We start from the raw sequence: 56,498 nt of genomic DNA, 5'->3' as shown, positions 1-56,498 counted from the left end.
CGGACGCCTCGGCATCGTGTGGAACGCCATGGACACGGAGGTCGACTGGGTCCGCGAGCTCGACGCCCTCCTGCACCCCGGGGCGCGCTCCGCGAACCGCGCCCCCGAGCCCGGCCCGTTCCCCGGCTTCGGCCCGGTCGAGCACGCGTCCTTCCCGCACGTCCAGCGCCTGTCCCCGGAGGACGCGGTGGAGTTCGCCGGGTCCATCAGCGTGATCAGCACGCTGCCGGAGGACGCGCGCGCCCGCCTCCTCGACGACATCCGGACGCTGCTGGCGGGACACCCGGACACGTCGGGGCGCGACGTGCTCGAGCTCCCGTGGCGCGCCGACGCGTACCGGTCCCAGCTCGGCGGCTGAGCCAGCCGGAACCGCCGCCGGGCGCGCTAGCATGGGGGCACAGGCGCCGATCCGGCCATCACCGGGGAGCCTTCGGAAGAGAGCCCCGCGGGCACGTCGGCGGGGAAGGTAGAACCGAACGGGTCGGGTCCGTCATCGCCTCTGGAGAGCGGTCGCGCCATGCGCGGCAAGCGGGGTGGTACCGCGCTCGGGATCCGCACACGGCATCCGGGCGTCCTCGCGGAGATCCCCATCGCCGCAGGAGATGCCATGACCTACCCCCGTCCCGTCCCCGACGACCCGACCGCGCCCGACCAGGTGGCCGCCAGTCCGCGCTTCCCCGACGTCGAGAAGGGGATCCTCGCGTTCTGGAAGCGCGACGACACCTTCCGCGCCTCCGTCGAGCGGCGCGAGGGATGCGACGAGTGGGTCTTCTACGACGGTCCGCCCTTCGCCAACGGCCTCCCGCACTACGGGCACCTCCTCACCGGCTACGCGAAGGACGCCTTCCCGCGCTTCCAGACCATGCGCGGCAAGCAGGTCCACCGCCGCTTCGGCTGGGACACGCACGGCCTCCCCGCGGAGCTCGAGGCGATGCGCCAGCTCGGCATCACCGAGAAGAGCGAGATCGAGCAGATGGGCGTCGAGGAGTTCAACGCCGTCGCCCGCCGCTCGGTGCTCGAGTACACGGGCGAGTGGGAGGAGTACGTCACCCGCTCCGCGCGCTGGGTCGACTTCGAGGACGACTACAAGACGCTCGACGTCGACTTCATGGAGTCGGTCATCTGGGCCTTCAAGCAGCTGCACGACAAGGGCCTCGCCTACGAGGGCTTCCGCGTGCTGCCGTACTGCTGGCACGACCAGACCCCGCTGAGCAACCACGAGCTGCGGATGGACGACGACGTCTACCGCATGCGCCAGGACCAGTCCGTCACCGTCACGTTCCCGCTCGTCGGCGCCAAGGCGGAGTCGCTCGGCCTCACCGCCGTGCGCGCGCTCGCCTGGACGACCACGCCCTGGACGCTGCCCACCAACATGGCGCTCGCGGTCGGGCCGGACATCGTCTACGCCGTCGTCCCCGCGGGACCCGCCGGGACGCCGGACGCGGAGGCGCCCGACTCCCTGCCCCGGGAGTCCTCCGTGCAGCTCGCGGCGGAGGTGCTCGGATCCGAGTACCTCATCGCCCAGGACCTGGTGGGGAACTACGCCAAGGACCTCGGCTACGCATCCGCCGACGAGGCCCGCGCCGCCGTCTCCCGCACCGTGCTCGGCCGCCAGCTCGAGGGCGTCGCCTACGACCGCCTCTGGGACTTCTACGCCGACACGGAGCGCTTCGGCACGGAGAACGCCTGGCAGGTGCTCGTCGCCGACTACGTCACGACCACCGACGGCACCGGCATCGTCCACCAGGCCCCGGCCTACGGCGAGGAGGACCAGCAGGTCTGCGCCGCGGCCGGCATCCCCGTGATCCTGTCGCTCGACGAGGGCGGCCGCTTCGTCGACACCGTGCCCGAGGTCGCCGGCGAGCTGTGGTCGGATGCGGGCAAGACGCTCACGCGCATGCTCAAGGCGCAGGGCCGCCTCATCCGCCAGGCCAGCTACGAGCACTCCTACCCGCACTGCTGGCGCTGCAAGAACCCGCTCATCTACAAGGCGGTCTCCAGCTGGTTCGTGCGCGTCACCGACTTCCGCGACGACATGGTGCGCCTCAACCAGGACATCACGTGGACGCCCGAGAACGTCAAGGACGGCCAGTTCGGCAAGTGGATCGGCAACGCGCGCGACTGGTCGATCAGCCGCAACCGGTTCTGGGGAAGCCCCATCCCGGTGTGGAAGAGCGACGACCCCGCGTACCCGCGCGTCGACGTGTACGGCAGCCTCGACGAGCTCGAGGCCGACTTCGGCGTGCGCCCGACCGACCTGCACCGCCCGTTCATCGACGAGCTCACCCGCCCGAACCCCGACGACCCGACGGGGAGGAGCACCATGCGCCGCATCGAGGACGTGCTCGACGTCTGGTTCGACTCCGGGTCCATGCCCTTCGCGCAGGTGCACTACCCGTTCGAGAACCGCGAGTGGTTCGACGAGCACAGCCCCGCGGACTTCATCGTCGAGTACATCGGCCAGACCCGCGGGTGGTTCTACACGCTGCACGCGCTGTCGACCGCGCTGTTCGAGCGGCCGGCGTTCTCCAGCGTCGTCAGCCACGGCATCGTCCTCGGCAACGACGGGCAGAAGATGTCGAAGTCGCTCCGCAACTACCCGGACGTCAACGAGGTGTTCGACCGCGACGGATCCGACGCCATGCGCTGGTTCCTCCTCGCGAGCCCCGTGCTCCGCGGCGGCAACCTCGTGGTCACCGAGGAGGGCATCCGCGAGGGCGTCCGCCAGGTGCTGCTCCCGCTCTGGAGCACGTGGTACTTCTTCTCGCTCTACGCGAACTCCGCGCAGCCCGGCGGCTACGAGGCGACGCGCGACACGACGAGCGACGACGTCCTTGACCGCTACATCCTCGCCCGCACGCGCCGCCTCGTCACCGAGGTCACCGAGCACATGACCGCGCTCGACTCGACCCTCGCCGCCGCGTCCCTCCGCGACTTCGCCGACGTGCTCACCAACTGGTACGTGCGCCGCAGCCGCGACCGGTTCTGGGCGGGCGTCGGGGGCGGCGACACGCGCGCCTTCGACACGCTCTACACGGTCCTCGAGACCGTGACGCGCGTGGCGGCGCCGCTCCTGCCGCTCGTCTCCGAGCGCATCTGGAAGGACCTCACGGGCGGGCGCAGCGTGCACCTCGAGGACTGGCCGGAGCCGGACGACCTGCCCGCGGACGACCGCCTCGTGGAGGTGATGGACCGGGTGCGCCAGGTCGCGTCGACCGCGCTGTCGCTCCGCAAGCAGTCGGGCCTCCGCGTCCGGCAGCCGCTCGCGCGCCTCACGGTCGTGAGCGACGACGCGGACGGGCTCGCCCGCTTCGAGGACATCCTCCGCGACGAGCTCAACGTCAAGGCCGTCGCCGTCGAGGAGCTGACCCCTACGAGCGCGGCCGACGCCGGCATCACGCGCCGCCTCACCGTGAACGCGCGCGTCGCGGGGCCCCGCCTCGGCAAGGGCGTGCAGCAGGTGATCCAGGCGGCCCGCTCCGGCGACTGGACCGAGGCGGACGGCGAGGTCGTCGCGGGCGGCGTGCCGCTCGTCGCCGGCGAGTACGAGCTCGTGCTGGAGGTGGCCGGAGACCGCGCCGACCAGGCGCTCGCGCTCCTGCCGGGCGGCGGCTTCCTGCTGCTCGACACCGCGCTCACCCCCGAGCTCGAGGCCGAGGGTCTCGCGCGCGACGTGGTGCGGAACGTGCAGGACGCGCGGAAGGGCGCGGGGCTCGACGTGAGCGACCGCATCGCCCTCGTGATCCGGCTCGATGCGGCGGGCGCCGAGGCCGCCGAGCGGTTCCGCGACCTCATCGCGCGTGAGACCCTGGCGGTGGCGCTGCGGATCGACGCGGACGCCGAGGCGACGGCGTCCGGCATCGTCGTCGGCGGCGGATCGCCCCTGGACATCGAGGTGGAGCGAGCATGAGCGACCAGCGGGGCGGGACGCCCTTCGACGACGACGCGGACGACGTCCGCCGCGACGACGACTTCGAGCCCGAGACGGACGAGGGCGTCGACGCGGCCGCGCGCGCCCTCGACCCCGACGTCGACGGCCTGAGCGACGACCAGCTCTTCGCCGACGACGCGGCCGAGCTCCGCCGCGAGGCCGAGCGCTCGATCGTCGCCGGCCGCGAGGTCGACGACGAGAACTACTTCGAGCGCGAGGGGGAGCAGGTCTACCAGGCGCTCCTCGCCCGCGTCGGCGAACAGGCGCCGCAGCCGCGCCTCACCGCCACCCGCCGCGTCGTCGAGCTGCTCGGCGACGTGCACCGCGCCTACAAGATCGTCCACGTCACGGGCACCAACGGGAAGACGTCCACGAGCCGGATGGCCGAGAGCATCCTGCGCGCCGCCGGCCTCCGCACGGGGCTGTTCACGAGCCCGCACCTGGTGCGGGTCAACGAGCGCATCGTGATCGACGGCGAGCCGATCACCGACGAGGCCCTCAGCCGCAACTGGGCCGACGTCGAGCCGTTCATCGACCTCGTCGACCGGGAGCTCGTGGCCGCGGGGGAGCAGCCCGTCACGTTCTTCGAGGCGCTCACCGTGCTCGCGTTCGCGTCCTTCGCGGACGCCCCCGTGGACGTCGCCGTGGTCGAGGTCGGCATGGGCGGCGAATGGGACTCCACCAACGTCGCCGACGGCGAGGTCGCGGTCTTCACGCCCGTGTCGCTCGACCACACGCAGCGTCTGGGATCCACCGTCGCGGAGATCGCGCGCACCAAGTCCGGCATCGTGAAGCCGGCGTCGGACGTCGTCTCGAGCGCCCAGGCGCCCGAGGTGGTCGCCGAGCTCACGCGCGCGGCCGAGCTCACCGAGTCCACCTGGTCCATGGAGGGGGAGCGGTTCCGCCTCCTCGACACGACGCTCGCGGTCGGCGGCCAGGTCATCAGCGTGCAGGGGCTCGCGGGCACCTACCGGGACGTCTTCCTGCCGCTCTTCGGCGCGCACCAGGCGCAGAACGCCGCGGTCGCGATCGCCGCGGTCGAGTCGTTCCTGGGCGGCGGCGACCACGCCATCCACGAGGACGTGCTCGCCGAGGGCCTCGCCACCGTGACGAGCCCGGGCCGCCTGCAGGTCGTCGGCACCGAGCCGACCGTGCTCGTCGACGCCGCGCACAACCCGGCGGGCGCCGCGTCGCTCGCGGCCGCGCTGCCCGTCTACTTCACGTTCGATCGCGTGACCGCGGTGATCGGCGTGCTCGCCGACAAGGACGCGGAGGGCATCGTGCGGGAGCTCGCGCCCGTCGTGGACCACTTCATCGTCACGCGCTCCGCGTCCGAGCGGTCGGTGGATCCCGACGAGCTCGCCCGGATCGTGGTGGGCGTCGTCGGCCGCGACCGCGTCACGGTCGAGCCCGACCTCCGGACCGCCCTCGACGACGCGCGCGACTCCGCGGGCGAGACCGAGAAGGGCGCGGCGCTCGTCACCGGCTCCATCCTCCTCGTGGGCGAGGCCATCGAGCACGCGCGCGACGAGGGCTGGAAGATCGCGTGAGCACCGACGGCCGCCCGGCCCGCACCCGGCGACCCCGCCCGCCCCGGACGACGGTCGAGATCCTCGGGTCCATCGTCATGGGCTTCCAGGTCATCGTCGTGTTCCTGGCGAGCCTCGTGGCCTTCGGGCTCGAGGCTCTTCCCGCGCTGCCCGCGCTCGGCGGCGGCGCGCTGCTCGTCCTCGCGATGCTCGCGGTGGTCGGCTCGCTCCGCACGCCGCTCGGCGTGCGGGCCGGCTGGGTGGTGCAGATCCTCGTCGTCCTCACCGGCTTCGTGCTGCCCGCCATGTTCGCGGTCGGCGGGTTCTTCCTGCTCCTGTGGGTCTACGCGATGGTGCAGGGCGCCCGCATCGACCGCGAGAAGGCCGCCGCCCGCGGCGCGTGGGAGCAGGCCATGCTCGACGAGCAGCGGGCCGCGCGATCCGCCGACGTACCGGATGCCGACGACCGCCCCACCGACCACCGACCCACCACCGAGCCGCCGGCTCCCACCCCGTAGGAGGAACCCATGACCGCTCCCGACCAGGAGACCCTCGTCCTCGTCAAGCCCGACGGCGTCGCCCGCGGCCTCACCGGCGAGATCCTCCGCCGCATCGAGGCCAAGGGCTACCGGATCGTCGACCTGCGCATGGTGCGGGCCGACCGCGCGCTGCTCGAGCAGCACTACGAGGAGCACCAGGGCAAGCCGTTCTACGAGCCGCTCGTCGCGTTCATGGAGTCGGGCCCGGTCGTCGCCGTGCGCGTCGCCGGGAACCGCGTCATCGAGGGCTTCCGGTCGCTCGCCGGCACGACCGACCCGACGGGCGCCGCGCCCGGCACGATCCGCGGCGACCTCGGCCGCGACTGGGGCCTCGCCGTCGCGCAGAACCTCGTGCACGGCAGCGACGCGCCCGAGTCGGCCGAGCGCGAGCTCGCCCTCTGGTTCTAGCTCCCGACACGACGAGAGGGGCCGACGGGCGATCCGGTCGGCCCCTCTCGTCGTCCCGGCGCCTCAGCCGAGGAGCGTGGGGATCAGCGCGGGGAACGTCGCGATGATCGCGACGACGATGATCGCGTAGTTGAGCACGACGATCGCCCACGTGTACGGCGCCACCGCGTCGGCGGCTCGGCGGATCCCCGCGGGCAGCGGCAGCAGCCCGGCGCGGGCGGTGGCCGACAGCGTGCCCCACCACAGCGGGATCATGGCGCTCCACACCAGCAGGCAGTAGGGGCAGAGCGCGCCGATGACGAAGACGCTCTGCGTGAAGAGCCAGGTGACGAACACCCAGCCCGCGAACGTGCCCATCGCGAACAGGGTCCAGAACCACCTCGCGAACCGCGCACCCGCCAGCAGGGCCATGCCGATCACCACGGGCACGACGAACGCGGCCACGCCGATGAGCGGGTTCGGGAAGCCGAACAGCGACCCCTGCGGCGACTGGATGACCGTGGCGCAGGAGATGAACGGGTTGACGTCGCAGGACAGCGACGCGCCCGGGTTCTCCAACAGGTGGAGGCGGTCGAGCACGAGGACGAACGCCCCGATCCACCCGACGACTCCCGTCACGACCAGCAGGAGGGCCAGGGAGCGGGTGTGCACGGGGGCCCGGGTCGCGGTCATGCGGTGATCATGGCAGACCGGCGGGCCCCGACCCTGACGGCCGGGTGGACGTCGGCGTGCGATACTGGCAGGCAGGTCGTCCCGCCGCGCGGGTCGACCGCCATGAAGAGTCTTTCCCGGGGCAGACCCGGGCCGCCAGGCACGTCCGGCGGCGGATAGCCAGTTCCGTACCAGTGCGCACGACCGAAGCCTCGGGCCGGTCGTCGCAGACCAAGGATCGACGGAGAACCGCGAACGCGGGGATCCACTCGGAGAGCTACCGGGGTACGGCGCGGCCGTACCGCCCGGCTGAGGAGTGCACCAGAGATGGTGGAGAGAGACGAGAACACCGGCAGGAGGCGCCCGCGCCTCTTCGAGCGGCTCACGGGCCGCCGTGCCGAGCCGACCGCGACCGAGGGGACCGACGGCGCGTCCGTCCTCCCCGGTGCCGCGACCCCCGAGGCGAGCGGTGCGTCCGCCGCCTCCGAAGCGAAGGGCCGAACCCTGAACGAGAACGAGACCACCCCGTCCACGCCCGACGAGACGGAGGCGCCGGTCGTCCGACGCTCCCGCCGCGCGAGCGCCACCGCCTCCGCACCCGCGGGCGCCCCGACGGACGACGCCAGCGTCGACGCGTCCGCCGCCGTCGCCGCGCCGTCCGAGGGGTCCGCCCCGGATGCGGCCGAGGGGCAGCCGCCCGTGCGGGCGAGCCGCGCGCGTGCCCCGCGTCGTGCCGTTGCATCCGCGTCCGCCTCGGCTCCCGCGGCAGGCGCCTCGGACGCTCCGGCGGTCGACTGGCCGATCGCGGCGCCGAGCGCCGCGCCGGTCGCCGACGCGACCCCCGCCGAGGCGCCCTCCGTCGCCGAGGACGCCGCAGCCGCTGCGGCCCCCGCGCCGCAGGAGCCGGAGGCGCCCGCCCGCGCGCTCCCGTCCCTCTCCGTCTTCTTCCAGGCGCCGGACATCGCGCCGCTGCCGCCCCGCCGCGAGCGGGACGACCGCCGCGACGACCGCCGCGACGACCAGGACGACGACCTCGAGCGCGACGAGCGCCCGTCGCGCTCCTCCCGCCGCGGCGGTCGCGCCCAGGACCGCGGCACGGGCCGCGACCCGCGCGACCGCGACCGCGACCGCGACGACGACCGCGACGAGGACGACGACGCCCCGTCGGTCCGCCGTCGCGCGCGCCGCCGCTCCGGCGAGGAGGGCCGCGACGGCGACGACGCGCCCGGCACCGTCGTCAAGGTCCGCACGCCCCGCGAGCCCGAGCTCATCACCGAGCCGCAGCGGATCAAGGGGTCCACGCGCCTCGAGGCCAAGAAGCAGCGCCGCCGCGACGGCCGCGATGCCGGCCGCCGCCGTCCCGTCCTCACGGAGTCGGAGTACCTGGCCCGCCGCGAGTCCGTCGACCGCAGCATGATCGTGCGCTCCCGCGACGGCAAGATCCAGATCGGCGTGCTCGAGGACCACGTCCTCGTGGAGCACTACGTGGCCCGCGCCGACGAGGCGTCCCTCATCGGCAACGTCTACCTCGGCCGCGTCCAGAACGTGCTGCCGAGCATGGAGGCCGCGTTCATCGACATCGGCCGAGGCCGCAACGCCGTCCTCTACTCCGGCGAGGTCGACTGGGAGGCGGCCAACGCCGACAAGGGCGGCGGCAACCACGCCCGCCGCATCGAGGTCGCGCTGAAGCCCGGCGACCGCGTGCTCGTCCAGGTCACGAAGGACCCGGTCGGCCACAAGGGCGCCCGCCTCACGAGCCAGGTCAGCCTGCCCGGCCGCTACCTCGTCTACGTGCCCAACGGGTCGATGAACGGCATCAGCCGCAAGCTCCCCGACACCGAGCGCGCGCGCCTCAAGAAGACCCTCAAGGAGGTGCTGCCCGAGAACGTGGGCGTCATCGTCCGCACGGCCGCCGAGGGCGCGACGGAGGAGCAGCTCAAGCTCGACGTCGAGCGCCTCACGTCGCAGTGGTCCGAGATCAGCCGTCAGGTCGAGAAGGCGCAGGCGCCCGCGCTCCTGCACTCCGAGCCCGACCTGCTGCTCAAGATCATCCGCGACGTCTTCAACGAGGACTTCCGCGAGCTCGTGATCGACGGCGGCGACGCCCAGGAGATCATCGAGGGCTACCTCCGCGGCGTGGCGCCCGACCTCATCGACCGGGTGCAGGCCTACTCGGGCGAGAAGGACTCGTTCGACCACTACCGCGTCAGCGAGCAGATCGAGAAGGCGCTCGACCGCAAGGTCTGGCTGCCGTCGGGCGGATCGCTCGTCATCGACCGCACCGAGGCCATGACCGTGGTCGACGTGAACACGGGCAAGTTCGTCGGATCCGGCGGCAACCTCGAAGAGACCGTCACCAAGAACAACCTCGAGGCCGCGGAGGAGATCGTCCGCCAGCTGCGCCTGCGCGACATCGGCGGCATCATCGTCGTCGACTTCATCGACATGGTCCTCGAGACGAACCGCGACCTCGTGCTGCGGCGCCTGGTGGAGTGCCTCAGCCGCGACCGCACCAAGCACCAGGTCGCCGAGGTCACGTCGCTCGGACTCGTGCAGATGACCCGCAAGAAGCTCGGCCTCGGCCTCCTGGAGTCGTTCTCCGAGAACTGCGAGACGTGCGCCGGGCGGGGCATCATCATCCACCACGACCCGCTCATGGCGCACACGCAGACGCCGCAGGAGCCCGTGCAGGGCCAGGGACGCCGACGCGGCGGCAAGGGCCAGCAGGAGCACGGGAACGGCGGAGGCAACGGCGGCGGCGGTCGCGGCAACGGCGGCGGGCAGCCGCAGCAGCAGCCGCGGACGCCCGCGGCCAGCACCCACAGCATCACCGACGACGCGCGGAACGCCCTCGCCAAGATCGCGACGAGCACCATCCAGACGGTGAACGACGCCATCGACCGGGTCGAGGACGTCGTGCGCACCCCGGACGAGACCGCGGAGCCCGCGGCACGCGTCGAGGCCGCGCCCGCCGAGGAGCAGCCCCGCGGTGACCGCCCGCGTCGGAGTCGCGGCGGACGGGGACGCGCGTCGTCTGCGACCGCCGAGGCACCCGAGGGCTCGACGGCGTTGGCACCCGCCGCCGACGCGCCGTCGGCTCCCGTGGAGGACCCGACGCCCGCCGACGCGGCCGTGGAGGAGCCCGCCCTGTCGACCCTGGAGCCGCGCGAGGCGATCCGCCTCGAGCCCGTCCAGATCCTCGACATCCCGGTGGCGAGCGCGCGCACGGCACCCCGCCGCGTCAGCTCGGCGGACGCGGAGCAGCTCCTCGGCTCCGTGCTCGACGCGCTGCCGCAGCCCAAGGAGCCGGGGCAGGGCCGCTCGCGCAGCCGTCGCGTGTCCACCGCGACGCTGACGACGCCGGCGCCCGACGCCGACGGCAGCTAGGCCACTCGGCCGTCCGCGCGACGGCCGCAGAGGAGGGCCCGGAGCACGTGCTCCGGGCCCTCCGTCGTCCGCGCGCCGGGGCATCGTCCGCGGCCCCGGGGTGTCGTCCGCGCGAGGGGCATCGTCCGCGCGTCGGGACCTCAGCCCCGGGGAGCGCGCCGCTCGCGCTGGGTGACCCGCAGCCCGCTCGCCTGCAGGCGGCGGACGAGATCCCGGTTCGACACGGGCACGGCGCCGAGCGCGACGAGCTCGTCGTACCGCGCGGCGGGCACGTCGTAGTGGTCGCGGTCGAAGCCCCGCTCGGGGATCCCCGCGGCCCGCGCGAACGCGTGCAGCTCCTCGAGGGACGCGTCGCTCACGAGGTGCGCCCAGAGCGTCCCGTGCGCGGGCCACGCGGGTCGGTCGAGGAGCACGCTCATCCGTCGATCCTAGGCACGCGACGCGACGGACGACGAGGGTGCGGGGCCGGCGGGACGCGCGACGCGCCCGGCGGGGATGCCCGGGGGAGCGCCCGCCCTCGCGTATGATCGACGAGGACGCTGGGGGTCCGGAGTTTGACCCCTGTCCGGCGTTCCGGTAACGTGAGTCGCTGGCATGCGCTGATCCTCGAAGGTCGCGCGCGTGCCGCAGACTTCCTCCAATGATTCGGGCCACGAGGCGTCATGTCCTCAGTGAGTCAAGCCCGCGAGAGAAAACAGGTACGGAAAAGTGGTTTACGCAGTTGTGCGCGCCGGCGGTCGGCAGGAGAAGGTCGAGGTCGGGACCATCGTCACGATGGACCGGGTCAAGAACCAGCAGAGCGGCAAGGTCGTGCTCCCCGCGGTCCTGCTCGTCGACGGCGACACCATCACCACGGACGCCGCGAAGCTCGCCGACGTCACCGTCAGCGCCGAGATCCTGAACGACCTCCGCGGTCCCAAGATCGTCATCCAGAAGTTCAAGAACAAGACCGGGTACAAGAAGCGCCAGGGGCACCGCCAGGACCTCACGCGCGTCCAGGTCACCGAGATCAACTAGCACCGAGACCGCAGGGAGATACAGATGGCACACAAGAAGGGCGCGAGCTCTACCCGCAACGGCCGTGACTCGAACGCCCAGCGCCTCGGCGTGAAGCGCTTCGGCGGCCAGGTCGTCGGCGCCGGCGAGATCATCGTCCGCCAGCGCGGCACGCACTTCCACCCCGGCGTCAACGTCGGCCGTGGCGGCGACGACACGCTGTTCGCCCTCTCCGCCGGTTCGGTGGAGTTCGGCGTCAAGGGCGGCCGCAAGGTCGTCAACATCGTCGTCCCGGCCTAGCGCAGGCCGACAGCACGGACCCTGCAGCGGCACTGCCGCGCAGCACCTCAAGGGCGGGCCTCCTCGGCCCGCCCTTGCGTGCGTTCCGCAGGGACACCTCTAGAAGAAACGAGCGACAGCCATGGCGACATTCGTCGACACCGTGACCCTCCACCTGCGGGCGGGAAACGGCGGCAACGGCTGCGTCTCGGTGCGCCGCGAGAAGTTCAAGCCCCTCGCGGGCCCCGACGGCGGCAACGGCGGCAACGGCGGGGACATCGTCCTCGTCGCCGACCCGCAGGTCACCACCCTCCTCGCCTACCACCGCGGGCCGCACCGGTCCTCGCGCAACGGCGGCCCCGGCATGGGCGACCACCGCCATGGCACGCTCGGCGAGATGCTCGAGCTCCCCGTCCCGGTCGGCACCGTCGTCAAGGACACCGACGGCGAGGTCCTCGTCGACATGGCTGTGCCCGGCATGCGCTTCGTCGCGGCCGAGGCCGGCCAGGGCGGGCTCGGCAACGCGTCGCTCGCCACCACCAAGCGCAAGGCCCCCGGCTTCGCGCTCCTCGGCACGCGCGGCCAGGAGGGCGACGTCGTCCTCGAGCTCAAGGTCGTCGCCGACGTCGCGCTCGTCGGCTACCCGTCCGCGGGCAAGTCGAGCCTCGTCGCGTCCATCTCGGCGGCGAAGCCGAAGATCGCCGACTACCCGTTCACCACGCTGCACCCGAACCTCGGCGTCGTCGAGGTGGCGGACTCCCGCTACACCGTGGCGGACGTGCCCGGCCTCATCGAGGGCGCGAGCGAGGGCAAGGGCTTGGGGCTCGAGTTCCTCCGCCACGTGGAGCGCTGCTCGGCGCTGCTGCACGTGCTCGACTGCGCGACGCTCGATCCCGGCCGCGACCCCATCTCCGACCTCGACATCATCCTCGGGGAGCTCGCCGCGTACCCCGTGCCCGAGGGTCAGGTGCCGCTCATCGAGCGCCCCCAGCTCATCGCGCTCAACAAGGTCGACGTGCCCGAGGCGAAGGAGCTCGCCGAGCTCGTGCGCCCGGAGCTCGAGGCCCGCGGCTACCGCGTGTTCGACATCTCGACGGTCAGCCGCGACGGCCTGCGCCAGCTGTCCTTCGCCCTCGCCGAGCTCGTGGAGGCCGCGCGCACGAAGGCGCTCGAGCAGCCCGAGGCCGAGCGCATCGTCCTCCGCCCCCGCGCCGTGGACGAGAAGCCCTTCACGATCCGCGTCGACGGCGGCAGCTACGGCGACATCTTCCGCGTCCTCGGCGCGAAGCCCGAGCGCTGGGTGCAGCAGACCGACTTCACCAACGACGAGGCCGTCGGCTACCTGGCCGACCGTCTGGCCAAGCTCGGCGTCGAGGACGGCCTGTTCAAGGCAGGCGCGGTCGCCGGATCCAGCGTCGTCATCGGCGAGGGCGACGGCATCGTCTTCGACTGGGAGCCCACGCTCACGTCCACGGCCGAGCTCATCACGAGCCCGCGTGGGGCCGACGCCCGCGTCGACCCGATCCGCCGACGCACCAACCAGGCGCGCCGCGAGGACTACTTCGCGCGCATGGACGCCAAGGCCGAGGCCCGCGCGCAGCTCGTGCGCGAGGGCGAGGCCGGGCTCTGGGCCGACGAGGACGGCGAGGACGGCGAGGCCCCCACGGACGAGAAGGCCTGACCCGTGGGGAGGGCTGCGCGCGTGGGGACGACCTCGCGCGCCGGGATCCCGGGTGCGCGCCGCATCGTCGTGAAGGTGGGCTCGTCGTCCATCAGCGGGGAGAACGCCGGGCGGATCCGCCTGCTCGTCGACGCGATCGCCGTCGCGCACGGCCGCGGCGCCGAGGTGGTGCTCGTCTCGTCCGGCGCCATCGCGACGGGCATGCCCTTCCTCCGCCTCGACGACCGCCCGGCCGACCTCGCGACGCAGCAGGCCGCGGCCGCGGTGGGCCAGAGCATCCTGGTCTTCCGCTACCAGGAGGCGCTCGACCGCTACGGCATCGTCGCGGGCCAGGTGCTCCTCACCGCGGGCGACCTCGCCGCCCCCGACCACCGCGAGAACGCCCAGCGCGCCATGGAGCGGCTGCTGGGGCTCCGGATCCTGCCGATCGTCAACGAGAACGACACCGTGGCCACCCATGAGATCCGCTTCGGCGACAACGACCGGCTGGCCGCCCTCGTCGCGCAGCTCGTGGAGGCCGACCTCCTCCTCCTGCTGTCCGACGTGGACGCGCTGTACACGCGGCCGCCGCAGGAGCCGGGCGCCGAGCGCATCGCGCACGTCGGGTTCGGCGACGAGCTGGCGGGCGTCGAGATCGGCAGCACCGGCACGGGCGTCGGCACCGGCGGAGCGGTCACCAAGGTCGCCGCGGCGCGCCTGGCCGCCGGCTCCGGCACGGGCGTCCTGCTCACCTCGACCGCGCAGGTGGCGGAGGCGCTCGACGGCGCGCTGGTCGGCACGTGGTTCGCCCCGCGCCCCTGATCCGCCGCGGTCGCCCGGCCCTCCCGCCTGGCTAGGCTTCCCCCATGCCCACGACCGTCACCGGCGGAACCGACGCCGCGCTCGCGTCCGCCGTCGATCCCGCCGCCCGCACCGATGCGGACGCGTCGTCGTCCGCGCTGGAGGGGATCCTCGTCGCCGCACGCACCGCGTCGACCCGGCTCGCGGCCAGCACGGCGGGGGAGCGCGACGCCGCCCTCGACCGCATCGCGGCGGCCCTCCACGCGGCCTCCGACCGCATCGTGGCCGCCAACGCGGAGGACCTCGCCGCCGGACGGGCCGCGGGCCTCGCCGCCGGGCTCCTCGACCGCCTCGCCCTCGACGCGGCGCGGGTGCGCGCGCTGGCGGACGCCGTGGCGGGGATCCGTCGACTCGACGACCCGCTCGGGCAGGTGGTGCGCGGCCGCACCCTCCCTAACGGGCTGCTCCTCTCGCAGGTGCGCGTGCCGTTCGGCGTCGTCGGCGCGATCTACGAGGCGCGCCCGAACGTCACGGTCGACATCGCCGCGCTCGCCCTCCGGAGCGGCAACGCCGTCGTGCTCCGCGGCGGATCCGCCGCCCTGCGCTCGAACGCCGTGCTGGTCGAGGTCATGCGGGAGGCGGTCGCCGAGGCGGGCCTCCCGGCGGACGCCGTGCAGACGGTGGACCCCCACGGCCGTGCCGGCGCCGCCCGGCTGATGCGCGCCCGCGGCCTCGTCGACGTCCTCGTCCCGCGCGGATCCGCGGACCTCATCCGCACCGTCGTGGAGGAGTCGACCGTCCCGGTCATCGAGACGGGCGCTGGCGTCGTCCACGTCTACCTCGACGCCTCCGCGGACGCGGCCATGGCCGTGGACATCGCGGTCGACGCCAAGGTCAGCCGCCCGAGCGTCTGCAACGCGATGGAGACGCTGCTCGTGCACCGGGACGCCGCCCCCCGTGTCCTGCCCGCCGTGCTCGACGCGCTCCGCGTCCGCGGCGTGACGATCCACGGAGACGAGGCCGTCCGCGGTCTCTGGCCCGGCGCCGTCCCCGCGACCGACGAGGACTGGGCCGCCGAGTACCTGTCGCTCGACCTCGCCGTCCGCGTGGTCGACTCCGCGGAGGACGCGGTCGCGCACATCGCCCGCTGGTCCACGCACCACACCGAGTCGATCGTCACCTCGGACGTGGGGGAGGCGGAGCGCTTCCTGTCCGCCGTCGACTCCGCCGTCGTCATGGTGAACGCGTCCACGCGGTTCACGGACGGATCCGTCTTCGGCTTCGGCGCCGAGGTCGGCATCTCCACGCAGAAGCTGCACGCCCGCGGACCGATGGGCCTGCAGGAGCTCACGAGCACGAAGTGGATCGTCCGGGGCAGCGGCCAGGTCCGCGGCTGACGGCTCGGGTTCCCGCCCCGCGTCGGCAGCGGGCCGACGGCACGCCCGGGAGCGGATGCGCCCCTCTCGGGGGGCCGCCGATAGGATGGCAGGCGCCGCCTCCGTGCCCCGGGGCGTGCCACGAACGGAGATCCCATGCACGCGCTGACCACCACCATCCTCGCCGAGACCGAGCACGCCATGGAGCTCGCCGCTCCGCTCTGGGTCTTCCCGGCGGTCGCGGCCGTCGTGTTCATCGCCCTCGGCGTCGTCATGTTCAGCTTCCGCGACGTCAGCAACCGCCACTCGGAGAAGTGGGGCAAGCCGCCGGTGGCGGAGCAGGGCCACGGGACCGCCGACCAGGCGCACTGATCCGGAGCCCCCGCCCCATGACCTCTCCGACGACCCCGCGCCCGCGCATCGGGGTCATGGGCGGGACCTTCGACCCCATCCACAACGGCCACCTGGTCGCCGCGAGCGAGGTGCAGCAGCACCTGCAGCTCGACGAGGTGATCTTCGTGCCCACCGGCCAGCCCTGGCAGAAGCAGACCGTGACGGACGGCGAGCACCGGTACCTCATGACCGTCATCGCCACCGCGGCGAACCCCCGCTTCACCGTCAGCCGGGTCGACATCGATCGCGGGGGCACGACGTACACGATCGACACCCTCCGCGACATCCGGAGCGCTCATCCGGACGCCGAGCTCTTCTTCATCACCGGCGCCGACGCCATCCAGCAGATCCTCGGCTGGAAGGACGTGCAGGAGCTGTGGGACCTGGCGCACTTCGTCGCGGTCACGCGGCCGGGGCACGACCTCACCGAGAGCGGCCTCCCGCACGCCGACGTAAGATTGCTGGAGGTCCCGGCGCTCGCCATCTCCTCGACCGACTGCCGGAGCCGAGTCGGACGCGGATTCCCCGTGTGGTACCTCGTCCCCGACGGAGTCGTCCAGTACATCTCCAAGCACCACCTGTATCGGAGCCCGCAATGACCCCCTCCCACGACGCGCCCGACACCGGGCCGACCTCGTTCGACGACGGTCCCGCTCCCGCGACCCTCGGCCTCAGCCGCCGTGAGATGCGCGCCGCCGAGCGCGCGCGCGCTCAGGCCCTGGGCATCGACGAGGCCGACGACGCGCCCGCCGAGGACGCGGCGGCGCCGTCCTCCGACGGTGGTGCCGCTCCGAGCGACGACCCCGCGGACACCGCCGACGGACCTGGATCGGCAGCGTCGTCCGGCCCCTCCGAGGAGCCCTCCGGCGAGCCGGCCACGATGCCCGGCGTCGGCGCGGACACCTCCGCGATCCTGCTCTCCGGCGGCGTCCTCACGCGTCGCCAGCTGCGCGCCATCCGCGAGGCGGAGCAGGCAGCCCGCCAGCAGCGTGGATCCGAGCACGACGTGCCCGCCGACGTGGCAGCGGATCAGGACGCGCCCGACGTTCCCGCGACGACGGACGACTCCACCGACGAGGGCGCTGCGGGGCCGGACGTGGCGCCGGCGCCGGTCGACGACGCCCCGCCCGTCGGCGACGCCACGGTCCCGCCGTACGTCCGCTACGGGCGCGGATCCCGGGCGACCCCGCGTCCGCGCGCCCCCTACGGCAGCGCGTACCGTCGGGCCGCCCTCGCGGAGGAGACGCCGGACGCCCCGGACGCCCCGGACGCGACCCCCGCGTCCGCGTCCGAGGCCCCCGCGGAGACCGGCGCGGCGGAGACGGACGCCGACGTGCCGACGGAGGCACCCGCGTCCTCGACCGCGGACGACGTGGTCCCCGAGGACGCCGCCGACGCGTCGGCGCGCATCCCGTCGGCGTGGCCCTTCGCGCCCATCACGCCGTCGGTCGTCGACGCCGACCACGACGTCGACGCGTCCGGGGAGCAGCCCACCGTGCCGCCGCTCGCGACCCACATCCCCGAGCGCGGCGAGGATCCCCGACCCGCTCCGTCCCTCGAGGCCACCCCCTGGGACTCCGCGGCTCCCGCCCCCCACCTCGAGCCCGCGTTCGGCACGCGCGCCTCCGATGCCGAGGACGACGCCGACGGTGCGCCCGCTCGCCCCGACGTCGACGACGGCGCCGACGAGCGCACGTCGCCGGAGGCTCCGACGACCGAGGCCGACACCACCGCCGATGCGCGGTCGCCGTTCACCCCGCCCACCGGCCACTGGTCGGTGCAGGACCAGGTCGACGAGGACCAGCCGCACACCGGCAACCACTTCATCCTCCCGACCGTGCCCCATGTCAACGACATGCAGCAGGCGCTGAACAGCACGGGCGAGATCATCATCACGGGTTCCATCGACCTCCCGCGGAGCCTCGGCTCCATGGGCACCCACCCGGACCGGTTCGACACGGCCGACATGGACCGGATCCTCGAGCAGAGCGACGACCAGGACCACGCTCCCGGCGGCTCCGACTCGGAGCCCGTCCGCGCGAGCCGCGCCGTCAGCACCCACACCTCCACGCGCGCCGTCGTGCAGCCGCCGCCCCGCAAGCGCTTCACCGCGCCCGTCGTGGCGGCCGTCACGGCCGGGGGAGTGGCCGTCATCGGCGCGGGTCTCGTCATCGTCGCCTTCATGACGAATGTATTCTGATCGCTGATGCACCACCCCACCCGTCCCGGAAGGACTCTGTGACCGCTTCTCCCCGCGCCCTCGACCTGCTCAAGGTCGCCGCCCTCGCCGCCGACTCCAAGCAGGCCATCGACCTCGTCGCGCTCGACGTCTCCGGGCCCCTGCCCCTCACCGACGTCTTCCTCATCGCCTCGGCCCGCAACGAGCGGAACGCGCAGGCGGTCGCCGACGAGATCGAGGACAAGATGATCGAGGCCGGCGCCAAGCCGCTGCGCCGCGAGGGGAAGAGCGAGGGACGCTGGATCCTCCTCGACTTCGGCGACGTCGTCGCCCACGTCTTCACCGAGGAGGACCGCATGTACTACTCGCTGGAGCGCCTCTGGAAGGACTGCCCCGTCGTCGCCCTCGAGATCGAGCCGACGGCCTCCGCATCCTGATCCGCTCCCATCCCGCCCGCGAGGAGATCCCCGCATGAAGTGCCCCAACGACTCCGCGACCCTGGTCATGAGCGAGCGCAGCGGGGTCGAGATCGACTACTGCCCCGATTGCCGGGGCGTGTGGCTCGACCGCGGGGAGCTCGACAAGATCCTCGACCGCGCCGAGCAGGAGTCCCGGCCCCCGGCAGCGGCCGCGCCTCCCGTGGCGCCGGCAGCGCCGCTGGGCGGCTACCCGGATGCGGGACGCGACGACCGCTGGCGCGACGACGACCGCGATCGCCGTGATGGCGATCGCCGGCGTGAGGACGGCCGTGACCGCTCGTACGGGTCGCGGGACGACCGCGGGTCCGGATATCCGCCCGCCGGCGGCTACGGGCTGGCTGGCGGCTACGGACAGGGTGACGGCTACGGCGGGAAGCGCCGCAAGAAGGAGAGCTGGCTCAGCGAGCTCTTCGACTGACGCGCTGTCGTCGCCCGACCGGTCCGTCGACGCGGATGCCCTGGTCATGGGGCGGTCGGAATGTGTAGTAATGTAGACGAGTCGCTTCCGCAGGGAAGCGGAGTACGGGTCTGTGGCGCAGTTGGTAGCGCACCTGCATGGCATGCAGGGGGTCAGGGGTTCGAATCCCCTCAGATCCACCGCACGAGCCCCGCACCTCATCGAGGTGCGGGGCTCTTCTCGTTCGCGATCGCGGTGTCGTCGCAGTGGGCCGGATGCGCGGATCTCCGGCTTCGTCGCATCCATCAGCGCCTCAGTGGAACGCCGTCGGGGCCGGCGTCGGCGGAGCGCTGCCACAGCGGGCAGGCCGCGCGCGCGTTACCGGTGCGCGCGCCGCATGGCCCGGAACCACCGCGGCGTCATGAACGGCGGGAGGTAGAACGCGCCGATCACACCGACGAGCATGACTCCGATCACCAGGTACCGGGTCCACTCCGGCACGGGCCGGAACGCGTACAGGATCGAGGTGCCGAGCATGGCGAGCCCGTACCAGAACAGGCCGAGGACGTAGAAGTGATGGCCGCCTCGGGACCAGGAGCGCCAGAGGCCCGTGTACGCGAGGAGGCCCATGCCCGTCAGGGCGGCTCCGAGGAGGGTCAGCATCAGGTGCTCGTGTGCGAGACGATGGCGGGCGCGCCCGCTGTCGTGTCACCGGGTCGTGGAGCGGCGGGACGGGGCCGGCGGACCACTAAGGAGGCGCTTCGTCGTGCATGGGGCACGGCCCTGGCCTCACGATTCTCGCCATGGCGCTGCAGCTCAACCATGTGAGCGCTGCATCGCCCGGAACCACCGTGGCGTCAGGATCGGCGGCAGGTACCACGTGCTTGCGGCACCTCCGACGATCAGGACCATGGGGATCCACAGGATCCACGTGGGAGCGGTCGGGATGAACTTGATGAACCCGATGAGGAACGCACCGAGTCCGAACCAGAAGAACCCGAAGACGTAGTAGTAGTACCCGTTGCGAGACCACGCTCGCCAGAGGCCGGTGTAGCCGAGGAGGCCGACGGCCATGAAGCTGGCGCCGATCGCGTACATCATCGACGGCCTCCTTCTGGGGCGAAGACGTCATTCCGAGTGGGAAATGTCGGATATCGCCACGTCTGCGTGAGAGCGGGGCCGTGCTCAGCGTGTTCGTGCAGATCCGTACCGCTCTCGCGAGTCGCGTGCATCACTTCCACGTCCTCCGCATCGCTCGGAACCAGCGTGGAGTGAGGCAGGGAGGCAGGTAGAAGTCCGTCGCTATGGTCGCGAAGAAGAAGAACGTGGTCAGATTAAGGAACCAGATGGGCAGAGGCGCGAGGAGAGTCTGCACATCGATCACGACAATGCTCAGGCCGAACCAGAACACACCGAAGACGTAGTAGTAGAAGCCGTCTCTCGACCAACTCCTCCAGATGCCCGCGTATGCGGAGAGCCCGAACATCATCAGGATGACGCCGATGGGCCAGATCACGCGTTCTCCTCGGAGGTTTTCACGACCAGTTCTGAAAGCGCGGAGTGGTCCCAGTAGGTCGGCACGAGCTGAAGCGACGAATCACAGTCGACTCGGCGACGGAGATGAGTGGCGCCACCCGCCACGACGATCGGCAGTCCCTCGTCTGATCCGGGCACTGCCATGCCGAACGATGTCCACTCCTGCGTCCATCCACCAGTCAGGCCCGGTTGCGCCCACTCAGGCACATCCACGTGCTCGCCGCGGATCCGGGCGTCGACGTGGTCGTCGGGAATCACCTGGTCATCCATACCATGTTTGAATGAGAAGAGCCGAAGACGGAGTAAGCGAGCCGTTCCGCCACGATCCGGTGTATTCGACAAGCCTGACGGGAATGAGGCCCTCACCAAACGCTGACCGCACCTTCGTCCTCCGTTTGCGGCGCTCAGGTCGACGAGAGCCGAAAGCAACCATCACGACGATATCCGCGGGGACGTCATGCCGTACTGAACCTTCTCGTAGCGGTACTGACGAGGACGAACTGCGGCTATGTCCGGGCTGTGTTGGCTCTGAAATCCGCCGTGAAGGCCCGTGTGTCTGCCGCTGGCCTCATGACGACTCAGGATTCCGCGTGGGGGATTCACCCTCCGTACCTTGATAATTCCATGACGGTCTTCGATGTCAATCTGAGGACCAGTGGCGTCGGTGCTCATTGGACGTCTACGTTCTCGAACTCGTTGATCGCGTCCCCCGGCGCATGGCGCGGAACCATGGCGGCGTCATGAACGGAGGCAAGTACCATGTGCCTCCACCTCCGGCTAGGAGGATCACGATGAAAGCGAACCGCACCCATCCCGGGAGTGGTTCCAGGTCGCTTGTCGCTCCGATGAGAAGAGCTCCTAAACCGAACCAGAACAGACCGAAGACGTAGAAGTGGAAGCCCTGCCGTGCCCACGATCGCCACACGCCTGTATATCCGAGGAGTCCGATCGCCATGAGGAGCACACCGAGGGCGCACGTCATCGGCGTGTTCCTGTCCGGCCGATCAGATCGAAGATCGCACTGTAGGCCCAGTACGACGGCACGACGGAGAGCAACGAGCCACCCTCTACGCGGTCTCGGACGTGGATGTTCCCGTCCATGATCACCAGTGGAAGGCCGTCGTCGCTATCCGGGACGCCCACCGACGCCGACGACCAGGTCCCGCGCCATCGCCGGGCCAGCGACTCGGCAGCCCAGCTCGGGACCTCGACGAAATCGCCTCGGATGCGAGCGTCGATGTCGGCATCACCTATGACGTGAGCTCCTGGTTCATCTCCTTCGGGCACCGGCCAATAGGGGCTGATGCCGAGCCACCCAACGAGGCGTGCGACCGCGGTTGAGAACGGGATAACATCCAGCTTCTCTTGTCCGTCCTCTCTGACGAGCGTGACGCTCAGATCGCGCCGCGCCCAGAGGCTCCACGTCGCCGTACCCTCTGCGGACCGGCGTTCTGCTACGAGTCGATAGCCGGCGTGAGCAATGACTCCGGTCAGCGTCACACCGGCAGCCGTAGGAGCTCCGAACTTCCCGGTCAGGCCGCTCGTGCGGAGCGCTATTCCCTGTTCCGTATTCCGCTTCGCACCCCCGACGAGGCCGCGATCGCGGACGCTCCACAGAGCGCTCAAGGAGCCAGATGGCAGCACGTAGGCGTTGGTGGGGGCTTCCTGATCGGCCGTGACCTCCAGCGACTCGAGCGGGCGCCCCCACTCATCAGAGGAGTACTCGTCCAATGTCGCGCTCATCCGACGACCTCTTCGAATGGACTCGTCACAGCGATGCCGTCGAACACCGGGATCAGCCGGGGGTAGACGTCGAAACCCGCGCTGCAGGTTAGGTCGATCCTCGTGTCGCCGTATGTCGCCGTGAACTTCGTGACCGCTACAGCTTTGCTGTCGATCTCGTAGATGAATTGCATGCGCCTCTGGAAGATTCCGTCTTCCCATGGGTTGACTGAAACAACATGCGACCAGGGCTCCATGGACATGGTCTCGAGTATGGCACGGGCGGAGTCTGCCACGATGCTGCCCGCTGATTCGATGGTGGACAACACAACATTCTCTCGGAAATATGTGCCGATTCGAGTGGCCGTTGGGATCCCGGTGACTATCTCTCCGCCGGTCTCACCACTCCAGCCGGCCGGCAGATGGAGCGCGCCCAAACGTGTGGGGATCTTCTGCCAAGATACGCGCTCATCCTCATTGGTGCCCGTCATCGGTGCTTACCGTCCAGATTGCCCATCACGACTCCACCTGCATCCTCTCCGACATGCCCTCCTACTAGTCCGCCAATCACCCCGCCCAATATTCCACCCAGCAGGGTCCCGGGACCTGGCACGACGCTTCCAATAGCGGCTCCGATCTCCGCACCTGTCGCGGCACCCGCCCAACCACCTAGAGCGGCCGCGCCTCCTACAACCCCCGCGTTCTCAGCGGCATGTGCGAATCTGTGCTCTCCGTCCCATTCTGGGTGTGTACGGAGGTCTTCTTGGTACTGCTCGGTTCCAGCTGCAGCGACAGTTACGACGATGCCTGCTCCACCGAGCACGTGACTCGCCGTCTTCGCAACTGCGGGTAGTGCACTCAGACCGGCCGATGGGTCGCCTGAGAGGTACAAATGGGGCACGGTTTTGATATCAGGTGGCGGCGAATCCATCGCTGCCTGTGCCAGCTCTCGAGGAACAAGCACCGGGCTTCCCGGACGCGTTCCATACTCACGGTTCTGCCACCTGTCCACGGTCTCCGCCTGCGGCGGCTCCTCGAAGTCCGAGGAGGTCGCGACCGGGACACAGCGGATGCGCTGGCTGATGCCCTGTCCTACGCCCATTGCGGAGCTAGAGACGTCACCGGATAGAACCTTAAGGGCCGCGTCGGCTTGGTGGGGTGCGCGGTACTTGGAGAGCGCCCGGAGGCGCCGGGCGCAGTCCTCATCGGCCGCGGCCACATCGCGGTTGAACTTCGCCACGTCGTCCGCCAGTCGGCCGCCGGGGGTGTCCCGCGCCCCGATGGAGTCCTCGTCGTCGAAGGTGTCGTCCATGGAGGAGGTGTGCGCATCCACGTCCGAGGCCAGGGCGGCGCGGCGGGTAGCGAGGTCGGCGAGTGCGGAGGCGTAGTCGTCGAGCACGCGCCGGGCGTTCGTCGCCTCCGTCGCGACCATCCGGGCAACCGTCTTCGGGGCGTCCATCGCAGCACGGACACGGTCAGCACCAGGACCGTCGTACACGTCCTCCGCAGCGAGCCCGGTCCATCCGGAGGCGACGGAATCCATCGCCCCGTCGAGCTGGGTGGCGACGTCCGCGAACCCGCTGGCCGCGATCTCGACGGCCGCGGAGTCGGGCACGTCGGCGAGCGTCCCGATCTCGATCACTCGGAACCGCCCCAGCTGACCTCCGCGACGCGCTTCGCGGCGTCCGTCGCCATCTGCTCGTCACCCTGCTCGTAGTCGGCGATGGAGCTCCGGGTCGCGGAGATCGCCGTGGCCACCTGGTTCTTCACGGCTAGGAGGTCGACGCCCAGGGGATCGATGCTGAGGTCGGCGAGGGCGGCTGCAGCCTGGGAACCCGTGCCGACCGCTGCCGAGGCATGGCCGATCGCGGACTCCATCGTCGTGGTCGCCTTGGAGATGCCCTCGGCGTCCGATTCCGCCTTCGTGAGGACGGCGCGCGCCTTCGCGGGGTCCAGTCTCCAGCCGTCCATGTCAGTCCTCTCACCGCGGGATCGCGCGTCCTCCTTGCGCACCGTGGATTGCGAACGGGGGCGCGTCAACGGGGGCGCGAGCCGGGCCTCTCCCGGATCAGGGGGCTGTCCTCCAGAAGGAAGAACGCGCGTAACGTAGCACGGGTCATCGGCCCCCGAAGCTCCCGAATGTCGCACGCCAGCCTGTACCACTCGAACGCCGCCGATCCGCACCGCGCATCGGTCGTGGGATCGGCGGTCCCAGGCATCCTGGCGGCTTTCGCGGTCGGAGCGGCTGTGATGGCGATGCCGCTCGTCACCTGATTCGCGCAGGCCGCCCGGGCTGCCCGGGGCTCGACGTCCCAGGTGTCGCCGACACGCGCATCGACCACGGCGGAGTCAACACGCAGATCGGCCCGGGCGGCTTCCTCGCCTAGCAACCGGCCTGGCCGCCGGCCTCATCGTGGCCGTGGTCGTCCACGCGCGTCAGTGCGGCGCCGAGGACTGAGCGGATCCGGCACCCGTCCGGTCCGCGCGTAGGGTCGAGGGGATGCCTGACGATCGCCGCCCCTCCTCCGTGTCCGACCGACGTCGGGAGCGCGGCGCGCGCGGCCGTCTCGTCGGCCTCGCCGTCGTGACGGGCGCCGTCGCGCTCGGGCTCGGCGCCTGCACCACGCCCACGCCGATCCCGCCCGCGCCCGGGCCCCTCCGCGTGGTGTCGTTGGGCGACTCGTACTCCACGGGCACGGGATCGGCGACGCCCCTGCCGGGCGACCCGGGGGTGTGCGGGCGGACGGTGGCGGGATCCGTCCGCGTGGCGGCCGACGCCGTCGGCGCGGACTTCGTGGACGCCGCCTGCGACGGAGCCACCACGGCCGACCTCCTCGCCCCGCGGGAGCGCGGCGGACAGACGCTGCCCGCGCAGATCGACGCGTTGGCGGAAGGTGCGGACGTGGTCCTCGTCCGCATCGGGGGCAACGACCTCGGCTTCCCCGCGCTCGTGGGCGGCTGCCTCGCCCGGGACGCCGACGGCCCGGTCGCCGCAGGACCGTCCACGTGCGTCGACGCCCTCGCCCCCGCGGGCGGGACCGACGCCGTGCGCGCCCGCATCGACGGCGAGGTCTCGACGCGCCTGGCCGACGCGTTCGGCCGGATCCGCGTTGCCGCCCCGGACGCCCGCGTCGTCGTGCTCGGGTACCTCAGCGTGCTCGGCGGCGCCGACGCCCTGCCGGAGGAAGGGTGCCTGGCCGCGACCGCGACATCGGGAGTCAACGGGCAGGTGCTCCTGACCGACCGCGACGCGCCCTGGCTCGCCGGCGTGCAGAGCGCCCTCGACGACGCGATCGCGCGCACGGCTGAGGCGGCGGGCCTCCGCTTCGTCGACCAGGAGACCCCGACCGCCGCGCACGGGTCCTGCGTCGGCGACGCGGGGGATCCATATGTCGCGGGCCTCGGCGGCAGCGCGGGCGACGTGCCCCTGCATCCCAACGCGGCCGGGCTCGCCTGGGAGGCGGACGCGATAGCGGGCGTGCTGCGTGAGGAGGCGGCCGCGCTCGGACGCTGACCGTCGGCGCGACCCGCGGACGGACTCGTGTGGGTATGTGTTGCTTCGTGTTGCTTCTCCTGCGGATGAGGGCTACAGTGCGAGGACGCGAGGCGAACGTGCCCCGCGGAGTCGAAGGAGACCGCCCGTGTACGCCGAGGAACGCCAGGACCGGGTGGTCGACCTCCTCGAGCGCGCGGGCCGCGTCGCCGTCATGGACCTCGCGCGCGACTTCGCCGTCACCACGGAGACCGTGCGCCGCGACCTCGCCCAGCTGGAGTCCCGCGGGCTCCTCCGCCGCGTCCACGGCGGCGCCGTCCGCGCGAGCCGCTCCACGCGCGTCGAGGAGAGCCTCGACGCCCGCAGCACGCGCAACACCGACGCGAAGGCGCGCATCGCGGATGCCGCGATGGCCCTCCTGCCCCCCACCTTCCAGGGATCCGTCGCTGTCGACGCCGGCACGACCACCGGGCTGGTGGCGGAGCGCATCGCCGCCTGGACGCCGGTCGTGGCGGGCCGGACGCTCGTCGTCGTCACGCACTCGATGGTGGTCGCGCAGACCGTGAGCCGGAACCCCGCCGTGGAGGTGCAGCTGCTCGGCGGCCGCCTCCGCGGCATCACGAGCGCCGCGGTCGGGCCCGCGACGCTCGGACAGCTGTCGCGCCTGCGGCCGGACATCGCCTTCATCGGCGCCAACGGCATCCACGCGGAGTTCGGCCTGAGCACGCCCGACGAGGAGGAAGCCGCCGTGAAGACCGCCCTGACCCGGGGATCCCGCCGAGCCGTCGCGCTCGTCGACGCCTCGAAGGCGGGGGAGGAGGCGCTCGTGGGCTTCGCCGCCCTCGACGACCTCGACACCCTCGTCACCGACGCCGCTCCCCGCGGCCCGCTCGCCGACGCGCTGGCCGGTGCCGAGGTGGAGGTGATGGTCGCGTGATCCTCACCCTCACCGCCAACCCGAGCCTCGACCGCACCATCGACCTCGCCGGCCCCCTCGCGCGCGGCGCCGTGCAGCGTGCCCGCGGCGTCACCGAGCAGCCGGGCGGCAAGGGCGTCAACGTCTCTCGCGCGCTCATCGCCTCCGGCCTCGACACCATCGCGCTCCTGCCGGGCCGCCTCGACGACCCGATGCTCGTGGCGCTGCAGGCCGAGCGGATCCCGCTCGACCACCTCGACATCGACGGCCGCGTGCGGCAGAACGTCACGCTCACCGAGCCCGACGGCACGACCACCAAGGTCAACGAACCCGGCCCCGTGCTGAGCGCCGCGGAGGCGGACGCGCTGGTCGCGCTCGTCGTGCGGCACGCGCGCGCCGCCACGTGGCTCGTGCTGGCCGGATCCCTGCCGCCCGGCCTCGACGACGACTTCCACGCCCGCGTGGTGCAGGCCGTGCGCGCCGAGCTCGGCGACCGGGCCCCGCGGATCGCCGTGGACTCCTCGGGCGCGCCCATGGCGGCGCTCATCGCGTCGGGCGCCGTGGTCGACCTCGTCAAGCCCAACGGCGAGGAGCTCGCCGAGCTCGTGGGGCTCGACGACCCGGATTCGCTGGAGGAGGACCCCCGCCTCGTCCACGACGCGTCCCGTTCACTCGTCTCCCGCGGCTGCCGCGCGGTCCTCGCGACCCTCGGCGCCCGCGGGGCCGTCCTCACCACGGCCGACGGCGGGTGGCACGCCACCATGCCGCCGATCGTGCCGGTGAGCACCGTGGGCGCGGGCGACTCGTCGCTCGCGGGCTACCTGCTCGCCGACCACCGCGGCGCGGGACCGGAGGGGCGGCTCACGCAGGCCGTCGCCCACGGTTCCGCGGCCGCCTCCCTCCCCGGCAGCACCATGCCGTCCCCCGACCAGACCCGGCCGGACAGCGTCACCGTCCAGCCGCTCCTCCCGATCGCCGCCGATCGCTGACCCGCCCCACCTGGAGAAGAACATGCCATCGCTCATCACGAACCGCCTCGTGCTCCTCGACGCCGATCTCGGCGCCGACCGCGAGCACGCCGTCCGCGCGCTCGCCGAGCGCGTCGTCGCGGAGGGCCGCGCCACGGACGCCGACGCCCTCTTCGCCGATGCCTGGGACCGCGAGTCCAAGACCGCGACCGGCATGGGCGGCGGCCTCGCCATCCCGCACTGCCGCTCCGCCGCGGTGACGGAGGCGACGCTCGTCATGGCCCGCCCGGCGCCGACCGTCGACTTCGGCGCGCCGGACGGCCCCGCCGACCTCGTCTTCTTCATCGCCGCGCCCGACGGCGCCGACCAGGAGCACCTCGTGCTGCTGTCGCGCCTCGCGCGCTCCCTCATCAAGCCGGAGTTCGTGGAGGCGCTGCGCGCGGCGACCGACGAGGACCAGGTCGTCTCGCTGGTCGAGGGCGCGCTCGTGGACGAGCCCGCGTCGTCCACCGGGGCACCCGCCGCCGCTCCCGCTCCGGTCGCGTCCAACGCCGACGCCGGATCCGCCGCGCCCGCCCCCGTGGCCGACGCGCCCGTGCTCATCGCCGTCACCGCGTGCCCCACCGGCATCGCGCACACCTACATGGCGGCCGACTCGCTCGTCGCGGCCGCGAAGCGCGCCGGCGTCGAGCTGCACGTCGAGACGCAGGGATCCTCCTCCGTCACGCCCGTCGACCCGGCGGTCATCGCGCGGGCCACGGCCGTGATCTTCGCAGTCGACGTCGATGTGCGCGACCGCGCGCGCTTCGCGGGCAAGCCCGTCATCCAGGCGCCCGTCAAGCGCGGCATCGACCAGCCCGACCAGATGGTCGCCGAGGCCGTCGCCGCCGCGAAGGACCCGAACGCGCCGCGCGTGCCGGGCGGCGCATCCGCCTCCGCGGGATCCGAGCAGGCGTCAGCGCAGTCCTCGCAGTCGGTGGGCGCGCGCCTCAAGCGCTGGCTGCTCACGGGCGTCAGCTACATGATCCCGTTCGTCGCGGGCGGCGGCCTTCTCATGGCGCTCGGCTTCCTGCTGGGCGGGTACCGGATCACCGACGTCGCGGCCGACGTCGTCGTCCAGAACTCCCTCGCCAACCTGCCCGACGGCGGGATCATGACCTACCTCGGCGCCGTGGCCTTCGTCATCGGCAAGGCGTCGATGGGCTTCCTCGTCCCGGTCCTCGCCGGCTACATCGCCTACGCCATCGCCGACCGCCCGGGCATCGCCCCCGGCTTCGTCGCGGGTGCCGTCTCGCTGATCATGGGCGCCGGCTTCCTCGGCGGCCTCGTCGGCGGCCTCGTGGCCGGTGGCGTCGCCTACGCGATCGGCCGCATCGACGTGCCGCGCTGGCTGCGCGGGCTCATGCCCGTCGTGATCATCCCGCTCCTCGCCTCGATCGTCGCCTCGGGGCTCATGATCATGGTGCTCGGCGGCCCGATCGCAGGGCTCACGAACTGGCTCAACGGCTCCCTGAAGGACCTCTCCGGCACCTCGTTCGCGGTCCTCCTCGGCGCGATCCTCGGCGTGATGATGTGCATCGACCTCGGCGGCCCGATCAACAAGGTCGCCTACTCGTTCGCCGTGGCCGGCCTCGGCACCGCGTCGCTCGACAACCAGGCCCCCTGGCAGATCATGGCCGCGGTCATGGCCGCCGGCATGGTCCCGCCGCTCGCCCTCGCGCTCGCCTCGACCGTCATCGACCGCCGCCTCTTCAGCCCGGCCGAGCGCGAGAACGGCAAGGCCGCCTGGCTCCTCGGCGCCGCGTTCATCTCCGAGGGCGCGATCCCGTTCGCCGCGGTCGACCCGCTGCGCGTCATCCCCGCGAGCATCGTGGGCGGCGCCGTCACGGGCGCCATGGTGATGGGTCTCGGCGTCGTGTCGCAGGCCCCGCACGGCGGCGTCTTCGTGCTCTTCGCCATGAACGGCACGTTCCTCGGCTTCCTCGCCTCCGTCGCGGTCGGGACCGTCGTCTCGGCGTTCCTCGTCGTGCTCCTCAAGCGCTTCACCACGAAGCGCCCCGAGGCCGTCGCCGACGCGACCGTCGACCAGGGCGTGCCCGTCGCGGCCTGACCCGCTCCCGTCCGACCCACCCGATCCCCGCAGAAGGAGAACACCATGACCGAGCGCACCGCCACCATCGGCAGCCGCGTGGGCCTGCACGCCCGACCCGCATCCCTCTTCATCGAGGCCGTGCGGCGCACCGGCGTCGCCGTGAGGATCAGCAAGCCGGGCGGCACGCCGCTCGACGCGACGAGCATCCTGTCGCTCATGAGCCTCGGCGCCGCGAACGGCGACCAGGTCGTGCTCACGGCCGAGGGCGACGGCGCGGACGCCGCGCTCGACGAGCTCGCCGCGCTGCTCGAGAGCGACCTCGACGCCGTCGAGTAGCCGCACCGCACGACGAGAGGGCCCGGTCACCGCGATGCGGTGGCCGGGCCCTCTCGTGTCAGGTGAGCGTGCGCGTCACCACTCGGCGACGCGGTAGTCCTTGAGGAAGACGCCCGAGATGTCCTCACCGGCCTGGCCCATGACGATGGGGTCATAGACGCGCGCGGCGCCGTCCACCAGGTCGAGCGGCGCGTGGAAGCCCTCCTCGGCGAGCCGCACCTTGGTGGGGTGCGGGCGCTCGTCGGTGATCCAGCCGGTGTCGACGCTCGTCATGAGGATCCCGTCGGTCTCGCGCATCTCGCGCGCCGACGTGCGCGTCATCATGTTGAGCGCGGCCTTGGCCATGTTGGTGTGCGGGTGGCCGGGGCCCTTGTACGCCCGGGCGAACTGGCCCTCCATGGCGCTCACGTTCACGACGTACTTGCGGCGCGCGGTCGACGCCGCCATCGCGGGGCGCAGCCGGCTCACGAGGAGGAACGGGGCGGTGACGTTCGCGAGCTGCACCTCGAGCATCTCCAGCGGATCCACCTCGTGCACCACCTGGGTCCAGCTGTTCGCGTCGTGCAGGTCGGGCACGAGGCCGCCCGCGTCGATGGCTGTGCCGGCCGCGAGGCGCGCGAGCGAGGAGGACCCCGCCGTCATCGCGAGCTCGGTGACCTCCGCCGCCGTGATGCCCGTGGCGGTCGAGAGGATCGGGTGCGCGGCGACGCTGGCCGCGAGGGCCGCGGGGTGCGCGTCGTTCGTGTGGCCGAACGTGAGCAGCTCCGGGATCGGGCCGTCGGGCAGCGGCGCGGACTCGGCCTCCGACAGCGGCGCGTAGGAGCCGGGGGAGCGGCGCACGGTCTGCGCGGCGTTGTTGATGAGGATGTCGAGCGGGCCGGCGGCCGCGACCGCGTCGGCGAGGCCGATGACCTGGGCCGGGTCCCGGAGGTCGAGGCCCACGACGCGGAGGCGGTGCACCCACTCGTGCGCGTCGGGCAGCCCGGCGAAGCGGCGGACGGCATCCCGCGGGAAGCGCGTGGTGATGGTGGTGTGCGCGCCGTCGCGGAGGAGCCGCAGCGCGATGTGCATGCCGATCTTCGCGCGGCCCCCGGTGAGGAGCGCGCGCATGCCGGTGAGGTCGGTGCGGGCCTCGCGCTTGGCGTGGTTGATCCGCGCGCAGTCCGGGCAGAGCTGGTGGTAGAACGCGTCGACCTGCGTGTAGTGCTGCTTGCAGATGTAGCAGGGGCGCGAGCGGAGGAGCGTGCCGGCGGTGGGCGCGGCCGTCGTGATGGCGAGCGGGATGCCACGCGTCTCGTCGTCGATGCGGTCGGGGGCGCCCGTCGCGGTGGCGGCGACGACGGCGCGGTCGGCGGTGGCGACGGCCTCGCGCTTCTCGAGGCGGCGGGCCTTCTTCACGGACTTGAACATGCTCGCCGTGGCACGGCGGACGGCGACGAAGTCGGGGTGCTCCTCATCGATGTCGGCGAGCGAGCCGAGGACGCGGAGCGTGACGGCGAGGTCCGCGGGGTCGATGGCCGCGCCGGCGTCGGGACCGGGGGCGGAGGCGGCGGCGGGATCCGCGGGCACGGCGGGGTCGTCGGGGAGGGCGTCGGAGGGCACAGGAGATGATACCCGGCGGGCGGGCGGGCGGGCGGGCGGGCGGGCGGGCACGGCCGAGCGGGAGGGGCCGGGCGGGGCCCGCGGCGGCTACATCGTGGTGGCGAAGCCCACGGCGGCTGCGATGACGGCCCAGAGGGCGATGGCCACCACGATGAGGGCGGTGAGCCCGGTGCGGCGGTCGCGCCAGCGCGCGCGCTCCGCCTCGGTGGGCGCGGGGTCGGGGCTGGGCTCGTGGGGGAGGGAGGGCATCCGGCGACCGTATGCGGCGCAGCCGGGGAGCCGCCGCCGCCTGTGGACAACTCCCGTCGCCCGGCCGGCACCCGCGCGTGGGGGAGGATGGACGCATCATGCCCGACACCGCCCCCGCCCCCATGCTCACCGAGGAGGCGGCCCGCCTGGCCGTGGACGGGGCGACCGACGACGCGATCTACGACGCCTTCGCCGAGTGGGCGCTCGCGCGGGGCATCGAGCTGTACCCGGCGCAGGACGAGGCGGCCCTGGAGATCGCCTCGGGCGCGAACCTCATCCTCTCGACCCCGACCGGCACGGGGAAGTCGCTCGTCGCGGTCGCGGCGCACTTCGCGGCGCTGGCCCGGGGACGCCGCTCGTACTACACGGCGCCCATCAAGGCGCTCGTCTCCGAGAAGTTCTTCGCGCTCGTCGAGCTGTTCGGCGCCGCGCAGGTCGGGATGGTCACGGGCGACTCCTCGGTGAACCCGGACGCGCCCATCATCTGCTGCACCGCCGAGATCCTCGCCAACCGGTCGCTCCGCGGCGGCGGGGACACGCCCGTCGACCAGGTGGTCATGGACGAGTTCCACTTCTACGCGGATCCGCAGCGCGGCTGGGCCTGGCAGGTGCCGCTCCTGCTCCTGCCGCACGCGCAGTTCGTGCTCATGTCGGCGACGCTCGGCGACGTCACCGACCTCGCGGACGACCTCACGCGGCGCACCGGGCGGCCGACCGCGCGCATCACGGGCATCGAGCGGCCGGTGCCGCTGTTCTTCCACTACGCCGTGACGCCCGTGCAGGAGACGGTGGAGGAGCTGCTCGACACGAAGCAGGCGCCCGTCTACATCGTGCACTTCGCGCAGGCCGCGGCCCTCGAGCGGGCGCAGGCGCTCTCCAGCATCAAGATCGTGACGCGCGAGCAGCGGGACGCCATCGCGGATCTGATCGGCGGCTTCCGGTTCAGCACGGCGTTCGGGAAGACGCTGTCGCGGCTCGTCCGCGCGGGCATCGGCGTGCACCACGCGGGCATGCTGCCGAAGTACCGGCGGCTGGTGGAGCAGCTCGCGCAGCAGGGCCTCCTCCGGGTCATCTGCGGCACCGACACGCTCGGCGTCGGCATCAACGTGCCCATCCGCACGGTGCTGTTCACGGGCCTCACCAAGTACGACGGCACCCGGATGCGCCAGCTCAACGCGCGCGAGTTCCACCAGATCGCCGGGCGCGCGGGCCGCGCCGGCTACGACACCGCGGGCACCGTGGTCGCGCAGGCGCCCGAGCACGAGACCGAGAACATCAAGATGCTCGAGCGCGCCGGCGACGACGTGAAGAAGCGCCGGAAGCTCGTGCGCAAGAAGGCGCCCGAGGGCTTCGTCTCGTGGGGCGAGCCGAGCTTCCGCAAGCTCATCGACGCGGAGCCGGAGCGGCTGACCTCGAGCATGCAGGTGAGCCACGCGATGATGCTCAACGTCATCGCGCGCGGCGGCGACGTCTTCCAGAACATGCGCGCGCTCGTCGAGGACAACCACGAGCCGCGGATCCGCCAGCTGGCGCTCGCCCGCCGCGCCCTCGCGATCTACCGGACGCTGCGCACCGCGGGGATCGTGGAGCAGGAGGCGGACCCCGACGGCGGGCCCGCGCGGATCACGCTCACGGTCGACCTGCAGGCCGACTTCGCCCTCAACCAGCCGCTGTCGCCCTTCGCGGTCGCCGTGTTCGAGCTGCTCGACCGGGAGTCGCCGACGTACGCGCTCGACATGGTGAGCGTGGTCGAGGCGACGCTCGACGACCCGCGGCCGATCCTGTCGCAGCAGCAGTTCACGGCCCGCGGCGAGGCCGTGCAGGCGATGAAGGCCGACGGCATCGAGTACGACGAGCGCATGGAGCTGCTCGAGTCCGTCACCCACCCGAAGCCGCTCGAGGAGCTGCTCGACCAGGCGTTCTCCACCTACGCGGCGAGCCAGCCGTGGATCGGCGACTTCGCGCTCAGCCCGAAGTCGGTCGTCCGCGACATGTACGAGCGGGCCATGAGCTTCAGCGAGCTCATCTCCTTCTACAAGCTCATGCGCTCCGAGGGCCTCGTGCTGCGCTACCTGTCCGATGCGTTCCGGGCGCTGCGGCAGACCATCCCCGACGAGGCGAAGACCGAGGAGCTGCTCGACGTGATCGAGTGGCTCGGCGAGCTCGTGCGCCAGGTCGACTCGAGCCTGCTCGACGAGTGGGAGGAGCTGTCGCATCCGACCGCGGCACCCGGCGACGCGCCCGTGCTGCCGCCCGCGCCGAAGCTGCTCACCTCGAACACGCGCGCGTTCCGGATCCTCGTGCGCAACGAGATGTTCCGGCGCGTGCAGCTCGCGGCCCGCGAGGACCTCACCGCGCTCGGCGAGCTCGACGCCGCCGCGGGCTTCGACGCGGACGCGTGGGGCGAGGCGCTCGACGGCTACTTCGGCGAGTACGACCGGATCCTCACCGACGGCGATGCGCGCAGCCAGGCGCTCGTGACCATCGAGGAGCGGGCGACGGAATGGATCGTCCGGCAGGCGCTGCACGATCCCGAGGGCGACCACGACTGGGGGATCGAGGCGACGGTCGACCTCGACGCGTCGAACGAGGCCGGGGAGGCCGTCGTGCGCGTGACCCGGGTGGGCACCCTCTCGTGAGCGCGGCGCCGGTCCTGCCCGACCTCGCCGGGCGGACGGTGCTCGTCACGGGCGCGAACGGCGGCATCGGCTTCTGGACCTCGGCGCAGCTGGCCGGCGCGGGCGCCCGGGTGCTGCTCGCCTGCCGCTCCGTCGAGCGCGGGGATGCCGCCGCGCGCGCGCTCCAGGCACGCGTGCCACGGGCCGACGTCGAGGTGGTGGCCCTGGATCTGGCGAGCCTCGCGAGCGTGGACGCCGCCGTCGGCGCCGTGCGGGAGGAGCTCGACGCGATCGTCGCGAACGCCGGCCTCACGCCCGCCGGCGGCCGCGCGCGCCACCGCCGCACGACGGTCGACGGGTTCGAGGAGCTCATGGGCACCAACGCGCTCGGCCACTTCGCGCTCGTGGCCGGGCTCGCGCCCCGGCTGCGCGCGGGCGGCCGGGTCGTGATGCTCGGATCCCTCGCCCACCGCTTCTCGCCCCTCGACCTCGGCGACCTCGCGGGGGAGCGGCGCATGCCCGCGCTCGTGCGCTACGGCCGGTCGAAGACGGCCTGCATGATGCTCGGGGACGAACTCGACCGGCGCTGGCGGGCCGCGGGATCCGACCGCATCGCGCTGTCGGCGCACCCCGGCTACGCGGTGGACGCGCTCACGCCGCCGCAGGACCCGGCCGCCCGGCCGAGGGGCGCGGACGCTGCGCGTCGACGCCTCGCCCGCGCGGGACGCGTCGTCGTGCAGGGCAAGGACGCGGGCGCGTGGCCCGTCGTGCACGCGGCCGCAGCGAGCGGCGTGACGGGCGGCGCCTTCTGGGGACCCGCCGGGCCGCTCGAGCTGAAGGGACCGCCGGCGCCCGCCTTCGTCGCCGAGCACGCGCGCTCGACGGCCGTCGCCGAGCAGCTGTGGGCCGCCGCCGAGGACGCCACGGGGATCCGCTTCCGGCCCTGAGGGAGGGCGGCGGTGGCGACGGCGGGCGGGGCGGCGGAATCAGTCGCGCGGCGTCCCGAGCACGTCGTCGAGCGCGTCGCGGAACGCGGCCGTCTCGGCGGGCGTGCCGACGGAGACGCGCAGCCAGCCCTCGGGGCCGGTCTCGCGGATCAGCACGCCCCGGTCGAGCAGGCCCTGCCACACCGCGTGCCGGTCGGGGAACCGGCCGAAGAGCACGAAGTTGGCGTCGGACGGCGCCACCTCGAAGCCGCGGCCGCGCAGCCAGTCGACGAGCCCGTCGCGCTCCTCCCGGAGCGACGCGACCTGCGCGAGCAGCACGCCGCTGTGCCGGAGGGCGGCGGTCGCGCTCACCTGGGTGATGCGGGACAGGTGGTACGGCAGGCGCACGATCCGGAGCGCGTCCACGACCGCGGGGGAGGCGGCGAGGTACCCGAGCCGGCCGCCCGCGAACGCGAACGCCTTGCTCATGGTGCGCGACACGATGAGGCGCGGGTGCTCCGGCAGCAGCGAGACGGCCGTGGGCACGCCCTCCCGGCGGAACTCGGCGTAGGCCTCGTCGATCACGACGACGCCGGGAGCCACCGACAGCACGTGCTCGATCTCCGGGATGGTCAGCGCCGTGCCCGTCGGGTTGTTCGGCGACGTGAGGAACACGACGCTCGGCTCGTGCTGCTCGATGAGCGCCGTCACGTTCTCGAGGTCGAGCGTGAAGTCCTCCTGGCGGCGGCCGGAGACCCAGCGGGTGAGGGTGTTGCGCGCGTACTCCGGGTACATCGCGTAGTGCGGCGCGAAGGAGAGGGCCACGCGGTCAGTGCCCCCGAACGCCTGCAGCACCTGCTGGAGCACCTCGTTGGATCCGTTCGCCGCCCAGACGTTCTCCGGCCCGAGCGGCAGGCCGCTGTCGGCCGTGAGGTAGTCGGCGAGCTCCGTGCGGAGCTCCAGGAACTCGCGGTCGGGATAGCGATTGAGCCCCCGCGCGGCCTCGAGCACGGCCTCGCTCACGGCGACCGCCACCTCCTCGGGCAGCGGGTGCGGGTTCTCGTTGACGTTGAGGAGCACCGGCACGTCGAGCTGCGGGGCGCCGTAGGGCTCCTCGCCTCGGAGGTCGTCGCGGAGGGGCAGGTCGGCGAGGGTCGTCCTCGACCAGTCGGGGCTCATGTGTCTCCTCTTCGGGTGGGGGTTCCCATCCTCCCATCGCTCCCGGCGGGGGCCCGTCGCCGGCAGCCGGTCCGCGCACGCGCGCCGGATGCGCGGGGGCCGGCGGCTAGGGTCGTCGGATGCGCTCCCCCCTCGCCCGGCTCACCCGCGTCCGGCGCCCGGGGGACGTGCACCGCACGGAGTCCTCGCCGCCGCGCTGGCTGCTCCTCTCCCGCCGCTACGGGTCGCGCGCGATCCCGGTGGACCACGACCTCGAGCGCCGCACGGTGCTCGGCTTCCGCGTCGCGATCAAGGTGTTCCGCTCGCCGCGCGGGAACGCCGGGCGCACCCTCTCCGCGGCGCCCTCCGGGATCGGGTCGGCGGGGCCCGCGGGCGGTCGGCCGTCGTTCGTGCTCGTGCACGGGATCGGCGTCTCCTCCCGCTACTTCCACCCCGTCGCGGCGCTGCTGGCCGAGCACGGCGACGTGCACGCGGTCGACCTGCCGGGCTACGGCGAGTCGCCGCGGGTGCACCGGGACGTGACGCTCGACGACCACGCGGCCGTCGTCGCCGAGGTCATCCGGACGCACGGCCTCGTCGACCCGGTCGTGGTCGGCCACTCGATGGGCTCGCAGATCGTCGCGCGCCTCGCGGCCCGGCACCCGGAGGTCGCCGACCGGATCGTGCTCATCGCGCCGACGCTCGATCCGCGGAAGCGCGGCGTCGTGCGGGCCGGCCTGGCCCTCGCGCACGACACGCTGCGCGAGCCGCTGCTCTCGAACGCGGTCGTGATCGGCGACTACCTGTTCCGCTGCGGCGTGCCGTACTACCTGCGGCAGCTCCCGCACCTCATCCAGGACCGGGTGGAGGACCGCGCCGGGCGGATCCGCGCCCGCACGCTCGTGATCGTGGGCGACCGCGACGCCGTGGTCGACCGCTCGTTCGCGCGCGACCTCGCCGACGCGATCCCACGCGGACGCCTCCATGTGGCGCACGGGCCGCACGTCGTGATGTTCACGGATCCGGTCGGCGTCGCCCGGGCGATCGTGGAGCATGCCCGACTGGGCTGATCCGGCCGGCGACGTCGGCCCCGCCGCCGCGTCCCCCGGCCAGGATGGAGGGGTGACCGCCGACGGACGAGACGCCCTCCCGCCGCTGTCCCCGCTCGCGAAGGCCGTCGACTGGGCGCTCGACTACGCGTACGTCCTCCGCTGGCAGGCCGCCGCCGCGCTCTCCCGGGACGACGCGCACGCCTTCGAGGACGGGCGCGACGACCGCCCCACGATCCTCGTGCTCCCCGGCGTCTACGAGCGGTGGCAGTTCATGCTCCCGATCATCCGGCGGCTGCACGCGCGCGGCCACGGCGTGCACGTGGTGGGCGCGCTCGGCGCGAACGTCGGCCGGGTCGCCGAGATGGCGCGGCGGGCGCGCGCCCGTCTCGAGGCCGCCGACCTCCGGGACGTCATCGTCGTCGCGCACAGCAAGGGCGGCCTGATCGGGAAGCACCTCATGGCCTTCGACGACCCCGACCGGCGGATCCGGGCGATGGTCGCGATCAACGCGCCCTTCGGCGGCTCGTCGTACGCGCGCTTCATCCCGATCCGCAGCATCCGCGACTTCTCGCCGCGCAACGGCGCGCTCGTCGCCCTCGGCCGGTCGCGGGAGGCCAACGCGCGGATCACGAGCATCCACGCGCGGTTCGACCCGCACATCCCGGGCGGGAGCTCGCTCGAGGGCGCCGTGAACGAGCGCGTCGCCGCCGCCGGGCACTTCCGGATCATGGGCGACGAGGACGTGCTCCGCCGCGTGGAGGCCGCGATCGACCGCGCCGGGCCGCCGACGGGCCCCGCGGCCTGATCCGGCGCGCCGCCCGGCGCATACTGGGCTCATGCCCCACCCCGCCGCCCCCGCCCGATCGAGCGGCGGGACCGGCGGCACCGCGGAGGGCCGCGGCCGCACCGTCCTCGTCGTCGCGATCCTCGCCTCCTTCGTCGCGTTCCTCGACGGCACGGTCGTCAACGTGGCGCTGCCCGCCATCGGCGCGGACCTCGGCGGTGGCCTCGTCGTGCAGCAGTGGGTGGTGGACGCGTACCTCATCACCCTCGGCGCGCTGATCCTCCTGGCCGGGTCCCTCTCCGACGCCTTCGGCCGGGTGCGCGTGCTGCGCTGGGGGCTCGTCGGCTTCGGGGTGACGTCGCTCGTGTGCGCCGTCGCCCCGTCCGCGGGGGTCCTCATCGCCGCGCGCGCCGCCCAGGGCGCGGCCGGGGCGCTCCTCGTGCCGAGCTCGCTGGCCCTCATCTCGCAGACGTTCCGGGGAGCCGCGCAGTCGCGCGCCATCGGCTCGTGGACGGCGTGGACCGGCACCGCGATGCTCGTCGGGCCCGTGCTCGGCGGCGTCCTCGTCGACGCGCTCGACTGGCGGCTCGTGTTCGGCATCAACGTGCTCCCCATCGCCGTCACGCTCGCGCTGCTCGCGCGGCTCCCGCACGATGCGCCCGCGGCCGAGGGCACGCGCGTCGACGTCCCGGGCGCAGTGCTCGGCGCGCTCGGGATCGGCGGCCCGGTGTTCGCGCTCATCGAGCAGTCGCGGCTCGGGCTCGGCCACCCGCTCGTGGTCGCCAGCCTCGTCGTGGGCATCGCGTGCCTCGTGCTGTTCGTGCTCCGGGAGCGCCGGACGCCGCATCCGATGCTGCCGCTGTCGCTCTTCCGGGAGCGCGACTTCCTCGTCGGCAACATCGCGACGGTCGGGATCTACGGCGCCCTGTCGCTCGGCGGCTTCGTGATCGCCGTGTTCCTGCAGCAGGCGGGCGGGCTGTCGGCGACGGCAGCGGGCTTCGCGCTCGTGCCGACGACCGTGATCATGCTGCTGCTGTCGACGCGCTTCGGCGCGCTGGCCGGGCGGATCGGGCCGCGCCTCCTGATGGGGATCGGCCCCGTCGTCGCGGGCGGCGGCTACCTGCTGATGCTGCGGGTCGCGGAGCCGGTCGACTACTGGTCGCAGCTGCTGCCGGGCATCGTCGTGTTCGGCCTCGGCCTCTCGATGACCGTGGCGCCGCTGACGTCGACCGTGCTCGAGGCCGTGCCGTCGGCGCAGGCGGGCATCGCGTCGGCGGTGAACAACGCCGTGTCCCGCGTGGCGGGCCTCGTCGCGATCGCCGCCATCGGGCTCGTCGCCGGGGCCGACCTCGACGTCCCGGCGTTCCACCGCGTCGTGCTCGTCACGGCCGCCCTGCTGATCGCGGGCGGGCTGGTGTCCCTCGTCGGGATCCGGTCGCGCCGGGCGGCGGGGCCGGACGCGGCGCCCGCCGACGCCGTCGGGACGGACGCGCCCGGGGCCTAGACGGCCAGCAGCACCTTGCCGACGTGCTGCGACGACGCCACGTGCGCGTGCGCCGCGGCGGCTTCCGCCAGCGGGAAGACGCGGTCGATCACCGGGCGGACCGAGCCGTCGACCACGGCGGGCCACACGTCCGCGCGGATCGCGGCGACGATGCGGGCCTTGTCGTCGGCGTCGCGCGCCCGGAGCGTCGTGCCCCAGATCCGTCCGCGCCTCGCCATGAGCTGCCCGATGGCGATGCTCGTGGGCGCGCCGCTCTGCGCGCCGATGACCATGATCCGGCCGTCGCGGGCGAGCGCGCGGATGTCGCGGTCGATGTAGTCGCCGGCGATGGCGTCGAGGATCACGTCGGCGCCGCGGCCGCCCGTCGCCTCGCGGAGCGCCTCCACGAAGTCTTGCTGCCGGTAGTCGATGAGGATCTCGGCGCCGAGCGCCCGGCACGCCTCGAGCTTGGCGGGGCTGCCGGCCGTGACGGCCACGCGCGCACCGAGGCGCGTCGCGAGCTGGATCGCCATGGTGCCGATGCCGCTGGACCCGCCGTGCACGAGGAGCGTCTCCCCGGGCTGGAGCCGGGCGTCGAGCACGACGTTCGACCACACGGTGGCGACCACCTCGGGCAACCCCGCGGCCGCGACGAGGTCGAGCCCCGCGGGGACCGGGAGGACGTGCCGCTCGTCGACCGCGACGAGCTCCGCGTAGCCGCCGCCCGCGAGCAGCGCGCAGACGCGGTCGCCGACGCTCCAGCGCGTCGCGCCCTCGCCGACCGCCTCGACCGTGCCCGACACCTCGAGCCCGAGGTGCGTCGGCGCGCCGGCGGGCGGCGGGTAGGCGCCCTCGCGCTGGCTGAGATCGGCGCGGTTGACGCCCGCCGCCGCCACCCGGATGAGCACCTCGCCGGGTCCGGCGACCGGATCCGGGAGCTCGGTGAGGGAGAGGACGTCGGGGCCGCCGGGGGAGGGGAAGGTGATCGCGCGCATCCCGCCACGGTACGCCCGCGCCCGGCACGGGACCGCCACGGCGAGGCGCCCGGTGGGCCCGGCGCGGACCCGCCGCGGGAAGTGCATGAACTCGCAAATGGAATCGGGAATGGATGCGAGATCCATGCGCTTGCATACCTTCGAGGCCGTCGGCCCTCACCCCATGACCCCGCACGAGAGGCACGCACATGAGCGACACCACCACCGTCCCCGGATACATCGCCGGCACCTGGACCATCGACAAGACGCACAGCTCGGTCGGGTTCAGCATCCGCCACATCATGATCAGCAAGGTCAAGGGCACGTTCAAGGACTTCGACGCCGAGATCGTCACCGGCGCCACGCCCGAGCAGAGCTCCGTGAAGGCCCACGCGACCATCGTCTCGATCGACACCAACGAGCCGAACCGCGACCAGCACCTCCGCACGAACGACTTCTTCGACGCCGAGAACCACCCCACCATCGACTTCGTCTCGACCGCGGTGCGCGTCGAGGCCGACGGCGACGCGAAGATCGACGGCGAGTTCACGATGCGCGGCGTCACCAAGCCCGTCACGTTCGACGTCGAGTTCGGCGGCTTCGGCAAGGACGCCTACGGCAACACCAAGTTCGGCGCGACGGCCACCGCGGTCGTGAACCGCGAGGACTTCGGCCTCACCTACAACGCGGCCCTCGAGACCGGCGGCGTGCTGCTGGGCGACAAGGTCACCATCACGCTCGACATCCAGGCGGTCCTCGCGACCCCCGCGGCCTAGCGATCCCGGCCGGGCACCGTCCCGGCCCGCTCCGCTACGGCGGATCCGGCGCCCCCTGTCCCGCGCGGACAGGGGGCGCCGTCGTGTCGCGGGGCGGCATCCCGGCGGATCCGGACAGCGCAGGCCCGCGGGGTCAGGCGGGACCGGCGGCGCGCGCCGCCGCGAGCCCAAGGGCCCGCAGCGTCTCCGCCGGGCGCTCGACGTGCGCGAAGTGGCCGGCGTCCGGGATGACCGCCGAGCGGAGGTCGGGGACCACGCGCGCCAGCAGGTCGAGGTCGTCCCGGGAGACGAACACGTCGTCGTCCCCGCGCACCGCGACCACCGGGCACGCGATGCGCGCCCACAGCCCGTCGGCGTCGTAGCCGCGCGTCACCTCCGCGGCGAGGGAGAAGGCGCGTGGGCGCGCCTCGGTGGCGATGGCGTCGACGATCGAGCGGCGCACGCGCCAGCCGTGCGCGAAGAGCGGGAGGGCGATGGCGCGCATCAGCCGGATGCGGCCGACCCCGCGGATGAGCGCCGTGCCCGGGCGGCCGAGGCGGCGCATGGTGCGCATGATCCCGAGCATCATCGTGAAGCCCGGGATGACGTGGAAGGCCCGGACGGGATGCGCCACGCTCCGGATGACCGAGTACGTGGTGGGGGAGACGAGCGCGACCGACACGGCGCGGGCCGGGTCGCGCGCCGCGAGGTGCAGCGCGATGAAGCCGCCCATCGAGTGGCCGACCAGCCGCCAGCGCGCGTAGCCGAGCCCGTCGACCACCCGGGTCACGGCGTCGGCGATGGCGTCGACGGTCGCGTCGACGTCGGCGGCGTCGAGCGCGGAGCCGCCCCAGCCGGGCAGGTCGATCGCGACCACGTCCGCGAACGGGACGCCGGCGTCCCGCGCGGTGCGCAGGAGCGGCGTCCACGTGGTCCACGACCCGGCGGCGCCGTGCAGCAGGACGGTCGCGGTGTCGGATCCGCGGCGTGCCACGTGGTGGTGCCGCACGACCCCGAGCGGCGTGGGCGTCGTGCCGCGGACGAGGCCGGCCGCGCGCGGATCCGGGTCGAGCTCGAGCGGGCTGTAGCCGGGCAGCGGCCGCGTCACTCCGCGCCGCCGATGATCTCGGAGCGGATGCGGCGGATGTCCTCCAGCAGCGAGCCGATGAGTATCCAGTGCTCCTCGTTCGGCTGCAGCACCACGAGCGGCGCCGTGAGCGCCGGCTCCTCGTGCGCGGCGTCCGCGGCTCCGCCTCCCGGCAGCGCGTGCTCGGCGAGCAGCCGCACGTCGTGGGCGGCGCGCGTCAGCTCGGTCGCGATGCCGCGCACCACGGGCTCCTCCGCGAGCGACGCGTCGTAGCGGTCGTGCACCGCGCGCGTCATGCCGACCACGCGATTGACGAGCACGGTGAGGGTCGCGAGCAGCTCCCGGTCGGCCTCCAGCAGCGCGCGGTGCCGACGGCGGAGCGGGTTCAGCGTGAGGCTCTCGAGGCCGCGGTCGACCTCGGCGACCGCCTTCGTGTGCCGCGGCCGGAGCTCGCGGGCGCGCACGAGCATGCGGTCCAGCTCCTCGCGGTCGACGGGCTCGGCCAGCGCGCCGGCCAGCCGGTCGAGCGCGGCGGCGCAGTCGCCCGCGAGGCCGATGACCGCGCGGCGGCTCGCCTCGTGCAGCACGGGCGGGGCGATCGCGATGTTGACGACCACGCCGATCGCCGCGCCGAGGATCGTCTCCACGATGCGGTCGACCGCGTACACGGGCGAGAGCTGCCCGATGGCGAGCACGAGCATCGCGCTGATGGGGATCTGCGTGCTCGACCCCGGCGTCAGGCGGAACACCCAGCCCACCAGCACGGCGACGACGACCGCGAGGAGCACCACCCCGCTCGACGTGCCGAGGGCCAGGCCGAGGACGAGCGCGAGCAGCACCCCGGTGATCACGCCCAGGCTGCGCTCGACCGCCTTGCCGAAGGTCTGGTTGATGCTCGGCTGCACCACGAGCAGCGCGGCGATGGTCGCGAAGATGGGCAGCTGCGCCGGGAGCAGGGCGATGCACACGAACCAGGCGATGATCGCGGCCACGCTCGTCTTGACCACCTGGACGAACGGGATCCGCGTGGTGGTGCGGACGGTCGTGGTGATGCGCACGTGCGGCCTCCGGCGGATCTCGGGTACCCCATCATCCCGCGGGCCGACCCGCTCAGGCGACCTGGGCCGCGTCGTCCATCCCGTCGGCGCCGCCCGCGCCGCCCTGCCGCCGCGCGTCCTGCCAGCGCGCCCACATCTCCTTCAGGTCCCACGCGTCCTCCGCCTGGATGGAGACGCCCCGCTCGCCCGTGCGCCGGGTGCGCCCGCGGATGACGAGCAGCCGCGTGCCGAAGAGCATGGGCCCCGCCTTCTGCTGCGCCTCGTCGAAGAAGGTGGAGTCGGAGCAGCCCGAGCCGTCGTCGAGGCTGATGAAGACCACGCGCTTGCCGCTGCGCATGGGCGGCGTCTGCGTGGCGATGCGGATCCCCGCCACCACCACCTCCGAGCCGCTGCGCACCTCCAGCAGCTGGCTCGCCGGGATGACGCCGAGCTCGTCGAGCATCGGGCGGTAGCTCTCGAGCACGTGCTCGGTGACCTCCATCTGCAGGATGTCGAGCTCGGCGGCGACCCGCGCCCGGCCGTCGGGGTCGGGCGAGCCGCGCGGGATGAGGTCGCGGTCGTCGACGAAGAGCGGCAGCTGGCCGGCCGGATCCGCGGGCCGGGCCGCCCGCGCCGTGAGCCGCCGCACGTACGCCATGACGTCGCCGCGCGACGCCGGACCCCGGGCGCCGGCGGCGGTGCCGCCGGCGTCGTCGGCGGACGCGGCGAGCGGGTCGAGCGCGCCCACCGCGGCGAGCCGCTCCAGCAGCGCGCGCGACGGCTGGGCCTTCGCGTAGAAGTCGGAGATGGAGTCGAAGGGCTGCCCGGCGACGATGCGCGCCGTCTCCGCCTCGCTCATGCCGTGCACGTCCTGCAGCGACAGCCGGATGCCCAGCTCGCCGATGCGCGTGCGCCCCGTGGTCGCCTCGCCCTCCACGCGCTCCACCCGGTAGGCGTCCGTGGACCGGTTCACGTCGAGCGGCAGCACGGGCACGCCCATCCGCCGTGCCTCGGTGAGCAGCAGGCGCTTCGGGTACATGCCGGGGTCGTGCGTGAGGATCCCCGCGAGGAACTCCGCCGGGTAGTGCGTCTTCAGCCACGCGCTCTGCCAGGTGGGCAGCGCGAACGCCGCGCCGTGCGCCTTGCAGAACCCGAACGAGCCGAAGCCCTTCAGCGCCTTCCAGATGCGCTCGACGTCGGCGTCGGAGAACGGGCGGCGGCCCGTGCGGCCGTCGACGTGCGTGGTCGTGCGCTCCCGGAACGCCTGCTCGACGACGGTGTCCTGCCGCTCCATGTTGCGGCGCAGCTCGTCGGCCTCCGCGAGGGAGACCTGCATGCAGTCGGCGAAGATCCGGATGACCTGCTCGTGGTAGATGACGACGCCGAAGGTGGGCGCGAGGAACGGCGCGAACCGCGGATGCAGGTAGTCGGGCCGGGTGATGCCGTGCTTCGTGTCGAGGAACGGCGCCACCATGTTGCCCTTCATGGGCCCCGGCCGGAACAGCGAGATGTCGGCGATGAGGTCCTCGTAGACGTCGGGCTGCATCTTGCCGATGAGCTCGCGCTGGCCGGGCGACTCGATCTGGAACATGCCGAGCGTGTGCGTGGTGCGGATGGCGGCGAACGTCTCCTCGTCGTCGTGCGGGATCTCGTCGAGCTCGATGCGGCCGTCGCGGTGCACGTAGCGCGCGTCCACCGGGATGCCGCCCGCGACCGCCGACCGCGTGCCGTGGATGCGGTGGATCTCGTCCAGCGCGTACGCCATGGTGCTCTGCATCCGCACGCCGAGGATGTCGAGCTTGAGCAGCCCCATGTCGTCGATGTCGTCCTTGTCGAACTGGCTCATGGGCAGGCCCATGCCGCTCGGCTGCACCGGGGTGGTGCTCAGCAGGTCGGAGTCGCCGAGGATCACGCCGCACGGGTGCATCGAGATGTGCCGGGGGAGCCGGTCGAGCCGCTCCGTGAGGTCGACCAGCAGGTCGATGCTCGGGTCGTCCCGCACGAGGTCGGCGATGGGCTTCAGCTCGGGCTTCGTCTCGAGCACCGCCCGGAACTCGCGCGCGTTGAAGCGCCAGATGTTCTTCGCGATGAAGTCGATCTGCTGCTCGTCGAGGTCGAGCGCGAGCCCCGCGTCGCGCGCGGCGCCCCGGGCCCGGTAGGTGTTCTGCATCGACAGCAGCGTGACCCGGTTGCTGCCGTACCGCTCGAACACCCGGTGGTACACCTCGTGCCGCCGCGCGGACTCCACGTCGATGTCGATGTCGGGCAGCGTCGAGCGCACCTTGCCGAGGAAGCGCTCGAAGAGCAGGTCGTGCTCGAGCGGGTCGACGTTGGAGATGCGCAGGAGGTAGTTGACCAGGCTGCCCGCGCCGGATCCGCGCGCCTGGTTGCGCACGCCCATGTCCCGCATGAGCGAGCACACGTCGGCGACCGTGAGGAAGTAGGTGGCGAAGCCGAAGCCCGTGATGGTCTGCAGCTCGGTGCGCATGCGGGCGAGCACGCGCTGCCGCATGGCCTCGTCGACGTGGCCGAACCGCTCGGTGACGCCGGCCTCGGCCTTCCGCCAGAGCGCCTCGTCCGGGTCGCCCGTGACCCCGATGACCTCCTTCTCCGGCAGCTTCGGCTTCCGCCAGGCGAGGTCGGCGTCCGGATCCAGGCGGCAGCGGTCGGCGAGCTCCTCGGTGGCGCGCAGCAGGGCCTCGCCGGCGCGGCGGTCGAGGGAGGAGGCGCCGGCGATCTCGCGCGCGATCCCCTGCATCTCCTCCGGGGTCTTCAGCCACGCCTGGCCGTTGGGCTGCGGCCGGAACGAGCCGAGCGGCCGGAGCGTGCCGGCGGAGTCGAGCACGTCGCCCGTGAGCGCGTCGTCGGGCTCGAGATAGCGGACCGCGTTGGTGAGCACGGCCGGGACGCGGTGCGCGTCCGCGAGCTCCAGCATCCGGGCGGCGTGGCGGAGGCTCGCGGCCTCGCCGGGCTCGGTGTAGTGGCAGACCACCTCGACGGCGATCGCGCCCGGCAGGAGCCGCGCCCACTCCGTGAGGTGCCGGGAGGCGAGCGCGTGGTCGCCCGCCGCGACCGCGCGGCCCACGTCCGAGTCGAGCCCGAGCAGGACGGTGCCGACCGGCCCGTCCTCGCCGAGGAGGAACCCGGGCGGCCGGGTGCGGGAGATGCCCGCCTGGGCGCTGCGGGCCGTGCTGCGCGCCGTGCCCCGCCCGTGGCTCGCGCTGATGAGCCGGCTGAGCGCCGCCCATCCCTGGCCGTGCGTGCCGCCGTGCGCGAGCACCGTGATCCGGCCCGGGTGCTCGCCCGTGAGACCGAGCTCCGCGCCGACGACGGGGGAGACGCCCGCGGCGATCGCGCGGCGGATGTGGCGGACGGCGCCGTAGAGCCCGTCGCGGTCGGTGATGGCCGCGGCCGACGCGCCCCGGGACGCGACCTGGTCGACCAGCGCCTCGGGCGCCGTGGTGCCGAAGTGGGCGGAGAAGGCGGACGCGACGTGCAGGTGGGTGAAGCTCACGCGCGCCTCCCGACGGATCTGCCGCGCCCTCCCGGGCACGAGGTTCGAACGGATGTTCGACTCGCCCAGTGTAGGTCGGCTCCCGCGCGGCCGCGACCCGTAGTCTCGGAGGATGACCAGCGAACCCTCCACCCTCGTCATCCTCGGCGCCAGCGGCGACCTCACGGAACGCCTCCTCCTGCCGGGTCTCGGCAGCCTCGTGGCGAGCGACAGGGGGCGTCGGATCCAGCTCATCGGCACCGGCCGGAGCGAGCGCGGGGCGGACGAGTGGCGGAAGACCGTGAAGGCCGCGTTCGACTCGGTGGACGCGAAGGGGCGTCGCGCGGCGGGCATCGTCTCGTCCACGAAGTACATCCAGGCCGACCCCACGGACCTCGACGACCTGAAGCGCATCCTCGACGCATGCGAGGGCGCGCCGGCCCTCTACTTCGCGCTGCCGCCGGCCATCTCCATCGCCGTGTGCGAGAAGCTCGAGCAGCTCGACCTGCCGGAGGGCACCACGCTGGCGCTCGAGAAGCCCTTCGGGTCGAACAGCCGCACGGCAGCCCAGCTCAACCGGCAGCTGCTGAAGCTCGTGCCGGAGGACCGCATCCACCGCACCGACCACTTCCTCGGCCTCTCCACGGTGCTCAACCTCGTGTCGCTGCGCTTCGCCAACCGCTTCTTCGAGTCGGTGTGGAGCGCGAAGGACATCGAGAAGGTCGAGATCCTCTACGACGAGACGCTCGCGCTCGAGGGCCGGGCGGCCTACTACGACAAGTCGGGCGCGCTGGTCGACATGATCCAGAGCCACCTGCTGCAGGTGCTCGCGGTCTTCGCCATGGAGCCGCCGGCGAGCATCGACCCGGACGACCTGCGCTCGAACATCGCCTCCGTGCTCCGCGCCACCGAGGTGTGGGGCAACGACCCCGTCGCGCACAGCCGCCGTGCCCGCTACACGGGCGCCACCATCGACGGCACCCGCATCCCCGCCTACGCCAAGGAGGAGGGGGTGGATCCGGCCAACGAGACGGAGACGCTCGCCGAGGTCACCTTCGGCGTCGCCAACGCGCGCTGGGCCGGCGTCCCCTTCCGCCTCCGCTCGGGCAAGGCCCTCAAGGAGGCGTCGAAGCGCATCATCGTCACCTTCAAGCCCGTGGCGCACCTGCCGCGCGGGCTCCACGGCCCGGCCCGGCCCGACCGCCTCATCATCGACCTGAAGCCCGACGGCATCTCGCTCGAGGTCACGATGGACGGCACGGGCGAGCCCTTCACCCTCACGCAGTCCACGTTCCGGGCCGAGTTCGCGCAGCCCGAGCTCACGCCCTACGGCGAGGTGCTCGACGGGATCCTCGCGGGGGACCCGCGGCTGTCCGTCCGCGGCGACGTGGCCGAGCGGTGCTGGCGCATCGTCGCGCCCGTCATGCGCGCCTGGAAGGGCGACCGCGTGCCCATGGCCGAGTACCGCGCGGGCTCCACGGGCCCGACCGCCTGGCGCTGACCGGCGCCTCGCCCGGCCTGCACGGCGTGCTGGCGGTCCCCGACGGCGAGGGCCCCTGGCCCGCGGTCGTGGTGGTGCACGGGGCCTTCGGCGTGCCCGATCGTCGCGAGCTACGGCGGACGCGACCGGCAGCTGGCGGGATCCGCCGACCGGCTCGCCGCCGCCCTCGTCGCGCACGGGATCGACCACGACGTGCGCGAGCACCCGGACGCCGGGCACGCGTTCCTCGACGACGCGGAGCCGGGCCCGCGGATCCTCCGCCCCGTGCCGCGCGCGCTCGGCATGGGCCCGGAGCCCGCCTCGGCCGCGCACGCCCGGCGCCGGATCGACGCGTTCCTCGACGCGCACCTGCGCGGCGGGGAGCGCGCGGGCGCATAGCGCATCCGGCCCGCGTGCCGATGGGACTCTCCACCGGGCTCGGCTAGCCTGTGGATGATCCGGGTGCCCGAGCCCGGCGCTCCCCACCCGGCGACGAGAGATCCATCCATGCAGCACGCCCCCCAGAGCACCCGCGCCGATCGGGCCCGCGTCCGCGGCATCGCCCGCCACGGTCGGCTCCGCGCCCCGAGCGCCGGTCGCACGGTGATGAAGGGCGTGGCGGTGACGGCGGTGGTCGCCCTCGTGAGCACGGTCTCGGTCGTGGGCATCGCCGCCTGGGACCTCTCCCGCACCGTCTCCGCGAACCAGGTCGACATCTCCGGCGGCCAGGCCCTCCCGCCCTCCCTCGGCGGCATCGACGGCGGCGCGAACATCCTCATCGTCGGCAGCGACAGCCGCGCCGGCCAGGGCGACGGCTACGGCGCCGCGAAGGACGTCGGCACGGCCTCGCTCAACGACGTGACGATGCTCCTGCACATCAGCGAGGACAGCAGCCGCGCGACGGTCATCTCCTTCCCCCGCGACATGCTCGTCCCCATCCCCGCCTGCGAGGGACCGGACGGCACGAAGTACCCGGCCAGCGCGCGCGCCCAGCTCAACGAGTCGCTGACGCGCGGCGGCTTCGAGTGCACCGTGCGGATGGTCGAGGGCCTCACGGGACTCGACATCCCGTACGGCGGGGTCGTGCAGTTCAACGGCGTGGTGGAGATGTCCAACGCGGTCGGCGGCGTCGAGGTCTGCGTGGCGAACGGGATCTACGACAGGAAGACCGACCTCGCGCTCGATCCGGGCCCGCACACCCTCCAGGGCAAGGACGCGGTGCAGTTCCTCCGCACGCGCTACGGCGTGGGCGACGGCAGCGACATCTCGCGCATCGGCAACCAGCAGGTCTTCCTCAGCGCGCTCGTCCGCACGATCAAGAGCGCGGACACGCTCACGAACCCGGCGAAGCTCTACGGCATCGCGCGCGCCGTGGTCGACAACATGCAGCTGTCGACGTCGCTCGCCGACCTCGACACCCTCGTGTCTGTGGCGCTGACCTTCAAGGACATCCCGCTCGACGACGTCGTGTTCCTCCAGTACCCGGGCGCGGTCCTCGCCAACGGCCGCGTGCAGCCGGACGAGGCGGCGGCCGCGCAGCTCGTGAGCCTGCTCGCCTCCGACGCGGACTTCTCGCTCGGCCAGCCGGCTCCGAGCGACGATGCCGGCAGCGTGCCGGGCAGCAGCGTGCCGGGCGCGGGGACCCCGACGCCGCCCGCCGAGGCCGCGCCGCCTGCCGAGGCCGCGCCGCCTGCCGAAGGCGCGCCGCCCGCCGAGGGCGCGTCGCCGACGACGCCGCCCACCCCGACCTCGGAGGTGCTCGACCCGAGCATCACCGGGCAGACGGCGGCGCAGAGCACCTGCTCCAACGGCCAGGGTCGCTGACCGCGGGCTCGCCGACCGGGGGATCGCCGACCGGGGAATCGCCGACCGGGCCGACCTCGACCTAGCGGTCGGCGGGCGCCTCGACGACGCGCGGATCCGGGAACGCCGTCTCGACCGCGGGCGCCGCGGTGCCGCGGGCGCGCATCCACACGAAGAAGCCCGTGAGGGTGAAGGCGCCGTAGAAGACGTACATGAACGCGGACGCGTAGTACCCGGCGCCCACGAGCAGAGGCACGCCGACGAGGTCGACCGCCACCCAGATGAGCCAGAACTCGACCCAGCCCTTCGCCATGCCGTAGGTGGCGAGGAGCGAGCCGACGAAGATCCAGGCGTCGGCCCACACGGGCTCGTAGGAGCCGAGCGCGCGGAACAGCGGCGTGAGGAGCGCGGTGCCGCCGACGAGCGCGACCACGAGCAGCGCGCGCTGGCGGCCGGACGCCCAGCGCGGGACGACGGGCGCGCCGCCGTGCCGGGCCTGCTGCCAGCGGTGCCAGCCGTAGACCGACACGGCGATGAACATGATCTGGCGCCCGGCCTGGCCGAGCAGGTTCACGGGGTTCGGCGTGCCGAAGACGGCGCCGAGGAAGACGGTGAAGAGCAGGACGTTGCCGACGATGCCGACGGGCCACGCCCAGACCTTGCGGCGCATGCCGCCGAGCGCGCTGGCCAGGCCGAACAGGTTGCCGACGATCTCGCGCCAGAGCACGACCTGGTCGCCGATGCGGAGCTGCGCGTCGAACAGCCACTCGAGTGCCGCCATGCCGGGTCCCTCCGTGCGCCGCGATCCGGGTGACCGCGTGCCGACGCCGTGCGCGGCGCCGAGGGGTCCAAGGCCGGGACGCCGTCGGCTATTCCCCGCGTCACCCACAGCCGCGCTCAGGCGAACAGGCGCGTGTCGAGCTCCTCGTCCGACGCCGTGACGAGCGACCACCTGCCGCGCCCGTCGACGCTCAGGTCGAAGGACCCGTCGACCCGGCGCGCTCCCGTGGTGAGCGGCACGGCCTCGACGCGCCACATCCGGAGCTCGAGCAGGTGCCCGCTCGCGCCGCGGGGCGCGCGGCCCGTGCGCTGCCACCAGTCGACCCGCGCGATCCACCGCTCGGGCGAGCTGACGACGCCGTACACGACGCCCCGCCAGGTGAACCGCAGCGGCGAGCCGTCTCCCGAGAGCTCGACCTCCACGTCCTCGTCGATCCGCATCATGCCGCTCCTCCCGTCGTCGCGCCGGCCGCGCCTCGTGCGTTCGAACGGGTGTTCGAACGTCTGGTCCGAGTGTAGGAACGCGCGCCGACATCCACGAGGGGAGCGGGCGGATCCGCCTCACCCTCCACCGGAGCCTGAGGGTCTCGTGCTCGTCACGCGCATCGGGCATGGATCCGGCGACCCGTGCGTTGGCACCAGGGTCCCGAGGGCGGCAGACGCCTCCCTCGTCATCGACACCCGAGGAGGGTCCACATGACCGACACCACCACCGCAGCCGGCGCATCCGGCACGTTCACCATCGGCGGCGACCTGCCCGTCGTCCGTCTCGGCTACGGCACCATGCAGCTGACCGGCGAGGGCGTCTGGGGCGCCCCCGCGGACCCGGCCGAGGCCGTCCGCGTCATCCGCCGCGCCGCCGAGCTCGGCGTCACGTTCTTCGACACCGCCGACTCCTACGGCCCGTTCGTCGCCGAGGAGCTCCTCAAGGAGGCGCTCCACCCGTACGCCGATGACGTCGTCGTCGCGACCAAGGGCGGGCTCACGCGCCCCGGCCCCGGCGACTGGCGCCCTGTCGGCCGCCCCGAGTACCTGCGCCAGCAGGCCGAGCTGAGCCTCCGCCACCTCGGCCTCGAGCGCATCGACCTGTACCAGCTGCACCGCATCGACCCGGCCGTGCCGCTGGAGGACCAGATCGGCGTGCTCAAGGAGCTGCAGTCCGAGGGCAAGATCCGCCACATCGGCCTGTCCGAGGTCTCCGTCGACGATGTGAAGGCGGCGCGGGAGATCGCCGAGATCGTCTCCGTGCAGAACCTCTTCAACCTCGCCAAGCGCGACGCCGAGCCGCTGCTCGAGTACGCCGAGGCCGAGGGCCTCGCGTTCATCCCGTGGTTCCCGCTGGCGACCGGCGAGCTCGCGAAGGACGGCGGCCCGCTCGACGCCCTCGCGAAGCAGCACGACGCGAGCCCGTCGCAGCTCGCGCTCGCCTGGCTCCTGCGCCGCTCGCCCGTGATGCTGCCGATCCCCGGCACCAAGTCGGTCGGGCACGTCGAGGACAACATCGCCGCGGCGGCCATCGAGCTCACCGACGACGAGTTCCAGGCGCTCACCGACGCCGTCTGATCCACCCGCACACGCGAGGGCCCCGCAGGAGATCTCCTGCGGGGCCCTCGTCGTGGTGCGGGGACTAGGTGCCGATGCGGGTGCCGGAGTCGTCGGCGAGGCCGAGGTCGTCGAGCTGGGCGAGGAGGCTCGCGCCGTCCGGGGCGTAGACCCACGGGACGCTGCTGTCGAGCGCCCGCTCCTCGGCCTTGGCGCGGCCGCCCGCCAGCACGGCCTCGCCGGCGCTGAGCTGGCGGATGAGCACGACCTTCACGTTGTCGGGGTTCCGCTCCGCGAACTCGCCGTAGAGCAGCTCGTCATGCTGGCCGTCGTCGCCCGCGAGGATCCACTTGACGCGCGGGAACTCCTCGGCGAGCCGCTGGAGGTTCAGCCGCTTGTGCTCCATGCCGCTGCGGAACCAGCGGTCGACCGTGGGACCCCAGTCGGTGAGGAGGATCGGGCCCGGCGGGTACAGGTTCCGCGACAGGAAGCGGGTGAGCGTCGGCGCCACGTTCCAGGCGCCGGTCGAGAGGTACAGCACGGGCGAGCCCGCATGCCGCACGCGCAGGCGCTCGTAGAGCACGGCCATTCCGGGCGTGGGGGTCCGCGCGTGCTCGTCGAGCACGAACGTGTTCCACGCGGCGAGGAAGGGCCGGGGGAGCGCGGTGACCATGACGGTGTCGTCGACGTCGCTGAGGATCCCGGTGCGCACGTCGTCGCCCACGATGAACACCGGGGCCTCGACGGTCTCCGACCCCTCGGAGCGGATGCGGATGGTGTGCCACCCGCTCGGCAGCGCCGCCTCGACGACCGTGTCGACGACGCCGCCGCGGTCGGCCCGCACGTGGTGCTCGGTGCCGTCGATCTCGACGACCACGTCGACGTCGGTGAGCGGCACGCTGGTGAAGCTCCGCCAGCCGCGGACGACCTTGTCGCCGGCCAGCGCGCGCTTGCTCTTCGGGTCGGTGAGGAGGACGCGGCAGAGCACGCGCACCCACCGGACGGATCCGTAGCCCGCGTACGGGATGACGGTCGGCTGGAGGCCCCGCTTGCGGGCGCGGCCCTCGCGGATCTCGTGGATGCGGTCCTCCATGCGCGCCGCCCGGTGCAGGACGGGTGCGGCGGCGGGGGACTCGAGGAGCGTGCGGGTCGCGTGCTTCTTCTTCTTCGAGGAGGGGGCCACGCGCTCAGTCAAGCAGACCCGGGCGGAGCGGGACGCCCATCACACCGGGCGGGCGAGCGCCGCGGTGTCCGGCGCGCCCTGGTCGACGCCGGGGCCGACCTCGTCCATCGCGAGCTCCTCGATGACGTCCTCGGCCTGCGCGGCCACCGCGCGCAGCAGGTCGGGCGAGCCCTCCGCCGTGGGGTCGAGCCACTCCTCGACGACGTCGGGGGACAGCACCACGGGCATGCGCTCGGACAGCGCCTCCACCGTGCCGGCCGCGGGCCGGGTGAGGACGGCGCAGCTCAGCACCCAGCGGGCCGGGTCGTCGGCGGCGCGCGACGGATCCCGCCACCACTCGTACAGCGCCGCGAGCAGCACGACGCCGTCACCCGCGCCGACGAGGTAGGGCGTGCGGAGCCCGTCGTCGGTCTCGTGGTGCTCGTAGTAGCCGGAGACGGGGACGGCCGCGCGCCGGGAGACGAGCGCCGGCAGGAGCTCGGGCCGGGAGGCGAGGGACTCGGCGGGGACCTCGGCGAGCGGCGGGACCTGGTCCGGCCCCGGGGATCCGGCCGGGACGAGGCCCCAGCGCGCGGACTCGAGCCGGCGGACGGGCACCTGGTCCTCCGTGTCGCCCTCGGCGCGGCGGGGGAGCGTGTCCACCAGGACGGCGACGCGCTGGCCCGGCTGGATGCGCCAGGAGGGTGCGGGCACGGCGTCGCCCGCGTGGTCGACGTCGAGCAGGGCGACCAGGTCGTCGGCGGACAGGGCCCGGGCGAGGATGCGCGTCATGCCCTCCATCCTGGCCGACGCCCCGGATGCCCGGGTCCACGGCCCGCGTCCGGTGGGCTGTCCGGCGAGCGTCCATTTGTTACGAAGTGGCGTCAGGGGAGCCGCCGGTGCGGCCGAACCGCGGCGGGCGTGGTTCGCTGGTGTGCCTGGCAAGTGTCGATTCGTAGTGCCTACGAGGAATGAGCCACCCATGATCGAGTTCCACCACGTCCGCAAGCAGTACCCGGACGGCACGCTCGCGATCGAGGACTTCAGCCTCGTCGTCCCCTCGCGGACCACGACGGTCCTCGTCGGGTCCTCGGGCTGCGGCAAGACGACACTCATGCGCATGATCAACCGCATGGTCGATCCCACGAGCGGCCGCATCGAGATCGACGGCACCGACATCGCGACCCAGGACGCCGTCAAGCTCCGCCGCAGCATCGGCTACGTGATGCAGAACTCGGGCCTCCTGCCGCATCGCAGGGTCGTCGACAACATCGCGACCGTGCCCCGCCTCACGGGCGTCGACAAGCGGAAGGCGCGCGAGGACGCGCTCCGGCTCATGGACACCGTCGGCCTCGACCGCTCGATGGCCGACCGCTACCCGTCCCAGCTCTCCGGCGGTCAGCAGCAGCGCGTGGGCGTGGCCCGCGGGCTCGCGGTCGACCCGAACATCCTGCTCATGGACGAGCCGTTCGGCGCCGTCGACCCGCTCGTGCGCGACGACCTGCAGCAGGAGCTGATCCGCCTCCGGACGCAGCTCGACAAGACCGTCGTCTTCGTCACGCACGACATCGACGAGGCCTTCCTCCTCGGGGACCAGGTCGTGATCCTCGAGAAGGGCGGCCGCATCGCCCAGCAGGGCACGCCGCAGGAGATCCTCTCGGCCCCGGCGAACGACTTCGTCCGCGACTTCGTGGGCGCCGACAAGGGCAAGCGCGCGCTCCACCTCGAGGACACCGGCACCGGCCGCGTGCTCGTCGACCGCGACGGGCGCCTCGTCGGCGTGCTCGACGACGAGGACCGCGCCGCCCGGACCGAGGCGGGGGCCGCGCACGCCCCCGGTGCTCCGGCGCAGGGTGCGGGACCCGCGTGAACTGGGTCCTCGCGAACATCCAGACGGTGCTCGACCTGGCCGTCGCGCACGTGGCGCTGTCGGCGACGCCCATCATCCTGGGACTCGTGATCTCGCTGCCGCTCGGCTGGCTGGCGAACCGCTACCGACGGGCGCGCGGCTCGCTGCTCGCGGTCGGGGGCGCGCTGTACACGATCCCGTCCATCGCCCTGCTGCTGTCCATCCCGGCGATCATCGGCACGACCATCATCGACCCGCTCAACGTCGTGGTCGCCCTCAGCGTGTACGCCGTCGCGCTCATGATCCGGATCACCGCGGACGCCCTGGCGTCCGTCCCCGAGGACGTCACGCAGTCCGCCACCGCGATGGGCTACGCCGGATGGGGGCGCTTCTGGCGCGTGGAGCTGCCCCTGGCCGGGCCCGTCCTGCTCGCCGGCCTCCGGGTCGTCTCGGTGAGCACGGTCAGCATGGTGACGGTCGGGTCGCTGTCCGGCATCCAGAGCCTCGGGACGATGATCCTCTCGGGGTACCGGCGGCAGTTCTACACGGAGATCCTCACCGGGATCGTCGGCATCCTCCTCATCTCCCTCGTCTTC

54 protein-coding genes and 1 tRNA gene (2 of these 55 only partly in view) are annotated in these 56,498 nt (G+C 73.0%); 34 read left to right on the top strand and 21 right to left on the bottom strand.

All coding sequences use genetic code 11. The annotated features are described in order from the left end of the window. From PED38_RS13360 to ndk, 5 genes are all read left to right on the top strand, one after another. Nucleotides 1-358, top strand: partial view of a class I SAM-dependent methyltransferase gene (locus tag PED38_RS13360; protein WP_270981650.1) — the 3' portion only. The gene continues 401 nt to the left of window position 1, outside the view; 358 of the gene's 759 nt are visible here — the last part of the coding sequence; its start codon lies off the left edge, out of view; the stop codon is at nt 356-358. A 249-nt stretch (nt 359-607) separates the two neighbouring features. Continuing rightward, nucleotides 608-3,910 carry an isoleucine--tRNA ligase gene (gene ileS, locus PED38_RS13355; protein ID WP_270981648.1) on the top strand — a complete coding sequence of 1,101 codons (3,303 nt, stop codon included), beginning with the start codon at nt 608-610 and terminating at the stop codon, nt 3,908-3,910. After that, nucleotides 3,907-5,481, top strand: a complete 1,575-nt coding sequence (locus tag PED38_RS13350; RefSeq protein WP_270981646.1) for a bifunctional folylpolyglutamate synthase/dihydrofolate synthase — start codon at nt 3,907-3,909, stop codon at nt 5,479-5,481. The genes ileS and PED38_RS13350 overlap by 4 nt, the downstream gene beginning before the upstream one ends. Continuing rightward, nucleotides 5,478-5,978: a DUF4233 domain-containing protein gene (locus PED38_RS13345; RefSeq protein ID WP_270981644.1), complete on the top strand. Its 501-nt coding sequence runs from the start codon at nt 5,478-5,480 to the stop codon at nt 5,976-5,978. The genes PED38_RS13350 and PED38_RS13345 overlap by 4 nt, the downstream gene beginning before the upstream one ends. A 9-nt stretch (nt 5,979-5,987) precedes the next feature. Further along, nucleotides 5,988-6,407, top strand: coding sequence for a nucleoside-diphosphate kinase (ndk, locus tag PED38_RS13340; RefSeq protein ID WP_063072777.1), 420 nt, complete (start codon nt 5,988-5,990; stop codon nt 6,405-6,407). A 63-nt stretch (nt 6,408-6,470) separates the two neighbouring features. Here ndk and PED38_RS13335 read toward each other — a convergent pair whose 3' ends face one another. Continuing rightward, complete coding sequence (locus PED38_RS13335) at nt 6,471-7,079, bottom strand: vitamin K epoxide reductase family protein (protein ID WP_063072778.1); 609 nt, start codon at nt 7,077-7,079, stop codon at nt 6,471-6,473. A 306-nt stretch (nt 7,080-7,385) separates the two neighbouring features. Between PED38_RS13335 and PED38_RS13330 the strand changes: the two genes are divergently transcribed. Beyond that, nucleotides 7,386-10,445: an Rne/Rng family ribonuclease gene (locus PED38_RS13330; protein ID WP_270981642.1), complete on the top strand. Its 3,060-nt coding sequence runs from the start codon at nt 7,386-7,388 to the stop codon at nt 10,443-10,445. 140 nt (nt 10,446-10,585) lie between these two features. Here PED38_RS13330 and PED38_RS13325 read toward each other — a convergent pair whose 3' ends face one another. After that, complete coding sequence (locus PED38_RS13325) at nt 10,586-10,864, bottom strand: DUF4031 domain-containing protein (RefSeq protein WP_063070346.1); 279 nt, start codon at nt 10,862-10,864, stop codon at nt 10,586-10,588. A gap of 289 nt (nt 10,865-11,153) precedes the next feature. Between PED38_RS13325 and rplU the strand changes: the two genes are divergently transcribed. The 11 genes from rplU to PED38_RS13270 all read left to right on the top strand — a co-directional run bounded on the left by rplU (nt 11,154) and on the right by PED38_RS13270 (nt 19,205). After that, complete coding sequence (gene rplU, locus PED38_RS13320; protein ID WP_012038175.1) at nt 11,154-11,462, top strand: 50S ribosomal protein L21; 309 nt, start codon at nt 11,154-11,156, stop codon at nt 11,460-11,462. A 24-nt stretch (nt 11,463-11,486) separates the two neighbouring features. Further along, the gene (gene rpmA, locus PED38_RS13315) at nt 11,487-11,741 is read left to right on the top strand and encodes a 50S ribosomal protein L27 (RefSeq protein WP_012299161.1); all 255 of its coding nucleotides are present in this window, start codon (nt 11,487-11,489) and stop codon (nt 11,739-11,741) included. Between the two features lie 121 nt (nt 11,742-11,862). Then, nucleotides 11,863-13,401 carry a GTPase ObgE gene (obgE, locus tag PED38_RS13310; RefSeq protein WP_063070345.1) on the top strand — a complete coding sequence of 513 codons (1,539 nt, stop codon included), beginning with the start codon at nt 11,863-11,865 and terminating at the stop codon, nt 13,399-13,401. 21 nt (nt 13,402-13,422) lie between these two features. Then, nucleotides 13,423-14,202, top strand: a complete 780-nt coding sequence (proB, locus tag PED38_RS13305) for a glutamate 5-kinase (protein WP_063070344.1) — start codon at nt 13,423-13,425, stop codon at nt 14,200-14,202. 44 nt (nt 14,203-14,246) lie between these two features. Further along, nucleotides 14,247-15,578: a glutamate-5-semialdehyde dehydrogenase gene (locus tag PED38_RS13300; protein WP_270981639.1), complete on the top strand. Its 1,332-nt coding sequence runs from the start codon at nt 14,247-14,249 to the stop codon at nt 15,576-15,578. A gap of 135 nt (nt 15,579-15,713) precedes the next feature. Further along, on the top strand, nt 15,714-15,929 hold the full coding sequence (locus PED38_RS13295) for a hypothetical protein (protein ID WP_063070342.1): 216 nt from the start codon (nt 15,714-15,716) through the stop codon (nt 15,927-15,929). Between the two features lie 17 nt (nt 15,930-15,946). Beyond that, complete coding sequence (nadD, locus tag PED38_RS13290) at nt 15,947-16,549, top strand: nicotinate-nucleotide adenylyltransferase (protein ID WP_063070341.1); 603 nt, start codon at nt 15,947-15,949, stop codon at nt 16,547-16,549. After that, on the top strand, nt 16,546-18,150 hold the full coding sequence (locus PED38_RS13285; RefSeq protein WP_270981637.1) for a hypothetical protein: 1,605 nt from the start codon (nt 16,546-16,548) through the stop codon (nt 18,148-18,150). Before nadD ends, PED38_RS13285 begins: the two co-directional genes overlap by 4 nt. A gap of 38 nt (nt 18,151-18,188) precedes the next feature. Continuing rightward, nucleotides 18,189-18,566 (top strand): ribosome silencing factor, encoded by a 378-nt coding sequence (gene rsfS / locus PED38_RS13280; protein WP_012038183.1) that lies wholly within the window; start codon nt 18,189-18,191, stop codon nt 18,564-18,566. Nucleotides 18,567-18,600: 34 nt separating this feature from the next. Beyond that, entirely contained in the window at nt 18,601-19,026 is a 426-nt protein-coding gene (locus tag PED38_RS13275; protein ID WP_270981635.1) for a TFIIB-type zinc ribbon-containing protein, read from the top strand. Between the two features lie 106 nt (nt 19,027-19,132). Next, a tRNA-Ala gene (locus PED38_RS13270) sits at nt 19,133-19,205 on the top strand. Between the two features lie 178 nt (nt 19,206-19,383). On the opposite strand, the gene PED38_RS13265 is transcribed toward PED38_RS13270, so the two are convergent. The 8 genes from PED38_RS13265 to PED38_RS13230 form a co-directional block, all read right to left on the bottom strand. Beyond that, on the bottom strand, nt 19,384-19,668 hold the full coding sequence (locus tag PED38_RS13265) for a hypothetical protein (RefSeq protein WP_270981633.1): 285 nt from the start codon (nt 19,666-19,668) through the stop codon (nt 19,384-19,386). 153 nt (nt 19,669-19,821) lie between these two features. Then, on the bottom strand, nt 19,822-20,106 hold the full coding sequence (locus tag PED38_RS13260) for a hypothetical protein (protein ID WP_270981632.1): 285 nt from the start codon (nt 20,104-20,106) through the stop codon (nt 19,822-19,824). 130 nt (nt 20,107-20,236) lie between these two features. Continuing rightward, the gene (locus PED38_RS13255; RefSeq protein ID WP_270981631.1) at nt 20,237-20,521 is read right to left on the bottom strand and encodes a hypothetical protein; all 285 of its coding nucleotides are present in this window, start codon (nt 20,519-20,521) and stop codon (nt 20,237-20,239) included. Then, complete coding sequence (locus PED38_RS13250; protein WP_270981630.1) at nt 20,518-20,811, bottom strand: hypothetical protein; 294 nt, start codon at nt 20,809-20,811, stop codon at nt 20,518-20,520. Before PED38_RS13250 ends, PED38_RS13255 begins: the two co-directional genes overlap by 4 nt. 708 nt (nt 20,812-21,519) lie before the next feature. Next, the gene (locus tag PED38_RS13245; RefSeq protein WP_131798085.1) at nt 21,520-22,272 is read right to left on the bottom strand and encodes a hypothetical protein; all 753 of its coding nucleotides are present in this window, start codon (nt 22,270-22,272) and stop codon (nt 21,520-21,522) included. Between the two features lie 8 nt (nt 22,273-22,280). Continuing rightward, nucleotides 22,281-22,754, bottom strand: coding sequence for a hypothetical protein (locus PED38_RS13240; RefSeq protein ID WP_131798084.1), 474 nt, complete (start codon nt 22,752-22,754; stop codon nt 22,281-22,283). Beyond that, complete coding sequence (locus tag PED38_RS13235) at nt 22,751-23,905, bottom strand: hypothetical protein (protein ID WP_270981629.1); 1,155 nt, start codon at nt 23,903-23,905, stop codon at nt 22,751-22,753. Before PED38_RS13235 ends, PED38_RS13240 begins: the two co-directional genes overlap by 4 nt. Then, nucleotides 23,902-24,234, bottom strand: coding sequence for a DUF6507 family protein (locus PED38_RS13230; protein WP_270981628.1), 333 nt, complete (start codon nt 24,232-24,234; stop codon nt 23,902-23,904). The genes PED38_RS13235 and PED38_RS13230 overlap by 4 nt, the downstream gene beginning before the upstream one ends. Before the next feature lie 529 nt (nt 24,235-24,763). On the opposite strand from PED38_RS13230, the gene PED38_RS13225 reads away from it, so the two are divergent. The 5 genes from PED38_RS13225 (at nt 24,764) to PED38_RS13205 (ending at nt 30,068) form a co-directional block, all read left to right on the top strand. Next, nucleotides 24,764-25,777 carry an SGNH/GDSL hydrolase family protein gene (locus tag PED38_RS13225; RefSeq protein WP_270981627.1) on the top strand — a complete coding sequence of 338 codons (1,014 nt, stop codon included), beginning with the start codon at nt 24,764-24,766 and terminating at the stop codon, nt 25,775-25,777. A gap of 127 nt (nt 25,778-25,904) precedes the next feature. Next, nucleotides 25,905-26,693, top strand: a complete 789-nt coding sequence (locus PED38_RS13220; RefSeq protein ID WP_270981626.1) for a DeoR/GlpR family DNA-binding transcription regulator — start codon at nt 25,905-25,907, stop codon at nt 26,691-26,693. After that, nucleotides 26,690-27,661: a 1-phosphofructokinase family hexose kinase gene (locus PED38_RS13215; protein WP_063070328.1), complete on the top strand. Its 972-nt coding sequence runs from the start codon at nt 26,690-26,692 to the stop codon at nt 27,659-27,661. The genes PED38_RS13220 and PED38_RS13215 overlap by 4 nt, the downstream gene beginning before the upstream one ends. 22 nt (nt 27,662-27,683) lie before the next feature. Then, nucleotides 27,684-29,750, top strand: a complete 2,067-nt coding sequence (locus PED38_RS13210) for a PTS fructose transporter subunit IIABC (RefSeq protein ID WP_270981625.1) — start codon at nt 27,684-27,686, stop codon at nt 29,748-29,750. 45 nt (nt 29,751-29,795) lie between these two features. Next, nucleotides 29,796-30,068 carry an HPr family phosphocarrier protein gene (locus tag PED38_RS13205; protein WP_063070326.1) on the top strand — a complete coding sequence of 91 codons (273 nt, stop codon included), beginning with the start codon at nt 29,796-29,798 and terminating at the stop codon, nt 30,066-30,068. A gap of 75 nt (nt 30,069-30,143) precedes the next feature. Here the strand turns inward: PED38_RS13205 and PED38_RS13200 are convergent, their stop codons facing one another. Both PED38_RS13200 and PED38_RS13195 read right to left on the bottom strand, forming a co-directional pair. After that, the gene (locus tag PED38_RS13200; protein WP_270981624.1) at nt 30,144-31,670 is read right to left on the bottom strand and encodes an SDR family oxidoreductase; all 1,527 of its coding nucleotides are present in this window, start codon (nt 31,668-31,670) and stop codon (nt 30,144-30,146) included. Nucleotides 31,671-31,757: 87 nt separating this feature from the next. Next, nucleotides 31,758-31,919 carry a hypothetical protein gene (locus PED38_RS13195; protein WP_175345443.1) on the bottom strand — a complete coding sequence of 54 codons (162 nt, stop codon included), beginning with the start codon at nt 31,917-31,919 and terminating at the stop codon, nt 31,758-31,760. Nucleotides 31,920-32,017: 98 nt separating this feature from the next. Between PED38_RS13195 and PED38_RS13190 the strand changes: the two genes are divergently transcribed. Together PED38_RS13190 and PED38_RS13185 are read left to right on the top strand one after the other, a co-directional pair. Continuing rightward, nucleotides 32,018-34,558, top strand: a complete 2,541-nt coding sequence (locus PED38_RS13190; protein ID WP_270981623.1) for a DEAD/DEAH box helicase — start codon at nt 32,018-32,020, stop codon at nt 34,556-34,558. Beyond that, complete coding sequence (locus tag PED38_RS13185; protein WP_270981622.1) at nt 34,555-35,484, top strand: SDR family NAD(P)-dependent oxidoreductase; 930 nt, start codon at nt 34,555-34,557, stop codon at nt 35,482-35,484. Before PED38_RS13190 ends, PED38_RS13185 begins: the two co-directional genes overlap by 4 nt. Before the next feature lie 39 nt (nt 35,485-35,523). Here the strand turns inward: PED38_RS13185 and PED38_RS13180 are convergent, their stop codons facing one another. Beyond that, complete coding sequence (locus PED38_RS13180) at nt 35,524-36,642, bottom strand: histidinol-phosphate transaminase (RefSeq protein WP_063070314.1); 1,119 nt, start codon at nt 36,640-36,642, stop codon at nt 35,524-35,526. 119 nt (nt 36,643-36,761) lie between these two features. Here PED38_RS13180 and PED38_RS13175 point away from each other — a divergent pair, with 119 nt between their 5' ends. From PED38_RS13175 to PED38_RS13165, 3 genes are read left to right on the top strand one after another with little or no spacing between them, the layout of a single operon-like run. Next, the gene (locus tag PED38_RS13175; protein WP_270981621.1) at nt 36,762-37,691 is read left to right on the top strand and encodes an alpha/beta fold hydrolase; all 930 of its coding nucleotides are present in this window, start codon (nt 36,762-36,764) and stop codon (nt 37,689-37,691) included. 52 nt (nt 37,692-37,743) lie between these two features. Next, nucleotides 37,744-38,478, top strand: a complete 735-nt coding sequence (locus PED38_RS13170) for an esterase/lipase family protein (RefSeq protein ID WP_063070325.1) — start codon at nt 37,744-37,746, stop codon at nt 38,476-38,478. A gap of 31 nt (nt 38,479-38,509) precedes the next feature. After that, entirely contained in the window at nt 38,510-39,961 is a 1,452-nt protein-coding gene (locus PED38_RS13165) for an MFS transporter (RefSeq protein WP_270981620.1), read from the top strand. On the opposite strand, the gene PED38_RS13160 is transcribed toward PED38_RS13165, so the two are convergent. Next, on the bottom strand, nt 39,958-40,935 hold the full coding sequence (locus tag PED38_RS13160; RefSeq protein WP_270981619.1) for an NAD(P)H-quinone oxidoreductase: 978 nt from the start codon (nt 40,933-40,935) through the stop codon (nt 39,958-39,960). The two genes, PED38_RS13165 and PED38_RS13160, sit on opposite strands and share 4 nt — an antisense overlap. A gap of 188 nt (nt 40,936-41,123) precedes the next feature. Here PED38_RS13160 and PED38_RS13155 point away from each other — a divergent pair, with 188 nt between their 5' ends. Next, entirely contained in the window at nt 41,124-41,690 is a 567-nt protein-coding gene (locus PED38_RS13155) for a YceI family protein (protein WP_063070311.1), read from the top strand. Between the two features lie 133 nt (nt 41,691-41,823). On the opposite strand, the gene PED38_RS13150 is transcribed toward PED38_RS13155, so the two are convergent. The 3 genes from PED38_RS13150 to PED38_RS13140 are packed head-to-tail and all read right to left on the bottom strand — an operon-like array spanning nt 41,824 to nt 47,307. Then, entirely contained in the window at nt 41,824-42,777 is a 954-nt protein-coding gene (locus tag PED38_RS13150; RefSeq protein ID WP_270981618.1) for an alpha/beta hydrolase, read from the bottom strand. Continuing rightward, nucleotides 42,774-43,814, bottom strand: a complete 1,041-nt coding sequence (locus PED38_RS13145) for an FUSC family protein (protein WP_063070309.1) — start codon at nt 43,812-43,814, stop codon at nt 42,774-42,776. Before PED38_RS13145 ends, PED38_RS13150 begins: the two co-directional genes overlap by 4 nt. A 52-nt stretch (nt 43,815-43,866) precedes the next feature. Next, nucleotides 43,867-47,307, bottom strand: coding sequence for a DNA polymerase III subunit alpha (locus PED38_RS13140; protein WP_270981617.1), 3,441 nt, complete (start codon nt 47,305-47,307; stop codon nt 43,867-43,869). Between the two features lie 112 nt (nt 47,308-47,419). Here PED38_RS13140 and PED38_RS13135 point away from each other — a divergent pair, with 112 nt between their 5' ends. The 3 genes from PED38_RS13135 to PED38_RS13125 all read left to right on the top strand — a co-directional run bounded on the left by PED38_RS13135 (nt 47,420) and on the right by PED38_RS13125 (nt 50,590). Then, complete coding sequence (locus PED38_RS13135) at nt 47,420-48,787, top strand: glucose-6-phosphate dehydrogenase (protein WP_063070307.1); 1,368 nt, start codon at nt 47,420-47,422, stop codon at nt 48,785-48,787. Between the two features lie 99 nt (nt 48,788-48,886). Continuing rightward, a complete protein-coding gene (locus PED38_RS13130) occupies nt 48,887-49,165 on the top strand; it encodes a dienelactone hydrolase family protein (RefSeq protein WP_333720450.1) in 279 nt (92 codons plus the stop codon). Nucleotides 49,166-49,273: 108 nt separating this feature from the next. Next, nucleotides 49,274-50,590, top strand: coding sequence for an LCP family protein (locus PED38_RS13125; RefSeq protein WP_270981616.1), 1,317 nt, complete (start codon nt 49,274-49,276; stop codon nt 50,588-50,590). 61 nt (nt 50,591-50,651) lie between these two features. Here the strand turns inward: PED38_RS13125 and pnuC are convergent, their stop codons facing one another. Next, nucleotides 50,652-51,350 carry a nicotinamide riboside transporter PnuC gene (pnuC, locus tag PED38_RS13120; RefSeq protein ID WP_270981615.1) on the bottom strand — a complete coding sequence of 233 codons (699 nt, stop codon included), beginning with the start codon at nt 51,348-51,350 and terminating at the stop codon, nt 50,652-50,654. Nucleotides 51,351-51,466: 116 nt separating this feature from the next. Next, nucleotides 51,467-51,793 carry a DUF6504 family protein gene (locus PED38_RS13115; protein WP_237583510.1) on the bottom strand — a complete coding sequence of 109 codons (327 nt, stop codon included), beginning with the start codon at nt 51,791-51,793 and terminating at the stop codon, nt 51,467-51,469. 252 nt (nt 51,794-52,045) lie between these two features. Here PED38_RS13115 and PED38_RS13110 point away from each other — a divergent pair, with 252 nt between their 5' ends. Beyond that, on the top strand, nt 52,046-52,912 hold the full coding sequence (locus PED38_RS13110) for an aldo/keto reductase (protein WP_063070304.1): 867 nt from the start codon (nt 52,046-52,048) through the stop codon (nt 52,910-52,912). A gap of 64 nt (nt 52,913-52,976) precedes the next feature. Here PED38_RS13110 and PED38_RS13105 read toward each other — a convergent pair whose 3' ends face one another. Beyond that, the gene (locus tag PED38_RS13105) at nt 52,977-54,074 is read right to left on the bottom strand and encodes an App1 family protein (RefSeq protein ID WP_063070303.1); all 1,098 of its coding nucleotides are present in this window, start codon (nt 54,072-54,074) and stop codon (nt 52,977-52,979) included. Between the two features lie 39 nt (nt 54,075-54,113). Then, entirely contained in the window at nt 54,114-54,845 is a 732-nt protein-coding gene (locus tag PED38_RS13100; RefSeq protein ID WP_270981614.1) for an SOS response-associated peptidase, read from the bottom strand. 190 nt (nt 54,846-55,035) lie between these two features. On the opposite strand from PED38_RS13100, the gene PED38_RS13095 reads away from it, so the two are divergent. Both PED38_RS13095 and PED38_RS13090 read left to right on the top strand, forming a co-directional pair. After that, nucleotides 55,036-55,923, top strand: coding sequence for an ABC transporter ATP-binding protein (locus PED38_RS13095; RefSeq protein ID WP_270981613.1), 888 nt, complete (start codon nt 55,036-55,038; stop codon nt 55,921-55,923). Then, nucleotides 55,920-56,498 carry the 5' portion of an ABC transporter permease gene (locus tag PED38_RS13090; protein WP_063070300.1) on the top strand. 120 nt of this gene lie beyond the right edge of the window, so only the first 579 of its 699 coding nucleotides appear in the window; the start codon lies at nt 55,920-55,922; the stop codon falls past the right edge of the window. The genes PED38_RS13095 and PED38_RS13090 overlap by 4 nt, the downstream gene beginning before the upstream one ends.

It is taken from the genome of Clavibacter sp. CT19 (assembly GCF_027858075.1).
In the GTDB taxonomy this organism is placed as follows: Bacteria; Actinomycetota; Actinomycetes; order Actinomycetales; family Microbacteriaceae; genus Clavibacter; species Clavibacter tessellarius_A.
This window is presented reverse-complemented; position numbering and strand designations above follow the sequence as displayed.

Excerpts from the sequence above, each read along its gene's own strand:
- ileS (WP_270981648.1), top strand. The coding sequence starts at position 608 with ATGACCTACCCCCGTCCCGTCCCCGACGACCCGACCGCGCCCGACCAG.
- PED38_RS13350 (WP_270981646.1), top strand. The coding sequence starts at position 3,907 with ATGAGCGACCAGCGGGGCGGGACGCCCTTCGACGACGACGCGGACGAC.
- ndk (WP_063072777.1), top strand. The coding sequence starts at position 5,988 with ATGACCGCTCCCGACCAGGAGACCCTCGTCCTCGTCAAGCCCGACGGC.
- PED38_RS13335 (WP_063072778.1), bottom strand. The coding sequence starts at position 7,079 with ATGACCGCGACCCGGGCCCCCGTGCACACCCGCTCCCTGGCCCTCCTG.
- PED38_RS13330 (WP_270981642.1), top strand. The coding sequence starts at position 7,386 with ATGGTGGAGAGAGACGAGAACACCGGCAGGAGGCGCCCGCGCCTCTTC.
- PED38_RS13325 (WP_063070346.1), bottom strand. The coding sequence starts at position 10,864 with ATGAGCGTGCTCCTCGACCGACCCGCGTGGCCCGCGCACGGGACGCTC.
- rpmA (WP_012299161.1), top strand. The coding sequence starts at position 11,487 with ATGGCACACAAGAAGGGCGCGAGCTCTACCCGCAACGGCCGTGACTCG.
- obgE (WP_063070345.1), top strand. The coding sequence starts at position 11,863 with ATGGCGACATTCGTCGACACCGTGACCCTCCACCTGCGGGCGGGAAAC.
- PED38_RS13300 (WP_270981639.1), top strand. The coding sequence starts at position 14,247 with ATGCCCACGACCGTCACCGGCGGAACCGACGCCGCGCTCGCGTCCGCC.
- PED38_RS13295 (WP_063070342.1), top strand. The coding sequence starts at position 15,714 with ATGCACGCGCTGACCACCACCATCCTCGCCGAGACCGAGCACGCCATG.
- nadD (WP_063070341.1), top strand. The coding sequence starts at position 15,947 with ATGACCTCTCCGACGACCCCGCGCCCGCGCATCGGGGTCATGGGCGGG.
- PED38_RS13285 (WP_270981637.1), top strand. The coding sequence starts at position 16,546 with ATGACCCCCTCCCACGACGCGCCCGACACCGGGCCGACCTCGTTCGAC.
- PED38_RS13275 (WP_270981635.1), top strand. The coding sequence starts at position 18,601 with ATGAAGTGCCCCAACGACTCCGCGACCCTGGTCATGAGCGAGCGCAGC.
- PED38_RS13265 (WP_270981633.1), bottom strand. The coding sequence starts at position 19,668 with ATGCTGACCCTCCTCGGAGCCGCCCTGACGGGCATGGGCCTCCTCGCG.
- PED38_RS13260 (WP_270981632.1), bottom strand. The coding sequence starts at position 20,106 with ATGATGTACGCGATCGGCGCCAGCTTCATGGCCGTCGGCCTCCTCGGC.
- PED38_RS13250 (WP_270981630.1), bottom strand. The coding sequence starts at position 20,811 with ATGGATGACCAGGTGATTCCCGACGACCACGTCGACGCCCGGATCCGC.
- PED38_RS13240 (WP_131798084.1), bottom strand. The coding sequence starts at position 22,754 with ATGACGGGCACCAATGAGGATGAGCGCGTATCTTGGCAGAAGATCCCC.
- PED38_RS13230 (WP_270981628.1), bottom strand. The coding sequence starts at position 24,234 with ATGGACGGCTGGAGACTGGACCCCGCGAAGGCGCGCGCCGTCCTCACG.
- PED38_RS13225 (WP_270981627.1), top strand. The coding sequence starts at position 24,764 with ATGCCTGACGATCGCCGCCCCTCCTCCGTGTCCGACCGACGTCGGGAG.
- PED38_RS13210 (WP_270981625.1), top strand. The coding sequence starts at position 27,684 with ATGCCATCGCTCATCACGAACCGCCTCGTGCTCCTCGACGCCGATCTC.
- PED38_RS13205 (WP_063070326.1), top strand. The coding sequence starts at position 29,796 with ATGACCGAGCGCACCGCCACCATCGGCAGCCGCGTGGGCCTGCACGCC.
- PED38_RS13195 (WP_175345443.1), bottom strand. The coding sequence starts at position 31,919 with ATGCCCTCCCTCCCCCACGAGCCCAGCCCCGACCCCGCGCCCACCGAG.
- PED38_RS13190 (WP_270981623.1), top strand. The coding sequence starts at position 32,018 with ATGCCCGACACCGCCCCCGCCCCCATGCTCACCGAGGAGGCGGCCCGC.
- PED38_RS13180 (WP_063070314.1), bottom strand. The coding sequence starts at position 36,642 with ATGAGCCCCGACTGGTCGAGGACGACCCTCGCCGACCTGCCCCTCCGC.
- PED38_RS13175 (WP_270981621.1), top strand. The coding sequence starts at position 36,762 with ATGCGCTCCCCCCTCGCCCGGCTCACCCGCGTCCGGCGCCCGGGGGAC.
- PED38_RS13165 (WP_270981620.1), top strand. The coding sequence starts at position 38,510 with ATGCCCCACCCCGCCGCCCCCGCCCGATCGAGCGGCGGGACCGGCGGC.
- PED38_RS13160 (WP_270981619.1), bottom strand. The coding sequence starts at position 40,935 with ATGCGCGCGATCACCTTCCCCTCCCCCGGCGGCCCCGACGTCCTCTCC.
- PED38_RS13155 (WP_063070311.1), top strand. The coding sequence starts at position 41,124 with ATGAGCGACACCACCACCGTCCCCGGATACATCGCCGGCACCTGGACC.
- PED38_RS13135 (WP_063070307.1), top strand. The coding sequence starts at position 47,420 with ATGACCAGCGAACCCTCCACCCTCGTCATCCTCGGCGCCAGCGGCGAC.
- PED38_RS13125 (WP_270981616.1), top strand. The coding sequence starts at position 49,274 with ATGCAGCACGCCCCCCAGAGCACCCGCGCCGATCGGGCCCGCGTCCGC.
- pnuC (WP_270981615.1), bottom strand. The coding sequence starts at position 51,350 with ATGGCGGCACTCGAGTGGCTGTTCGACGCGCAGCTCCGCATCGGCGAC.
- PED38_RS13115 (WP_237583510.1), bottom strand. The coding sequence starts at position 51,793 with ATGATGCGGATCGACGAGGACGTGGAGGTCGAGCTCTCGGGAGACGGC.
- PED38_RS13110 (WP_063070304.1), top strand. The coding sequence starts at position 52,046 with ATGACCGACACCACCACCGCAGCCGGCGCATCCGGCACGTTCACCATC.
- PED38_RS13100 (WP_270981614.1), bottom strand. The coding sequence starts at position 54,845 with ATGACGCGCATCCTCGCCCGGGCCCTGTCCGCCGACGACCTGGTCGCC.
- PED38_RS13095 (WP_270981613.1), top strand. The coding sequence starts at position 55,036 with ATGATCGAGTTCCACCACGTCCGCAAGCAGTACCCGGACGGCACGCTC.